The following is a 56742-nucleotide window of genomic DNA, read 5'->3' as shown; positions in this document are numbered from 1 at the left end:
CCAAAAAATACAGATGTTCAAACGTATAATTATAGTACGGCATTTGAAGCTGTTATTGGCAGCCTATATCTTAGCGGACAACAAGCAAGGTTACAAGAAGTATTGCGGTTTGCAATCGAGTTTATAGATAAGAAGAAAGGGGAGAAGTAACAGTGGTAGAAAACACAGAACAAACTGGAGAAATAATCGCGGGAAAAAATCCTGTACTGGAAGCTCTGCGTTCAGGAAGAGATATGAACAAGGTATGGATTGGAGAAGGTGTCCAAAAAGGCGGTATATCGGAAATTGTTCAACTTGCAAAAAGCGCTGGAGTAGTCGTGCAATTTGTTCCGAAAAAGAAGCTAGATCAACTGACAGATGCTAATCATCAAGGTGTTGTAGCTTCTGTTGCAGCATACCGTTATGCTGAGCTGGATGACTTGTTTCAGCTTGCTGCAAGTAAGAAGGAGGATCCGCTTTTCATTATTTTAGATGAGATTGAAGATCCGCATAATCTGGGTTCCATCATGAGAACTGCCGATGCGGTGGGGGCTCATGGTATTATCATTCCAAAAAGAAGAGCTGTAGGCCTCACGGCGGTTGTTGCAAAAGCATCTACTGGAGCAATTGAACATGTTCCTGTATATAGAGCGGGAAATTTAGCACAAACAGTGGATGAACTAAAGGATCGTGGGGTGTGGATTGCGGGGACGGATGCTGCAAAGTCAACGGATTATCGAAAAATGGATGCAACTTTGCCACTTGCTTTAATAATTGGTAGTGAAGGCAAGGGGATGAGTCGACTATTGAGAGATAAATGCGATTTTCTTTACTACCTGCCAATGGTCGGTCATGTAACTAGTTTAAATGCATCTGTTGCTGCGTCCATACTTCTATATGAAATATGGCGTGTAAGAAATCCGTTAAAGGAATAGACTCATGCAGATATTAATTGTCGATGGATATAATATCATCGGCGCATGGAGCGAGCTAAGGAGCTTGAAAAATGATAAGCTACTAGATGCTAGAGATAGACTGATTGAATTAATGGCAGAGTATAAAGCATTTACCGGTATCCGTGTCATTATTGTATTTGATGCCCACTTAGTTCCAGGCATCGAAAGTAAAACAAAGCAAAACAAAGTAGAGATTATCTATACGCGAGAAAATGAAACGGCTGATGAGCGGATAGAAAAGCTTACGAAAGAACTAAGTCAGCGAAGAGTACAGATATATGTAGCAACATCAGATCTAACAGAGCAAAGAGTGATCTTTGGTCAAGGAGCATTAAGAAAGTCTGCGAGAGAATTAGAAATTGAAATGATTTCTATTTCCTCCAGCATTACTAAAAAAGTAAAGAATATTCAAGAAACAAAGCCTAATTCTAAGATTGAGTTATCACAAGAAGTTGCAGAAATTTTCGAAAAATGGCGAAGAGGATTGAAATGACTCATTGACGCTATAAAATTCGTTCCTGTATACTTATGGTAATACTCGAAATTTAGCTGAGGTGACTTCATTGAAAAGAACAGAGCTTGATCTACAAAAATTGGATAGTTTATTGGATGAGGAACTTGTAGAGATGGTTCATCAAGGGAACACTGAAGCGTTGGATTATTTAATTACAAAGTACCGTCCCTTTGTGCGTATGAAAGGAAGATCCTATTTTCTAATAGGTGCGGATAAAGAAGACATACTTCAAGAGGGCATGATTGGTTTGTTTAAGGCGATACGTGACTTCAAAGAGGAAAAGCTATCTTCCTTTAGAGCTTTTGCAGAGTTATGTATTACTAGACAAATAATTACGGCCATCAAAACTGCTACCCGTCAAAAGCATATTCCTTTAAATTCATACGTTTCTTTGGACAAGCCTATTTATGATGAAGAATCTGATCGGACATTGATGGACATGATTACTGGTTCTGTAGTCGATGACCCGGAGGAGTTAATCATTAATAGGGAAAATGTGCACTACATGGAAGGCAAAATGGGTGAAATATTAAGTGAACTGGAGCAACAGGTTCTTGCTTTATACCTTGACGGCCAATCCTATCAAGAGATTTCGGTAGAGTTGAACCGGCATGTTAAGTCTATCGATAACGCCTTGCAAAGAGTTAAAAGAAAACTAGAAAGATATATGGAAGTTGGTAGCAATTACGCTTAGCTGGGATTTTGTTGACATGAATTGCCTGAGGTGATACTCTTGAAAAAGACTTATACGCCAAAAGGTGAGAAAATGACTAAAAAAATCGTCTTGAGTTGTGCGCAATGTGGACATAGAAACTATACAGTGCCTGCTTCTAAAGACAACGAAGCGATAAGAGTTGAAAGAAAAAAGTACTGTGCACATTGTAACGCTCATACAGTTCATAAACAAACAATATGAGTAGTGATGTAAGATAGATTTCTCTGTGGAGGTTTAGCTAAATGGCTAATAATAGTGGATTTTTCAAGAATGTAGTTTCAGAGATGAGAAAAGTAAGTTGGCCAAGACGTAAGGAATTAACGAAATACACGGTTGTAGTAATCTCAACTGTTGTAGTAATGGCTTTATTCTTTGCTTTAGTTGACTTAGGGATTTCTTCACTTTTACGCTGGTACCTAGCATTATAATTGATAGCAAGTATATATTTGAGAATAGCCCGTCTTAGTAAACGAACGGGTTTTTTCATTTTGTCTTAGAAAAGGAGGGAAGGACATTTAGTCCTGACGCATGGAAAAAAATTGGTATGTTGTTCATACGTATTCCGGTTACGAAAATAAAGTAAAAGCAAATCTAGAAAAACGCGTGGAAACAATGGGTATGCAAGATAAAATATTCAGGGTTATCATTCCAGAAGAACAAGAAATAGATATTAAAGATGGTAAAAAACGTACGGTAATGAGAAAAACGTTCCCAGGGTATGTGTTAGTGGAACTGATCATGACAGATGACGCGTGGTATGTTGTTCGAAATACGCCAGGAGTTACCGGCTTTATTGGTTCCTCTGGTGGAGGGACAAAGCCAACTCCATTACTTCCAGAGGAAGTAGATTTTATCTTGAAGCAAATGGGTATGACAGAACGCAAGGTTGAGGTAGATTTTGCTGTTGGTGAATTAGTAGAAGTATTGGAGGGGCCATTCGCTCATTTCCAAGGTAAGGTTGAAACAATTGATACTGAAAAAGGAAAAGTAACTGTATCAATTGATATGTTCGGTCGTGAAACCAACATGGAGTTAGACTTTGATCAAGTGATTAAAGTATAAATAACACTTGCTAAAAATTTGGATAAGTGATATCATTTCAAAGGTCAGACTAAAAAAACGTCTGTATTAATTTTTATAATGTTATCAGCGCAGAGCTGAGAGACAGATATTTGAGTGGGAGGGGAAACCCTATTACCACATCACGGACTTAAGGAGGTGTGTCTCGTGGCTAAAAAAGTGATTAAAGTTGTAAAATTACAAATCCCTGCTGGAAAAGCAAACCCAGCGCCACCAGTTGGTCCTGCACTAGGTCAAGCAGGTGTTAATATCATGGGATTCTGTAAGGAGTTCAACGCACGTACTGCAGATCAAGCAGGTCTAATCATTCCGGTAGAAATTACTGTATTTGAAGATCGTTCATTTACTTTCATTACAAAAACTCCACCGGCAGCAGTGCTACTTAAAGTAGCAGCAGGAATTCAATCTGGATCAGGTGAACCAAACCGCGTAAAAGTGGCAACGGTTAAACGTGATAAAGTTCGCGAAATCGCAGAACAAAAAATGCCAGATTTAAACGCTGCATCTGTTGAATCAGCTATGTTGATGGTTGAAGGTACTGCACGCAGCATGGGTATTACGATCGTAGACTAATACTTAATGTGCATTTTGATATGACGCATTTGTTTTTTGGAAGGTTGTAGTTGTTCAAAAAGGATAACTGCAACCTTTACACGTGGGAGGTTTATTCCGCTATAACCACTATCAAGGAGGACATTTTAAATGGCTAACAAAGGTAAAAAATTGCAGGAAGCTGCAAAATTAGTAGATAAAAACACTTTATATACAGCAAAAGAAGCTATTGAGCTTGCGAAAAAAACAAGCACAGTAAACTTCGATGCGACTGTTGAGGTTGCTTTCCGTCTTGGAATTGATACTCGTAAAAACGATCAACAAATCCGTGGTGCAGTTGTACTACCAAATGGTACAGGTAAAACTCAACGCGTATTAGTTTTTGCTAAAGGTGATAAATTAAAAGAAGCAGAAGCTGCTGGTGCAGACTATGCAGGTGATGTAGAATACATCAACAAAATCCAACAAGGTTGGTTTGACTTCGATGTAATCGTTGCTACTCCAGACATGATGGGTGAAGTTGGTAAAATCGGTCGTGTATTAGGACCTAAAGGCTTAATGCCAAACCCTAAAACTGGTACAGTTACATTTGATGTAACGAAAGCAGTTCAAGAAATCAAAGCTGGTAAAGTAGAATACCGTGCTGACAAAGCTGGTATTATCCATGCACCAATTGGTAAAGTTTCTTTCGAAGACGACAAATTAGTTGAGAACTTCTTAGCTGTATTTGATGTTGTACAAAAAGCTAAACCAGCTGCTTCAAAAGGTGTTTACATGAAATCTGTAAACGTAACTACAACTATGGGACCAGCTATCAAAGTTGATCCACAAACAGTAAAATAATTATTGACAGCCTGAGTTATATTTGATATTATAGCTTCTGTTGTGAAATATACATTTGTACCGAAGACAGTAGGAGCGACATGTCGCTTAAAATTCCTACCGAGGACATGAAATTTCAAATTCTAATTTAGAAGATGACTTTCTGCCTCTGTGTCTACTTGTAGAACAGAGGCTTTTCTTTTGTCGGTATAAGTGGCCAATTCTTATAGGAGGTGCCAAGATGAGCAAAGCAATTGAAACGAAAAAAGTGCTAGTGCAAGATATCGCAGAGAAATTCAAATCTGCTGCCTCTGTAGTTGTAGTTGACTACCGTGGATTAAATGTTGCTCAAGTAACGGAATTACGTAAACAGCTTCGTGAAGCTGGCGTGGAATTTAAAGTTTATAAAAACTCACTTACACGTCGTGCTACTGAAGTTGTTGGGGTTGACGGAATCAATGAATTCCTAGTGGGACCTAACGCAATCGCATTTTCTAACGAAGATGTAGTTGCACCTGCAAAAATCATCAACGATTTTGCTAAAAAGAACGAACAGCTTGAAATTAAAGCTGGTATCATCGAAGGAAACGTAGCTTCAGCTGAAGACGTAAAAGCATTAGCGGAACTTCCATCTCGCGAAGGACTACTTTCTATGCTTCTTTCTGTACTTCAAGCTCCAGTGCGCAACTTCGCACTTGCAACAAAAGCTGTTGCAGAACAAAAAGAAGAGCAAGGCGCATAATTCTCTTTGCTGCTTCGTAATAAATAACCGGCAAATAGCCTAATAAATTATCCAATAATAGGAGGAAAATAAAATGAATAAAGAGCAAATCTTAGAAGCTATCAAAGCTATGACAGTTCTAGAATTAAACGACTTAGTAAAAGCAATCGAAGAAGAATTTGGTGTAACTGCAGCAGCTCCTGTAGCAGTAGCAGCAGCAGGTGGCGCAGCAGCAGCTGAAGAAAAAACTGATTTCGACGTAATCCTTGCATCTGCAGGAGACCAAAAAATCAAAGTTATCAAAGTTGTTCGTGAAATCACTGGTCTTGGCTTGAAAGAAGCTAAAGAAGTAGTAGACAACGCTCCAAAAGCACTTAAAGAAGGCGTTTCTAAAGAAGATGCAGAAGCTATGAAAGCACAACTTGAAGAAGTTGGAGCAAGCGTAGAACTTAAGTAATTTTTGTGCATGCCGAAGTAAAAGCTCGTCAGAATACGACGGGCTTTTCTTCGTATGTATTGTGGAGGGCTTACGGTGTCTGAACATTATTATTCTAAAAAACCTCAAACTGAAAGCAAACCGCGCCATTGGAATTTTACGTTACTTGGCCATAACTTTCGATTTGAAACAGATGCTGGTGTATTTAGTAAGAGCGAAGTAGATTTTGGCTCCCGTGTATTGATCGATGCTTTTGAGGAACCTAAGCTTCCAGGAGATATTTTAGATGTTGGCTGTGGTTATGGACCGATCGGTCTTTCTTTAGCAAAGACATGGAAGGATAGAACAATTCATCTAGTAGATGTGAACACACGTGCAATCCAGCTGGCAGAAAAAAATGCCCAAGCAAACGGGATACAAAATGTGCGAATCTATGAAAGTGATGGGTTGTCGGCTGTTTCTACTGCAAATTTTGCGGCTATAGTTACAAATCCACCGATTCGCGCTGGAAAAGAAACGATATTTCGATTTTATAGAGAATCGTATGAGAAGTTAGCTTCAAAGGGAGAATTGTGGGTTGTGATTCAAAAGAAACAAGGGGCTCCATCAACTTTTAGTTATTTAGAAGAGATTTTTGGTCAAGTGGAGGTTGTCAATAAAGAAAAAGGTTATTGGATTATCAAAGCCACAAAGATTGACTTGACAAATTCGCTATGATATTATAGTAAAATGCAAAAATATTATTTTGAGGACGTGTGCCCTTTTGTATAAACCAATAACAAAATGGGTATACTGGCCGAGAAAAAGTTTGGTTAATCGAAAATGAGCTCTTCATTAGAACTCGTTTTCTTTTTGTCTTTCGATATCATACACCAAAATATGAATATCGAAAAGACCTAATATCGCTTTATTGAGGGGTGAATGAGTTGACAGGTCAACTAGTTCAGTACGGACAACACCGCCAGCGCAGAAGCTTTGCGCGTATTAGTGAGGTGCTAGAACTTCCGAATCTTATCGAGATTCAAACGGCATCTTATCAATGGTTCCTTGAGGAAGGTTTACGTGAAATGTTTAAAGATATTTCACCAATCGAGGACTTTACAGGCAATTTATCACTAGAATTTGTCGACTATAGCTTAAATGATCCGAAGTATTCGGTCGACGAATCTAAAGAACGTGACGCAACATACGCTGCACCATTGCGCGTAAAAGTACGTCTCCACAACAAAGAAACGAATGAAGTGAAAGAACAGGACGTTTTCATGGGAGACTTCCCATTAATGACGGAGACAGGTACCTTTGTAATCAATGGTGCTGAACGTGTAATTGTATCTCAGTTAGTCCGTTCACCAAGTGTTTACTTCCACGACAAAACAGACAAAAACGGTAAAAAAGGCTTTGGAGCTACTGTAATTCCAAACCGAGGTGCATGGTTAGAGTATGAAATCGATGCTAAGGACGTTGTATACGTTCGTATAGACCGTACACGTAAATTACCTGTTACTGTTTTACTTCGTGCTTTAGGCTTTGGCTCAGATCAAGAAATCATTGATTTAATCGGTGATAATGAGTACCTACGCAATACGCTTGAAAAGGACAATACAGAGACATCTGAAAAAGCCCTTTTAGAAATTTATGAGCGTTTACGCCCAGGTGAGCCACCAACAGTAGAAAGTGCAAAAAGCTTATTATATTCTCGCTTTTTTGACCCAAAACGTTATGACTTAGCTAACGTTGGTCGCTATAAAATGAATAAAAAGCTGCATATTAAAAATCGATTATTTAATCAAACAGTTGCAGAAACACTAGCTGACCCAGAAACTGGCGAAATCCTAGTGGAAGCTGGTACATTAATTGACCGTCGCGTTTTAGATCGCATTATCCCATATTTAGAGAACGGAATTGGATTCAAGACCTTCTCAACGGTAGGGGGCGTACTAGAAGACGATATTACTGTACAATCGATTAAAATTTATGCGCCAAATGATGAAGATCAAAAAGAAATTAACGTAATTAGCAATGCTTACGTGGATGATGAAGTGAAAAATATTACTCCGGCAGATATCGTGGCATCTATTGGTTATTTCTTTAACCTATTGTTTAACGTAGGAAACACAGATGACATCGATCATCTTGGAAACCGTCGTTTGCGTTCGGTAGGAGAGCTTCTTCAAAACCAATTCCGTATTGGTCTTTCCCGTATGGAGCGAGTGGTTCGTGAGCGTATGTCCATTAATGACACACAGGCAATCGTTCCACAGCAGCTAATTAACATCCGTCCAGTAATTGCATCTATCAAAGAGTTTTTTGGTAGCTCGCAGTTATCTCAATTCATGGATCAAACAAACCCGCTTGCAGAGCTTACCCATAAGCGACGTTTATCCGCATTAGGACCTGGTGGACTTACTCGTGAGCGTGCTGGCTTTGAAGTGCGTGACGTTCACTACTCTCACTACGGTCGTATGTGTCCGATTGAAACTCCTGAGGGACCAAACATCGGGTTAATCAACTCGCTTTCTAGTTTTGCAAAGGTAAATAAGTTTGGATTCATCGAAACTCCTTACCGTCGTGTTGATCCAGAAACGGGTCTTGTAACTTCTCGTATCGACTACCTAACAGCTGATGAAGAGGATAACTATGTTGTGGCTCAGGCTAACTCTCCATTATCTGATGAGGGGGCTTTCTTGAACGAAGAAGTAGTTGGTCGTTTCCGTGGTGATAACACTGTATTTAGAAGAGAACAAATTGACTATATGGATGTATCGCCTAAGCAAGTAGTATCAGCTGCGACAGCGTGTATCCCATTCTTAGAAAACGATGACTCCAACCGTGCGCTAATGGGAGCGAACATGCAACGTCAAGCTGTTCCTCTATTAAATCCTGAGGCTCCTTTTGTAGGAACTGGTATGGAGCATGTAAACGCACGTGACTCAGGTGCTGCAGTTATTGCTAAGCACCATGGTATTGTGGAGCACGTAGAAGCGAAGGAAATTCGCGTTCGTCGTGTGGAAACAGTAGATGGAAAAGAAGTAATGGGCGATCTTACAACTTATAAAGTGCATAAGTTTGAACGTTCAAATCACGGTACATCTATTAACCAACGTCCAATCGTAAAAGTTGGAGACAGAGTAAAACCTCTTGATATTCTTGCAGATGGTCCTTCTATGGATAAAGGTGAGCTAGCGTTAGGTCGTAACGTTTTAGTTGCCTTCATGACATGGGATGGATACAACTACGAGGATGCTGTAATTATGAGTGAGCGTCTTGTAAAAGACGACGTATACACTTCTGTTCATATTGAAGAATATGAATCAGAATCTCGTGATACAAAGCTAGGACCAGAAGAAATTACGAGAGATATTCCAAACGTTGGGGAAGATGCACTACGCAACCTAGACGACCGTGGAATTATCCGTATTGGTGCTGAGGTTCGTGATGGAGATATTCTTGTTGGTAAAGTAACACCAAAAGGAGTTACTGAGCTTACAGCAGAAGAAAGACTTCTTCATGCAATCTTCGGAGAAAAAGCACGCGAGGTTCGCGATACTTCTCTTCGTGTACCGCATGGTGCTGGTGGAATTGTATTAGATGTAAAAGTCTTCAACCGAGAAGATGGAGATGAATTATCTCCTGGAGTTAACCAATTAGTTCGTGTTTATATCGTACAAAAACGTAAAATCTCCGTTGGGGATAAAATGGCCGGACGACATGGTAACAAAGGGGTTATCTCAAGAATTCTTCCGGAAGAGGATATGCCTTTCCTTCCAGATGGAACACCAGTAGATATTATGTTAAATCCACTTGGGGTACCATCTCGTATGAACATTGGGCAGGTACTAGAGCTGCACTTAGGTATGGCTGCTAGAATCCTTGGTATTCATATGGCATCACCAGTATTTGATGGTGCGAATGAAGAGGACGTTTGGAGCACGATGGAAGAAGCAGGTCTGAACCGTGACGGGAAAACAACCCTATACGACGGTAGATCTGGTGAACCGTTTGATAACCGTGTATCCGTTGGAGTTATGTATATGATCAAGCTTGCCCACATGGTAGACGACAAACTTCATGCCCGCTCAACTGGACCATATTCACTTGTTACGCAACAGCCTCTTGGAGGTAAAGCGCAATTTGGTGGACAGCGTTTTGGTGAGATGGAGGTATGGGCACTTGAGGCCTATGGTGCAGCTTACACATTACAAGAAATCTTAACAGTTAAATCCGATGACGTTGTTGGTCGTGTGAAAACATATGAAGCAATCGTTAAAGGTGAAAGTGTACCTGAACCAGGAGTTCCTGAATCATTCAAAGTATTGATTAAAGAATTACAAAGCTTAGGTATGGATGTTAAGATGCTTACAATTGATGAAGAGGAAATCGAGCTTCGTGATTTAGATGAAGACGATGATATTCCAGCAGCAGATGCTCTAGGATTATTACCATTGTCCGGAGAAGAAGAGCCTGTTGGAAACCTAGAATAAATAAGACTTTAAGGGTTGCAAGCCAATTTGTTAGAGTTCTTAAGAAAAAAGTAAACTCGGACAGGTGCTGCCTGTCCGAATTTCGATATAAAAATGCGCAAAATGCAGAGCTACTTGGAAAGTCTTTTTAAAAGACACAAGACTAAAGGGAGGTAGGCTCCTTGATAGACGTTAATAATTTTGAGTATATGAAAATAGGTTTGGCTTCACCAGATAAAATCCGTTCTTGGTCTTATGGGGAAGTAAAAAAGCCTGAAACGATTAACTATCGTACATTAAAACCAGAAAAAGATGGTTTATTCTGTGAGCGAATTTTCGGTCCAACAAAAGACTGGGAATGTCACTGCGGAAAATATAAACGTGTTCGTTATAAAGGTGTAGTTTGTGATCGTTGTGGAGTTGAGGTAACTCGTGCAAAGGTTCGACGTGAGCGTATGGGTCACATTGAATTAGCAGCTCCTGTATCACATATCTGGTACTTCAAGGGAATCCCAAGCCGTATGGGTCTGATCTTGGATATGTCTCCTAGATCCCTGGAAGAAGTTATCTACTTTGCATCATATGTAGTGATTGAACCAGCTGATACACCACTAGAAAAGAAACAATTACTTTCAGAAAAAGAATACCGTGCATACCGTGAGAAGTTTGGTACGAAGTTCCAAGCGGCTATGGGTGCAGAGGCTATTAAACGTCTATTACAAGAAATAGATCTTGAAAGTGAAACAGAAAGCTTAAAAGAAGAGCTAAAAACTGCACAAGGACAACGTCGCACTCGTGCGATTAAACGTTTAGAAGTAGTAGAATCATTCCGTAACTCTGGAAACAAACCAGATTGGATGATTTTAGATGTACTTCCGGTAATTCCGCCAGAATTACGTCCGATGGTACAGTTAGATGGTGGACGCTTTGCAACTTCCGATTTAAATGACTTGTATCGTCGTGTTATTAACCGTAACAATCGTCTTAAGCGTTTGTTGGACTTAGGTGCTCCAAGCATTATCGTTCAAAACGAAAAACGTATGTTGCAAGAAGCAGTTGATGCATTGATCGACAATGGTCGTCGTGGTCGTCCTGTGACTGGTCCTGGTAACCGTCCTTTAAAATCTCTTTCTCACATGCTGAAAGGGAAACAAGGTCGTTTCCGTCAAAACTTACTTGGTAAACGTGTAGACTACTCTGGTCGTTCGGTTATCGTAGTAGGTCCTAATTTAAAAATGTATCAATGTGGTCTTCCGAAGGAAATGGCTATCGAATTATTTAAGCCATTTGTAATGAAAGAGCTAGTTGAGCGCGGCTTAGCGCATAATATTAAGAGCGCTAAACGTAAAATTGAGCGTATGCACTCAGAGGTTTGGGACGTATTAGAAGATGTTATTAAAGAACATCCAGTACTACTTAACCGTGCACCAACGCTTCACCGTTTAGGTATCCAAGCATTTGAGCCTACGTTAGTAGAAGGTCGTGCAATTCGTCTTCATCCATTAGTATGTACAGCATATAATGCTGACTTCGATGGTGACCAAATGGCGGTTCACGTACCATTATCTTCTGAAGCACAAGCAGAAGCACGTCTATTAATGTTAGCAGCACAAAACATTTTGAACCCGAAAGATGGAAAACCTGTAGTAACACCATCTCAGGATATGGTATTAGGTAACTATTACTTAACACTTGAGCGCAAAGGTGCAACTGGAGAAGGTTCTACATTCTACGGTCCTAATGAAGTGTTGATTGCTTATAATAATGGTCATGTTCATTTGCATACTCGTATCGCAATTGCTGCATCTTCATTAAATAATCCAACGTTCACAGAGGAACAAAACAAGATGTGGTTGGTGACTACGGTTGGGAAAGTAATCTTTAATGAGATTCTTCCGGAAACATTCCCGTATATTAATGAACCAACAGATTTCAACCTACAAGTTGAAACGCCTGAAAAATATTTCGTATCTACTACAACAGATGTGAAAAAACATATTGAATCTATGGACCTTGTTCAACCATTCAAGAAGAAAATCCTTGGTAATATCATTGCGGAAGTATTCAAACGTTTCCACATTACAGAAACATCTAAAATGCTTGATCGCATGAAGTCACTTGGATTTAGATACTCTACAAAAGCTGGTATTACAATCGGTATTTCTGATATCGTCGTTCTTCCAGACAAAGGAGAGATTCTTGAAGAGGCGCAAGGAAAAGTAGATAAAGTAATGAAACAATTCCGTCGCGGTCTAATTACGGAAGAGGAACGTTACGCAAGTGTTATTGCACAGTGGAGTAAAGCGAAAGAAGTTATTCAAGATAAACTAATGAAGTCTCTAGATAACATGAACCCAATCTTCATGATGAGTGATTCTGGTGCCCGTGGTAACGCGTCCAACTTTACTCAGCTTGCTGGTATGCGTGGACTGATGGCCAACCCGGCTGGTCGTATTATCGAGCTTCCAATTAAATCTTCCTTCCGTGAAGGTTTAACAGTACTTGAATACTTCATCTCTACACACGGTGCTCGTAAAGGTCTTGCCGATACTGCATTAAAAACAGCCGATTCAGGTTATCTGACACGTCGTCTGGTGGACGTAGCACAGGATGTTATTGTTCGCGAAGATGATTGTGGAACAGACCGTGGACTATTAATTGGTTCGCTTATGGAAGGTTCTGAGGTAATCGAGGAATTTGCTGAGCGTATTGTAGGTCGTCATACGAAGAAAACAATTTATCACCCAGTAACAGGTGAGTTAATTTTACAAAGAGACGGTTTAATAACACAAGATATCGCTCGTATTATTGAAGAAGCTGGTATCGAGCAATTAACAATCCGCTCTGCGTTTACATGTAATACAAAACACGGCGTATGTAAAAAATGTTACGGCTTAAACTTAGCAACTGGAGATACTGTAGAAGTTGGGGAAGCGGTAGGAATTATCGCAGCTCAATCTATCGGAGAACCAGGTACTCAGTTAACAATGCGTACATTCCATACAGGTGGGGTTGCTGGAGACGATATTACACAAGGTCTTCCACGTATCCAAGAAATCTTTGAAGCTCGTAACCCTAAAGGGCAAGCAGTTATCTCCGAAATTTCCGGTATAGTAACGGATGTCGATGAGATTAGAGAAGGGCAAAAAGAGATTACGATTCAAGGTAACGTAGAGACTCGTAAGTACCTTGCTCCATACAATGCTCGACTAAAAGTTGCTGTAAATGATGTTATTGAACGTGGTCAAGTTTTAACAGAAGGATCAATAGATCCGAAAGAGTTGTTAAAAGTAAAAGACGTAGCTACTGTTCAAGAATATTTATTAAAAGAAGTACAAAAAGTTTATCGTATGCAAGGGGTAGAAATTGGAGACAAACATATCGAAGTAATGGTTCGCCAAATGCTTCGTAAGGTTCGTGTCATTGAAGCAGGAGAAACAGATTTACTTCCTGGATCTCTTCTTGATATTCACCAATTCGCTGAGGCAAACAGAGAAGCGGTACTACACGGTAAGATACCTGCAACTTGTCGCCCAGTAATCCTTGGTATTACGAAAGCTTCACTTGAAACAGAGTCCTTCTTATCTGCTGCATCATTCCAAGAAACAACACGTGTTCTAACGGATGCTGCTATTAAAGGTAAGCGAGATGAGTTGCTTGGACTGAAGGAAAACGTAATTATCGGTAAGCTGGTTCCTGCTGGTACTGGTATGCAACGATACCGTCAAATTAAAATAACTTCAAACGAAGCAGATTCTGAGAAAGAAGCAGTAAGTGCTGAATAAGAAGACAGAGTACATGTCCTAGAATAGTGAAATAGGGAATGAAATATGGCATTGCTAATATTTCTTCCCTTTAACTAGGGACAGCGTACGGAATCTTAGATGTACTTATATGTTTAATCACTATATTAGGGGAAAGCTTCATGTTTTCTCCTAATATTTAATGTTAAGTGTTGACACCTTTTTCAAGGAATGATAATATATTTAAGGTTGATAGTTATAGGACTTGTAACTTTGGAGGATATGAAAATGTCTTATGAAAAAGTAAAACAAGCAAAAAAAACAATCATAGGTACAAAGCAAGCAGTAAAAGCAATGAATAAAGGGCTTGTAAGAGAAGTATATATAGCACTTGACATAGAAGATAGAATCATTGATCTAGCTAGATCCGCAGCACAAGAAAATAATGTGGTTATTCACTATGTTGAGTCTAAATTAGAGCTTGGTAAAGCCTGTGGATTGCGTATAGGCGCATCTGTAGTGGCTATTGCTGTGTAACAGTTTTTGTGTAAAATCACAAAAACTTTGTTTTTACCCAAAAAATGAACCACCTGGATGTGTGGTATTAAAAGAACAAATGAAGGGAGGAACAATCGATGCCTACAATTAACCAATTGGTACGTAAGCCTCGTAAATCCAACATCACGAAATCTAAATCTCCAGCATTAGGAAAAGGTTATAACAGCTTTAAAAAGTCTGCTACAAACCTTAACTCTCCACAAAAACGTGGGGTATGTACTCGTGTTGGTACTATGACGCCTAAAAAACCGAACTCAGCACTTCGTAAATATGCGCGTGTACGTCTAACTAATACGTTAGAGGTTACTGCTTATATCCCAGGTGAAGGTCACAACCTACAAGAACACAGTGTTGTACTTATCCGCGGAGGACGTGTAAAAGACTTACCAGGGGTACGTTATCATATCGTACGTGGAGCTCTTGACACAGCTGGAGTTAATGGTCGTATGCAAAGCCGTTCTCTATACGGAGCAAAACGCCCTAAAGTTAAAAAATAATTAACGATTAAATCGACATTCTTCGAAAGGAGGAAAACACATGCCTCGTAAAGGTCCTGTTTCCAAACGTGACGTGTTACCAGATCCAATTTATAACTCAAAACTAGTAACTCGTTTAATTAATAAAATGATGATTGATGGTAAAAGAGGTACTTCTCAAAAAATCCTATACGGAGCGTTTGATTTAGTAAAAGAACGTTCTGGTAAAGATCCATTAGAAGTATTCGAAGCTGCACTAAACAACATTATGCCAGTACTTGAAGTACGCGCTCGTCGTGTTGGTGGTGCTAACTACCAAGTACCGGTTGAAGTTCGTCCAGAACGCCGTTACACTTTAGGTCTTCGTTACCTAGTGAACTATTCTCGCCTTCGTGGAGAGAAAACAATGGAAGAGCGTCTTGCTAATGAAATCCTTGACGCATCTAACAACACAGGTGCATCTGTTAAGAAACGTGAAGATATGCACAAAATGGCAGAAGCTAACAAAGCATTTGCTCACTATCGTTGGTAAGATTTACTTAAAATCATACTCTAATCCGAAACTGGAAGGAGAAATACATTATGGCTAGAGAGTTCTCCTTAGAAAAAACACGTAATATCGGTATCATGGCTCACATCGATGCTGGTAAAACGACTACTACGGAGCGTATTCTTTATTACACTGGTAAAATCCATAAAATTGGTGAAACACATGAAGGTGCTTCTCAAATGGACTGGATGGAACAAGAACAAGAACGTGGTATCACAATCACTTCTGCTGCAACAACAGCTTCTTGGGACAACCACCGTATTAACATTATCGATACACCTGGACACGTAGACTTCACAGTAGAAGTTGAACGTTCACTTCGTGTACTTGATGGTGCGGTTACAGTACTAGATGCTCAATCTGGTGTTGAACCACAAACAGAAACAGTATGGCGCCAAGCTACAACTTATGGTGTTCCACGTATCGTTTTTGTAAACAAAATGGATAAAACAGGTGCAGACTTCTTGTACTCTGTATCCACACTTCGTGACCGTCTACAAGCAAATGCTCATCCAATCCAATTACCAATTGGTGCAGAAGACCAATTTAGCGGAATCATCGACTTAATTACGATGAAAGCTACTGTATACGGAAATGACTTAGGAACAGATATTCAAGAAGTAGAAATTCCTGCTGAATATCAAGATCAAGCGGAAGAATACCGTGAAAAATTAGTTGAAGCGGTAGCTGAGCTTGATGAAGAATTAATGGAAAAATACCTTGGTGGAGAAGAAATCACAAATGAAGAATTAGTTGCTGGTATCCGTAAAGGTACTCTTAACGTAGAATTCTATCCAGTAGTTTGTGGTACTGCTTTCAAAAACAAAGGTGTTCAAAAAGTTCTTGATGCAGTAGTTGCATACCTTCCATCTCCAGTTGATTTACCTCCTATGAAAGGTATCAACCCGGATACTGATGAAGAGATTGAACGTAAAGCTTCTGATGATGAGGCGTTCTCAGCGTTAGCTTTTAAAGTTATGACTGACCCTTATGTTGGTAAATTAACTTTCTTCCGCGTATACTCTGGTACACTTCAATCAGGTTCTTACGTGCAAAACTCAACAAAAGGTAAGCGTGAGCGTGTAGGTCGTATCCTACAAATGCACGCAAACTCTCGTGAAGAGATTGCACAAGTTTACGCTGGAGATATCGCTGCAGCAGTAGGCTTAAAAGATACTACAACTGGTGATACACTATGTGATGAAAAATCTCTAGTTATTCTTGAGTCAATGGAATTCCCAGAGCCAGTTATCTCACTTTCTGTTGAACCAAAAACAAAAGCTGACCAAGATAAAATGGGTCAAGCTCTACAAAAATTAGCTGAAGAAGATCCAACATTCCGCGTTCATACTGACCAAGAAACTGGTCAAGTAATTATCGCTGGTATGGGAGAACTTCACCTTGATATACTTGTTGACCGTATGCGTCGCGAGTTCAAAGTAGAAGCTAACGTAGGTGCTCCTCAAGTATCTTACCGTGAAACTTTCCGCTCTTCTGCGAAAGTTGAAGGTAAATTTGTTCGCCAATCTGGTGGTCGTGGTCAATTCGGACACGTTTGGATCGAGTTTGCTCCAAATGAAGAAGGAAAAGGCTTTGAGTTTGAAAATGCTATCGTTGGTGGGGTAGTTCCTCGTGAATATATTCCAGCTGTAGAAGCAGGTCTTCGTGATGCACTTGATAACGGTGTAATTGCTGGTTTCCCATTAATCGATATTAAAGCTAAATTATTCGACGGATCATACCATGATGTTGACTCGAATGAGATGGCATTTAAAATTGCTGCATCTATGGCATTGAAAAATGCTGTATCAAAAGTAAACCCAGTACTTCTTGAGCCAATCATGAAAGTAGAAGTTGTAATTCCTGAAGAATATTTAGGAGACATCATGGGTGACATCACATCTCGTCGTGGACGCGTTGAAGGTATGGATGCTAGAGGTAACGCACAAGTAGTTCGTGCAATGGTACCACTTGCTGAAATGTTCGGATATGCAACTTCCTTACGTTCTAATACGCAAGGTCGTGGAGTATTCTCCATGGTATTCGACCACTATGAAGATGTTCCAAAATCTATTGCAGAAGAAATTATTAAAAAACATAAAGGCGAATAATTGATATTTCCTTTAGTTTCAAGTATAACTATTTGTAGTGTATGAAAGTTTAGGGACTATATGTCCCTACCCTTTTATCATAAAAAACAAACAATTACTGAGGAGGATTTCTCTAATGGCAAAAGCTAAATTTGATCGTTCAAAAACACATGCTAACGTTGGTACAATTGGACACGTTGACCATGGTAAAACAACTCTAACTGCTGCAATCGCTACAGTTCTTTCTAAAAGATTAGGTGGAGAAGCTAAGTCTTACGACCAAATCGATAACGCTCCAGAAGAAAAAGAGCGTGGAATCACAATCAACACATCTCACGTTGAGTATGAAACTGAAACTCGTCACTACGCACACGTTGACTGCCCAGGACATGCTGACTATGTTAAAAACATGATCACAGGTGCAGCTCAAATGGACGGCGGTATCTTAGTAGTATCTGCTGCTGATGGCCCAATGCCACAAACTCGTGAACACATCCTTCTTTCTCGTCAAGTAGGTGTTCCTTACTTAGTAGTATTCATGAACAAATGTGATATGGTAGACGACGAAGAATTACTTGAATTAGTTGAAATGGAAATTCGTGACCTATTATCTGAATACGACTTCCCAGGCGACGATGTTCCTGTAATCAAAGGTTCTGCTCTTAAAGCTCTTGAAGGAGAGCCAGAGTGGGAAGAAAAAATCGTTGAATTAATGGACGCTGTAGACAGCTACATCCCAACTCCAGAACGTCAAACTGACAAACCATTCATGATGCCAGTTGAGGACGTATTCTCTATCACTGGTCGTGGTACAGTTGCTACTGGACGTGTTGAGCGTGGACAAGTTAAAGTTGGTGACTCTGTAGATATCATCGGTATCGTTGAAGAGCCAAAATCTACTACTGTAACTGGTGTAGAAATGTTCCGTAAACTTCTTGACTATGCAGAAGCTGGAGACAACATCGGTGCTCTACTTCGTGGGGTTTCTCGTGAAGAAGTACAACGTGGTCAAGTATTAGCTAAACCAGGTTCAATCACTCCACACACAGACTTCAAAGCTGAAGTTTATGTTCTTTCTAAAGAAGAGGGTGGACGTCATACTCCATTCTTCTCAAACTACCGTCCTCAGTTCTACTTCCGTACAACTGACGTAACTGGTGTTTGTAACTTACCAGAAGGCGTAGAAATGGTTATGCCTGGCGATAACATCGAGATGACTGTATCTCTTATCGCTCCAATCGCTCTTGAAGAAGGTACTAAATTCTCTATCCGTGAGGGTGGACGTACTGTAGGCGCTGGTGTAGTAGCTTCTATCACTAAGTAATTTATTACTTACTATATGAAAAACCCATCTCGTGACGACGAGATGGGTTTTTTTTATTTCTAAATATGTGTAAACTGGAAAAAAGGGGGGAGTTTATGCAGAAAATATTACTTATTGAAGACGATACATCGATATTTAAGGCAATACAAGAAAGGTTTCTCCATTGGTCTTTTGCCGTGATACAACCAAGTGATTACCAAAATATCCTGCCAGATTTCTTGGAACAAAAACCCCAGTTAGTAATTATTGATATCCAGTTGCCTGCGTTCGATGGTTTTCATTGGTGTAGGGAGATTAGAAGACATTCGAAAGTTCCTATTATCTTTTTATCCTCTAGAGATCATCCGATGGATATGATTATGGCTATGCAAATGGGGGCAGATGATTTTATTCAAAAGCCTTTTCATATGGATGTTTTATTAGCTAAGGTACAAGCTATATTAAGAAGAACTTATGATTACGTGGAAGAAACGTTAGATGTTGTATATTGGAATGGAGCGATGGTAGATTATTCAAGGAGTCTATTATCAAAAGACGATAAGGAAGTTGAACTCACAAAAAATGAGCTATTCATCTTAAGGGTCCTTCTACAATCAGTGGATAAAATTGTTTCGAGAGATGATCTCATGAGAAGATTATGGGACGATGAGAAGTTTGTAAATGACAATACACTTTCTGTGAATGTAAATAGGTTAAGGTTAAAGCTTGAACAAATCGGGTTAGTGGATGTCATAGTTACGAAGAAGGGCTTGGGATATATAGGTATTACAAAGGAGGAGCTATGAGGCTGTTTTTATTATTTATACGAGAACGTATTAGTTGGATACTATTCTTTGTTCTGCTCCAGCTCTGGCTTAATCTTCTCCTGTATCTTGATATATCTTTTCAAGACACCTCTCTTGCCTATATGAATGCAGTAAATTTTTGTTTATTTCTCGCCTTTTTGTTATGGAGATATTTCAAAGAAACAAAATTTCTAAGAGAGTTATTAGAGATGTATGAAGATCAGTTGACCTTTGACCAAGTGATTGCTAAGTTACCGAAGGGACAGTCTGTATTTGATAAAATCATGATGAAAGAAGTTCAAAGCTTTGTCCTTTTAGGGAAACAAGAATTAAACGAATTTAATATAAACATACTGGAAGAAAAAGATCAAACATTATCCTGGATACATGAAATAAAAACACCCCTAACTAGTATGAAGCTGATGCTAGATAATGTAGAAGATACAGAGCAACGCAAAAGGTTAGAGGTAGAATGGCTTAGAATGCATATGCTATTGGATGAGCAACTCCATAATACTCGGCTTCCTTTTATCGAAAAGGATACAATAATAGAAGAAGTAAATTTACAAAAGGTCATCTATCAAGAAATTAAAGATTTAATGCCTTGGTGTAGAATACGTAATATAGGATTTGAAACATTAGATTTAAATCAGAATACGTTGACCGACCAAAAATGGCTCTCCTTTATAGTGAGGCAGCTAGTATCTAATGCAGTAAAATACAGTAAAGAAAACAGTGAAATACTGATATATGTAAAAAAGGATAAGATGGGTCGAATAATTCTTTCTGTAAAGGATGAAGGAACAGGTATTTCGGAGGCAGACTTGCCAAGAATATTTGAAAAGTCTTTTACTGGTAGAGTGGGGAGGGAAAGCACTGCTTCCAGTGGTATGGGACTATACTTAGCAAGAAATGCTGCGGAAAAGCTAGGCATTAAAATTACTGTTACTTCAAAAGTGAATGTGGGCTCTACCTTCTCCTTACAGTTTCCTTTAAAAAATGAAATGCTTCAAATACTCGGTAGGTGACAAAAATGTCATCTACTTTCTTTTATTGTCACCTAAAACAAACGATTTTTCTTCCTAATATAGTTAATATAGAGTTAACAATAAGTAGGAGGTAGACCATGGCGATATTACGAGGTCGAAAAATCAAAAAAGTATTTGGTAAAAAGTCTAATGCGCAAGAAGTGCTAAAGGATATAGATATGGAAGTTCAAGAGGGAGAGTTTGTAGGCATAATGGGTCCATCTGGCTCGGGAAAAACTACTTTACTAAACGTTTTAGCTTCTATTGATAAGGTTACTGCTGGAGTAATAGAGATTAACAATAATAATCTACAAAAAATGAAAGAACAGCAGCTTTCTAAGTTTCGAAGAGAACAGCTTGGATTTATATTTCAGGACTATAACTTGTTAGATACGTTAACTGTTAAAGAAAATATTTATCTTCCCCTTTCCGTAGGTAAGATCCCAAAAGCGCAAGGAAAGGCTAGAATTAGAGAAATTACAGAACTCTTAGGGATCGATGATATCTTAGATAAATATCCTAATGAAATCTCTGGAGGGCAAAAGCAAAGAACCTCTGCGGCCAGAGCATTGGTCGGTAACCCATCCATTGTGTTTGCAGATGAGCCAACCGGGGCCCTAGATTCTAAATCTGCTACTGCTTTATTAAGTAATTTAGAGAAAATTAATCAAGAAAAGAAAGTAACAATTATCATGGTTACACATGATTCAGTGGCTGCTAGCTTTTGCTCACGTGTCTTATTTTTAAAGGATGGTCAGATATATTCTGAGCTGTATAAAGGGGAAAAAGATCGAAAGCAATTTTTCCAGGAAATATTGAACACGCAGGGCGTATTAAGTGGTGATGGATATGACGCTTAATCAACTAGTTTTAAGAAGTATGAAAAAAAACATAAAGAGCTATTATCTTTATGTCTTTGCCTTAGTATTTAGCGTCACATTGTATTATTCCTTTGTAACGCTACAGTTTAATCCTACTATTGCTCAGGAGATTGGCAGTGGAAGGGTAGCTGCTACATTAACAGCAGCATCTTATCTACTCTTGTTCATCGTAGTTTTCTTTGTACTTTACGCAAATAGTTTGTTTATGAAGAGAAGAAGTAAAGAGGTTGGTTTATACCAACTCGTAGGTATGTCAAAAGGGCTTGTCACCAGACTGATAGCAATTGAGAATACAATTCTATGGCTTAGCTCAATTATCCTGGGTGTATTTGTAGGATTTCTTACATCAAGAGTATTTGTCATGATCCTACTAAAAATCTTAGAAAAAGATGCGTTTGTAGAGCTTACGTTTTCTTTAGAAGCTCTTGTAAGAACAATCCTTGTTTTTCTAATTCTATTAATTGTAGTGCTTGTCCAGACGGCTATAAAGATAAGAAGGGTGACATTGCTAACGCTTCTTACAACAAATTCTATTGCTGATGAGAAAGTGAAAAAGTTTAATGCCTTTGAATTGTTTTTAGGGTTTTTAGGTCTTGTTTTCATTGGCTATGGATACTATCTATCTGGCTCATTATTAGATTTAAGCAATATATCAGCTAATATGCTTTTATTTAAGATGTTGTCTATTCTTGGGTTAACAGTTGGAGGGACGTATTTAGTCTTTCGATTCTCTGTAGCATTCATTTTAAACCTAGCAAGAAAAAGCAAAAAAGGCTTAATGTCTATTCAAGATGTATTGTCGTTATCTACGATTATGCATCGGATGAAGTCAAATGCTATGTCTCTCACAACAATTACCGTGTTATCGGCAACGACACTTGCTATTCTCACGTTAACTTATATCTCTTATTATTCAACAGATGCTAGTTCTGAGGCGGTTGTGCCCTATGACTATGTCATGTACGAGGACACAGGGTTTGGCTTAGTGGAAGCATTTGATCAAGAGGGAATTGGGTATTCAAGGTATGACGTAAATCTACTAGCTGTCCAGGCTGATGTACAATCCTTACTAGTAAAAGAAAACGCTGATAGTACAGTATGGACTATGCAGGTAGTAAGCTTAGAGGATATACAGAACAAACTGCCTGATTTAACGTTAAAAGAGCAAGAGGGTATTATATTAGGCTATGATAGTTTGCGTACAGAAAATTTCAGGTTAGAAGGACAGAAACCCTTAGAGTTTAGAACTTCATCAGGGACAGAGGAGATATTCATTAAAGAAGTTTCTGAAGAAGTCCTTGTCCCTGATTATCATGAATATGCTTTTTTAACTGTTGTAGTATCCGACAACTATTTTCAAAGGCTTCTAAATGAACCTGAAACGAAGAAGCAAAAGCTTATAGGGTTGGATTTAAATAACAGGGAGCAAATAAAGAAAGCGGAAGAAGTATATAACGAAAATAAAGTATCAGTAGAGATTCCTTATTCAAGTGGTGTTGCTACAAGAACTGTAGAAATAGAATCTCAGGAAACCTATAGACTAGGCTTGCTCGATTCACTTGGTTTGACTATCTTTATATCTGGATTCTTAGGTTTGGCTTTCCTGATTGCAACCGGTAGCATTTTGTATTTTAGACAAATGTCAGAGGCTGATGAGGAAAAGGGCACGTATACTATTTTACGAAAAATGGGTTTTACTACTGGTGAAATAATGAAAGGTATACGAAGAAAGCAGCTATACAATTTTGGTTTCCCCCTAATAATCGGGCTATTTCATAGCTATTTTGCCGTTAAATCTGGTTGGGTTTTATTTGGTACTGAGCTAGTAGCACCTTTATTGATTACAATGGGGGTATATATTATTCTTTATTCTATATTTGCAATCCTTTCTGCTGGTTACTATCGTAAGGTAGTGGAGGATTCTCTATAAAAAAAAACCTGGTTTCCGAGGCTGGAAATCAGGTTTTTTTGCCTATAATTCGTGAGAAGTATCTCTCAGTTTATCGGAGGAGCTAGAAATACGCAGAACTGCTTCATTCAGTTCAGAGATTACTTGAGAGATAGTGGTAATTTCCTCATTAGATCTCATGCTCTGTGCTTTTATGCCTGAAATAGCAGAAGTGATTTCATGAAAAGAAGCTGTAACACTTTCATATTTTTTATTGCCCACTACTAGTAATTTATTCATCTCACCCACAGAGTTACTCATATCTTCTATCTTCTCATCTGTTTCTTCGATTAGGTCTTCTACGGTGCTAATAGCTTTTTTCGTTTCTTCCGCAAGATTTTTCACTTCATTGGCAACTACCGCAAACCCAGCACCTCGATCACCTGCATGGGCTGCTTCAATAGAAGCGTTAAGTGCTAGCAGATTGGTTTGATTGGCAATGGTGGTGACTAGTTCCACGACTTCTTTAATTTTATTTGATGAATCTTGTAAATCCTTCATCTTTTGTTGAAGTGTTTGTAAGCTTGTATCAATTAAATTCATTTGCTGGGTTTGTTGTTGAACTAACTGCTCTGCTTCTTGCGATGTTTCTTGTGTAGCTAAAACAAAAGATAGTCCTTTTTCGGTGAATTCCTCAATTGCTTCCACCTTGGTGCAAAGGGATGAAATTGAAGCACTAGTTTCTTCACTAACATTGGCTAGGATTTCCGATGCGTCTATTACTTGAACCTTCACCTTCTTTTCTTTTTCTCTGATACTTTGTCTCAGCCTTTCATTTTCTAATTCATAGGCCTCTAAGACGAGCTGCTGCTCTAAATTCAACAGCTTTGTAATAGCAGAAAGAGCTTGTATCTTTTCCTTCGTATTTAGATTTAGCACTAAGATTAATTGGGAGAACTCATAATAGAGCGTTTCAAAGGCTGCCATATACCATTTTGGTTCAAGCCCTATTCTTACATGTACTTGTGCTATTCGATAACGCTGTGCTATATACTCGTTGTTTATAATTCCTGAAAACATTTCAGACAAATGATCATACAAGGTAGTTTTTAAACGATCAATACTAGAGTGCTGGTTGATAATAGTAAGTAGTCTAGGCTCCGCACCGATTGATCGATAAAAATTTTCTACTGTTTTTTCTAATATTCCTTCTACATAGGGACTTAAGTGATAAATAAGTGTTAAATCCTCTTTATTCAAATGAATCATAGCGATCTGTTTCTGTATATCCGGATGCTCTTGTACGTCTAATGATATAGGAGCTTCTTTTGTTAAATCAATTGTAGGTTGTTTCTTCATAAAAAAGGCCATTCTTCTTCTCCTTTACGTTATGTAACGCTTAAGTCGTTACAATTCCTACATTATATCGGTAACAATTACCCTGTCTGAAGAATAGAGAAAACTAAATTGATAAAGTTAAGTGTATTGACATATGAGCTAGAAAGTTATAAACTTTCACATATTAGTAATCTAGTGTATGAAAGTGAGTGAGTGGAATGAATGCAGTTTTAGTTGCAGTAGGAGTTATGTTGGTTTTAAGCTTACTGCGTATAAATGTAGTGTTTTCTTTAATAGTAGGAGCGCTAGTTGGAGGTTTAGTGGCTGATCTGTCGCTTGCAGAAACAATCCAAGCCTTTACGACCGGTCTAGGTGAAGGAGCGACGATAGCATTAAGCTATGGATTGCTAGGAGGGTTTGCTATTGCAATATCCAAAACTGGAATACCAGATTTATTGGTTGGTGCAATTTTAAAACTTGTGAAAAGAGAAGGGGATTCTGGGAAAAGTGCCTTAGTTAAAACACTAATCTTTTTACTAATACTTATGATGGCTATTTTTTCTCAAAATCTTATACCTATTCATATAGCATTTATTCCACTACTTATCCCGCCTATTTTAAAGGTGCTTAATATGCTTAAAATAGATAGAAGACTAATTGCCTCCATTTTGGCCTTTGGTTTAATAACCCCTTATATGCTTTTACCATACGGTTACGGCGCTATCTATCAACAAATTGTTGCAACACAAATGGATTTATCTGGCTTAAAAGTTTCCTTATCAGATATCCCAACAGCAATGGCATTTCCTGCTTTAGGTATGGTATTTGGGTTAGTAGTTGCATTCTTACTTTACAGAAAGCCTAGAAGTTACAAACAAGACAATTTAGCAATTGATGAAATAGAAGTAAAAGTAAAAAAACGTAACATTGTATTTACAGTTATTGCTCTGCTAGCAGCTTTAATAGCACAGATAGGCACAGATTCGATGATAGCCGGAGCGATGGCTGGTATAGCGGTCCTTTACGTTACTGGGGCACTGCAAATGAAGGAAGCGGATCGCTTGTTAACAGAAGGAATGCGAATGATGGCATTTATAGGTTTTGTCATGATTACAGCTAATGGGTTTGCTGCTGTTATCAATGAAACAGGACATATCGCTAACTTAGTAGAGTCAACAGCAGACGTGTTATCTGGAAACGTGAGCTTAGCAGTGTTTATTATGCTTATAATTGGCTTAATTGTAACAATCGGTATAGGTTCTTCCTTTGCGACAATTCCAATTATCGCTGCTATTTTTGTTCCCTTGGCAATGGAGTTAGGATTAAGCCCCTTGGCTACAATAGCGCTCATAGGTACAGCAGGAGCTTTAGGGGACGCAGGTTCTCCAGCTTCTGATTCAACCCTTGGACCAACGGCAGGACTTAACTTCGACGGGCAACATAATCACATTTGGGATACTTGTGTTCCGACATTTCTTGTTTACAACATTCCATTAGTGTTGTTTGGATGGGTTGGTATCGTATATATTCTTTAATATAGAAGAAACAAAAATTCTGAAGGCATAAAATCTGCTATAACCTCATGTGTGATGGTAATGAAACGGACTATTAAAAAGTTAACAGGGAGTATGTGAGAGTTAGTCGCTCACATACTCGCTTTTTGATATTGTTATTGCTACAAAGAGATGTATACCACTTTTGCTTTGCCCACATCAGTTTCCTCCAACCAGTCCTGTATGCCCTTCTAATAAGTTAATCTAAGAGAAATGCAACCATAACAAGTCAGGGCTTCGCTACGGTCTTAGAAGCACCCTGCTGGCGTGTTTATGCAGAATAAAAGATATTGTTGTCTAAACCTATGACAATTGATTTATTTTTAGCAAAGTACGGTATTTAAGCGACCATATTATTTGTAATTTTCCTGGAAGGTTTATATACTGATACAGGATTAAAAGAGAAAGCAAGAAAAGCCTATTAAATATAAAATTAATTTCACCAAAAGACTTGCGGAATCTAGTGAAATTGTATATAATGTTGAATGTTGGTCTTTGACTGCGATGAAACGAGAGGTTACCGACACACCCGGCCGCTTTGCCATGGCGAGTGTACGGAAAATTTTCGTGGAGAATGTCTAGAAATTAGGCGAAAAGGAGGGAAAATAATGGCAAAACAAAAAATTCGTATTCGTTTAAAAGCGTATGATCACAGAATCCTTGATCAATCTGCTGAGAAAATTGTAGAAACTGCTAAACGTTCAGGTGCAAGTGTATCGGGTCCGATTCCACTTCCGACTGAAAGATCTGTGTATACGATTCTTCGTGCGGTTCACAAGTATAAAGACTCTCGTGAACAATTCGAAATGCGTACGCATAAACGTCTTATCGATATCGTTAACCCAACACCACAAACTGTTGACGCGTTAATGAAGCTTGATTTACCATCTGGCGTTGATATTGAAATCAAACTTTAATGGTAAAAGATAAAAAACAACAAATTATTTTAGGAGGTGTGACGAAATGACCAAAGGAATCTTAGGTAGAAAAATCGGTATGACGCAAGTATTTGCTGAGAACGGTGACTTAATCCCGGTTACTGTAATTGAAGCTACTCCAAACGTAGTTCTTCAAAAGAAAACAGTTGAAACTGATGGATACGAGGCTGTTCAATTAGGTTTCGAAGATAAGCGCGAAAAGCTTTCTAACAAACCAGAAAAAGGCCACGTAGCGAAAGCAAGCACTGCTCCTAAGCGCTTCATCCGCGAATTCCGCGGCTTGGATACTGCTAATTACGAGGTTGGTCAAGAAGTCAGCGTAGAAAGTTTTGCAGAAGGCGATGTAATTGATGTTACAGGTACTACGAAAGGGAAAGGTTTCCAAGGTGTTATCAAGCGTCATGGACAATCTCGTGGACCAATGGCTCACGGCTCTCGTTACCACCGTCGTCCTGGTTCAATGGGTCCAGTTGCTCCGAACCGCGTATTTAAACAAAAGAAATTACCTGGTCAAATGGGTGGAAACACTGTAACAATCCAAAACTTACAAGTTGTAAGAGTGGATGCAGAACGTAACCTTCTACTTGTTAAAGGTAATGTTCCTGGTTCTCGTAAATCACTAGTAGTTGTTAAGGCTGCTATTAAATCGAACTAATTCTCTGAAGAAAGGAGGAAACAGGAATGGCAAAAGTATCTTTATTCAATCAAGCAGGAACTTCAGTTGGTGAAATCGAACTAAGCGATAAAGTTTTTGGGATTGAACCAAATGAGTCTGTTTTATTTGAAGCTATTATTGCGCAACGCGCATCTCTTCGCCAAGGTAACCACAAAGTGAAAAATCGCTCTGAAGTTTCAGGTGGTGGACGTAAGCCTTGGAAACAAAAAGGAACAGGTCGTGCTCGTCAAGGATCTATCCGCTCTCCACAATGGCGTGGTGGTGGTACTGTATTCGGTCCAGTTCCACGTAGCTACAGCTACAAATTACCAAAGAAAGTACGTCGCTTAGCTCTTCTTTCAGCTCTTTCATCTAAAGTGCGTGAAGAAAGCATCGTAGTACTTGAAGGTTTAGCATTTGATGCGCCTAAAACAAAGGAATTTGCACAAGTGCTTTCAAATCTATCAATTAACAAAAAAGCGTTGTTTGTAACAGCTGATTTAGACGAAAACGTTGCATTATCAGCTCGTAACATCCCTGGAATTACAGTTGTGTCTGCAACAGGCATTAACGTATTAGATTTAGTTGGTCACGATAAATTAGTGATGACTAAAGCTGCAGTAGAAAAGGTTGAGGAGGTGCTTGGATAATGGAAGCACGTGATATTATTAAACGTCCGGTCATTACCGAGCGTTCTTCAGAAGCAATGGCAGATAAAAAGTACACTTTCGAAGTGGACACTCGCGCTAACAAAACACAAGTTAAATACGCAATAGAAGAAATCTTTGGAGTAGATGTTGAAAAAGTTAACATCATGAACTACAAAGGGAAATTCAAACGTGTAGGTAAATTTGGTGGTTACACAAACAAACGTCGTAAAGCGATTGTTACATTAACTGCTGATAGCAAAGACATCGAATTATTCGAAATATAATCCTTATAACAAGGAAGTAATAAACAAGAAGGAGGGAACAAAATGGCGATTAAAAAGTATAAACCAACGTCAAACGGACGTCGTAACATGACTTCACTTGATTATGCTGAAATCACAACAGATAAGCCGGAAAAATCACTTCTTGCTCCTGTTAAACGTAAAGGCGGCCGTAACAACCAAGGTAAAATTACTGTTCGTCATCATGGTGGTGGACACAAACGTCAATACCGTATCATTGATTTCAAACGAAACAAAGACGGCATTCCAGGACGTGTTGCTACTATCGAATATGATCCAAACCGCTCTGCGAATATCGCATTGATTAACTATGCAGATGGTGAAAAACGTTATATCCTAGCTCCTAAAGGCTTGGAAGTTGGAATGACAATCATGTCAGGTCCAGAAGCAGATATTAAAGTAGGTAACGCTCTTCCGTTACAAAATATCCCAATGGGTACTACTATCCACAATATCGAAATGAAACCTGGTAAAGGTGGACAGCTAGTTCGTTCTGCTGGTACATCAGCTCAGTTACTAGGTAAAGAAGGTAAATATGTAATCGTACGTTTACAATCTGGTGAGGTTCGTTTAATCCTTGGTGTTTGCCGCGCTACAGTTGGTGAAGTAGGGAACGAACAACATGAACTAGTAAACATCGGTAAAGCAGGTCGTAATCGTTGGTTAGGTAAACGCCCAACTGTACGTGGATCTGTAATGAACCCTAACGATCACCCACACGGTGGTGGTGAAGGACGTACACCAATCGGTCGTAAGTCTCCAATGTCTCCATGGGGTAAACCAACTCTTGGATACAAAACTCGTAGTAAGAAAAACAAATCCGACAAACTTATCATTCGTCGTCGTAAAAAATAATGTGGTTTTACTACGGTTCAAAGAGCGAGCCGTGGTGCAATCACGGAGGGAGGTTCCAGTATGGGTCGTAGCTTGAAAAAAGGACCTTTTGTTGATGATCACTTAATGAAAAAGGTTGAAGCACAACAAAATTCTGAGAAAAAACAAGTAATTAAAACTTGGTCTCGCCGTTCTACTATTTTCCCTAACTTCATCGGGCAAACAATCGCTGTATATGATGGACGTAAACATGTTCCTGTATACGTGACTGAAGATATGGTAGGTCATAAACTAGGCGAATTTGCACCAACTCGTGCTTATAAAAGCCATGGTGCAGATGATAAGAAAACAAGACGCTAATTTGAGAGGAGGTTATTCCAAATGTCACAAGCAAAAGCTATTGCTAAAACAGTGCGCATTGCTCCTCGTAAAGTAAGATTAGTCGTTGATTTAATCAGAGGTAAGCAAGTTGGTGAAGCGATTGCAATTTTACAACTTACTCCTAAAGCAGCATCCCCTGTTGTTGAGAAAGTTTTAAAATCTGCTATTGCTAACGCTGAGCACAATTATGATTTAGATGTTAACAACCTAGTTGTTTCTGAAATCTTCGTTGATGAAGGTCCAACTTTAAAACGTTTCCGTCCACGTGCAATGGGACGTGCAAGTGCTATCAATAAACGTACAAGCCACATTACAGTAGTGGTATCTGAGAAGAAGGAGGGATAATTCGTGGGTCAAAAAGTTCATCCTATAGGATTACGAGTTGGAATCATTCGTGGCTGGGAGTCAAAATGGTACGCTGGTAAAGACTATGCAAACTTACTTCACGAAGACTTGAAAATTCGTAAGTATATTGAAACTCGTTTAAAAGATGCTTCTGTTTCAACTGTTGAGATCGAACGTGCTGCTAAACGTGTAAATATTACAATTCACACTGCGAAACCAGGTATGGTAATCGGTAAAGGTGGTACTGAAGTTGAAGCACTTCGTAAACACTTAAACGATATCACTGGCAAGCGTGTACACATTAATATCGTAGAAATTAAAAGAGCTGACCTTGATGCTAAACTAGTAGCTGAAAGTATCGCACGCCAATTAGAAGGCCGCGTATCTTTCCGTCGCGCTCAAAAACAAGCAATTCAACGCACAATGCGTGCTGGAGCTAAAGGTATTAAAACTCAAGTATCTGGTCGTCTAGGCGGTGCTGACATCGCTCGTGCTGAACATTACAGCGAAGGAACTGTACCACTTCATACATTACGTGCAGACATTGATTATGCACATGCTGAAGCTGACACTACTTATGGTAAGTTAGGCGTAAAAGTATGGATCTATCGTGGTGAAGTCCTTCCAGTTAAGAAGAACTCTGAGGAAGGAGGCAAATAATATGTTAATGCCTAAACGCGTTAAATATCGTCGCGAACACCGTGGTAAAATGCGTGGTGAAGCAAAAGGTGGTAAGGAGATAGCATTTGGTGAGTTTGGTTTACAAGCTACTGAAGCTAGCTGGATCACAAGTCGTCAAATTGAATCAGCTCGTATCGCGATGACACGTTATATGAAACGTGGCGGTAAAGTTTGGATTAAAATTTTCCCACATAAACCTTATACGAAAAAGCCTCTTGAGGTACGTATGGGATCCGGTAAAGGTGCTCCGGAAGGTTGGGTTGCTGTTGTAAAACCAGGAAAAATTATGTTCGAGATTGCTGGAGTTTCTGAAGAAGTAGCTCGCGAAGCGTTACGCTTAGCATCTCATAAGCTTCCTGTAAAATGTAAGATAGTTAAACGTCAAGAAATTGGTGGTGAATCTAATGAAAGCTAATGACATCCGTGAACTTACTACAGCAGAAATTGAACAAAAGGTAAAATCACTGAAAGAAGAGCTTTTCAACCTTCGCTTCCAATTGGCGACTGGTCAATTAGAAAACACAGCTCGCATTCGTGAGGTGCGTAAAGCGATTGCACGTATGAAAACTGTGATTCGCGAAAGAGAAATCAGTGCAAACAACTGATAAAGGAGGTTTTCAGGCATGACTGAGCGTAATCAACGCAAGGTATACACAGGCCGTGTAGTTTCTGACAAAATGGATAAAACAATCACTGTATTAGTTGAAACTCATAAGAAACACAAATTATACGGTAAACGTGTTAGATATTCTAAAAAGTTCAAAGCTCATGATGAGCAAAACGAAGCGCAAATCGGCGATATCGTCCGCATCATGGAAACACGTCCGCTATCAGCTACAAAACGTTTCCGTTTAGTGGAAGTTGTAGAAAAAGCGGTTATTATCTAATTATAAATTTCGGAAATTAAATTCCGAAGGGAGGTAACCTAAGTGATCCAACAAGAAACTCGTATGAAAGTTGCTGACAACTCAGGTGCACGTGAAGTTCTAACTATTAAAGTACTTGGTGGTACTGGCCGTAAAACAGCGAATATCGGTGATATCGTTGTGTGTACAGTTAAGAAAGCAACACCAGGTGGCGTTGTCAAAAAGGGTGACGTAGTTAAAGCTGTTATCGTTCGTACTAAGAGTGGCGTTCGCCGTAAAGACGGAACTTACATTAAATTCGATGAGAACGCATGCGTTATTATCAAAGACGATAAAGGACCTCGTGGAACTCGTATTTTCGGACCTGTTGCTCGTGAACTACGTGACAACAACTTCATGAAAATCGTATCTTTAGCTCCAGAAGTTCTTTAATTTCCAGGAAAGTGCCAATCAAGGAGGTGCGACAGAATGCATGTTAAAAAAGGCGACAAAGTAATGGTAATCTCAGGTAAAGACAAAGGTAAAACAGGAGTTATCCTTACAGCTTTCCCTAAGCAAGACCGTGTTATTGTTGAAGGTGTAAACATCATCAAAAAACATATGAAGCCTAACCAAGCTAATCCGCAAGGTGGAATTGTAACCCAAGAGGCTGCGATCCACGTATCGAATGTTATGTTAATCGACCCTAAAACTGGCGAGCCGACTCGCGTAGGTTATAAAGTAGAAGATGGCAAAAAAGTTCGTGTTGCGAAAAAATCTGGTGAAATTATTAAATAAGTAAAGAGAAGGGAGGTACACACATGAACCGCCTAAAAGAAAAGTATCTTAATGAAGTTTCTCCTGCTCTAATGAGCAAGTTCAATTATAAGTCAGTAATGCAAGTACCTAAAGTTGATAAGATTGTTATCAACATGGGTGTGGGCGATGCTGTTTCTAACACAAAAGCACTTGATGCTGCAGTGGAAGAATTACAAACTATCGCAGGTCAAAAACCTGTAATTACGAAAGCTAAAAAATCGATCGCTGGATTCCGTCTTCGTGAAGGTATGCCAATCGGTGCAAAAGTTACATTACGCGGTGAGCGTATGTATGACTTTTTGGATAAATTAATCTCTATTTCACTTCCACGTGTACGTGACTTCCGTGGTGTTTCTAAGAAAGCATTTGACGGTCGCGGTAACTACACTTTAGGAGTAAAAGAGCAATTAATCTTCCCTGAAATCGATTATGATAAAGTTTCGAAAGTACGCGGTATGGACATCGTAATTGTAACAACTGCGAACTCTGACGAAGAAGCTCGTGAGTTATTAACACAATTCGGTATGCCATTCCAAAAGTAAAATAAGGGAGGCGAAAACGTGGCTAAAAAATCAATGGTCGTTAAACAAAAACGTACGCCAAAGTTCAAGGTGCAAGGGTACACACGCTGTGAGCGTTGTGGACGTCCGCACTCTGTATTGCGTAAATTTAAGCTTTGCCGTATTTGTTTCCGTGAACTTGCATACAAGGGACAAATTCCTGGCGTTAAAAAAGCAAGCTGGTAAACCCCTATAACTGGGAAGGAGGTAAATGTAATGACAATGTCAGATCCAATTGCAGATATGCTAACACGTATTCGTAATGCTAATATGGTGCGTCACGAGAAATTAGAAGTTCCTGCTTCAAACATGAAAAAGGAAATCGCTGAAATTCTAAAACGCGAAGGTTTCATCCGTGATGTTGAATATGTAGAAGATAGCAAACAAGGTATTATCCGTATCTTCTTAAAATATGGTCAAAATGACGAGCGCGTTATCACTGGTTTGAAACGTATTTCAAAACCTGGTCTACGCGTTTACGCTAAAACAAACGAAGTACCTAAAGTACTAAACGGTTTAGGAATTGCTTTAGTTTCTACTTCAAACGGTTTATTAACAGATAAAGAAGCTCGCGCTAAACAAGTTGGCGGAGAAATCGTAGCTTACGTTTGGTAATAATCAAACAAACGAATGGAGGTGCAACAAAATGTCTCGAGTAGGTAAAAAACCAATTGAGGTACCTGCAAACGTTACTGTAACAGTTAACGCTGATAACACAGTAGTAGTTAAAGGACCTAAAGGTGAATTAACAAGATCTTTCAACCAAGATATGAAAATTGAACAAGAAGGTAACATCATTACTGTAGTTCGTCCTTCAGAATCAAAAGAACATCGTACAGTTCACGGAACAACTCGTGCTCTATTAGCTAATATGATCACTGGAGTTTCCGAAGGATTTGCTCGTTCTCTTGAATTAGTTGGGGTAGGTTACCGTGCGCAACTACAAGGATCAAAACTTGTACTTAACGTAGGATATTCTCACCCAGTTGAATTCACTCCTGAAGATGGACTTTCTATTGAAGTTCCTTCAAATACAAAAATTATCATTAGCGGAATTAGCAAAGAACGTGTTGGTGCTTTAGCATCTAACATCCGTGCAGTTCGCCCGCCTGAGCCTTATAAAGGAAAAGGTATTCGTTATGAAGGTGAAGTTGTACGCCGCAAAGAAGGTAAAACAGGTAAATAATGCATTGCGCATTAGAAAGGAGTGACTACTGTGATTACGAAACAAGACAAAAATCAAGTTCGTAAGAAACGTCATGCACGTGTTCGTACAAAAATCACGGGTACATCTGAACGTCCACGTTTAAATGTATACCGTTCTAATAAACATATCTATGCACAGCTTATTGATGATTCAAAAGGAATTACACTAGTAAGTGCATCTACTATGGATAAAGATTTTAATGGAACAGCTGGTAATGTAGAAGCTGCTGCATCTATCGGTGAAACTATTGCTAAACGCGCAGTTGAAAAGAACATCAAGTCTGTTGTTTTTGACCGTGGCGGTTATTTATATCATGGACGTGTAAAAGCATTAGCTGATGCTGCACGTGAAAACGGCTTAGAATTTTAAGAAGAAGGAGGGACATATTTCATGCGTGGTATTGACCCAAACAAACTTGAACTTGAAGAACGCGTAGTAACAATTAACCGTGTTGCTAAAGTTGTAAAAGGTGGACGTCGTTTCCGTTTTACTGCATTAGTAGTAGTAGGAGACAAAAACGGTCATGTAGGATTTGGTACTGGAAAAGCTCAAGAGGTTCCAGATGCAATCCGTAAAGCAGTTGAAGATGCAAAGAAAAACTTAATCGAAGTGCCATTAGTTGGCGGAACAACTCCTCACCAAGTACTTGGTCATTTTGGAGCTGGATCTATTCTAGTTAAGCCAGCATCTGCCGGTACTGGAGTTATCGCAGGTGGACCTGTTCGTGCGGTATTAGAATTAGCGGGAGTAACAGATATCTTATCTAAATCTCTAGGTTCTAACACACCAATCAACATGGTACGTGCTACAGTAAATGGTTTATCTCAACTAAAACGTGCTGAGGACGTTGCTAAATTACGTGGTAAATCAGTAGAAGAACTGTTAGGATAAGGGGGGAAATTACAATGGCAACTAAATTAGAAATTACCCTTACTAAAAGCTTGATTGGAACTAAACCTAGTCAACGCAAAACAGTAGAAGCTCTTGGATTACGTAAAATGCATCAAACAGTGGAGCACCAAGACAACGCCGCTATCCGCGGAATGGTTGGCAAAGTAGCTCACTTAGTAACTTTAAAAGAAATTTAAGGTTTATCTTAGAATAAGGAGGTGCCACCATATGAAACTTCATGAGTTAAAACCAGCAGAAGGTTCTCGCTCTACTCGTAACCGTGTAGGTCGTGGTATCGGTTCTGGAAATGGTAAAACTGCAGGTAGAGGTCATAAAGGTCAAAATGCTCGTTCTGGCGGAGGAGTTCGTCCAGGATTTGAGGGGGGTCAAAACCCACTTTTCCGTCGTTTACCTAAACGCGGATTTACGAATATCAACCGTAAAGAGTATGCAATCGTGAACCTTGACACATTAAATCGTTTCGAAGAGGGTACAGAGGTTACACCTGCACTTTTAATCGAAACAGGTGTTGTGAGCAGCGAAAAATCCGGTATCAAAATTCTTGGTAACGGAACTCTTAACAAAAAGTTGACAGTTAAAGCTCACAAATTCTCTGCTACAGCAAAAGAAGCTATCGAGAATGCTGGCGGACAAACAGAGGTGGTTTAATGTTTCAGACAATCTCCAACTTTATGCGTGTGAGAGATATTCGAAATAAAATCATTTTTACTCTATTGATGCTCGTTGTATTCCGTATCGGTACGTATATACCAGTACCTAACGCAGATCCAGAAGTATTAAAGCAAACTGATGAGATGGGTCTTATTGGTTTCCTTAATACCTTTGGAGGCGGTGCTTTAAGCAACTTCTCTATTCTTGCAATGGGGATTATGCCATACATTACTGCATCGATTATTGTTCAGCTGTTACAAATGGACGTAGTGCCAAAATTCGCTGAGTGGGCGAAGCAAGGGGAAGTCGGTAGACGTAAGCTTGCACAATTCACTCGATACTTCACTATCGTGCTTGCATTTGTTCAAGCAATTGCAATGTCCTATGGTTTTAACCGTATTTATGGTGGTGGATTAATTCAAGATGAGGGTATCCTTACTTACATCTTGATTGCAATCGTATTGACTGCTGGAACAGCATTCCTTATGTGGTTAGGAGAGCAGATTACAGCGCACGGTGTTGGTAATGGTATTTCTATCATTATCTTTGCAGGTATCGTTGCTGCTATCCCAAATGCTGCTAACCAGCTGTATGCACAACAAATTCAAGATGCAGGCGATGCATTATTTATCAATATTGTAATCGTTGCTTTACTTCTATTAGCAATTGTGGCGGTTATTGTAGGAGTTATTTACGTTCAACAAGCGTTACGTAAAATTCCTATTCAGTACGCAAAACGTGTTGCTGGCTCTCAAGCTGGCGGACAACAAACACACTTGCCATTAAAGGTAAATGCCGCTGGAGTAATCCCAGTAATCTTCGCTTCTGCTTTCCTTATGGCTCCGCAGACGTTGGTATTATTCTTCGGTGAAAATAGTGTCACTAATTTCATCAGAGATATGGTAGATTACACACAACCAGTTGGTATGATCTTGTACATTGCTTTAATTGTTGCCTTCACATACTTCTATGCGTTCATACAAGTGAACCCAGAAAATGTTGCAGACAACCTGAAAAAGCAAGGTGCGTATATTCCAGGGATTCGTCCAGGGATCAATACACAGAACTATTTAACAAGCGTTTTATATCGTTTAACATTTGTAGGAGCGATCTTCCTAGCAGTAATCTCTATCATGCCACTTCTATTTGTTAAGTTTGCGGGACTACCTCAATCTGTACAAATCGGTGGAACGAGCTTACTGATTATCGCAGGTGTTGCACTTGAGACAATGAAGCAGCTTGAATCTCAATTAGTTAAACGTCACTATAAAGGCTTTATGAAATAATGTTGGTTTTTAGGAACTAATGTAACGTTCCTAAAAATCCACAAAATAGTCCTGGGGGGCATTAACGTATGAATATCGTTTTAATGGGTCTGCCTGGAGCTGGTAAAGGCACACAAGCAGATAAAATTGTTGAGAAGTACGCAATCCCTCATATTTCTACAGGCGATATGTTCCGTGCAGCTATGAAAGAAGGTACGGAGCTTGGTTTAAAAGCAAAATCGTATATGGATCAAGGTGCATTAGTACCTGATGAAGTAACGATTGGTATTGTTCGCGAAAGATTAAGCAAACCAGACTGTGATAAAGGATTCTTGCTTGATGGGTTTCCAAGAACCGTCCCACAGGCAGAGGCATTAGATGCTTTACTTGTTGATTTAAACAAGTCTGTGGATCACGTGGTGAACATTCAAGTTGAAAAAGATGAATTAGTCAAGCGTCTAACTGGTCGACGTATTTGTAAAGAATGCGGAACAGCTTATCATCTAGTGTTTAATCCTCCTGCAAAGGACGGGGTTTGTGACAAAGATGGTGGAGAGCTTTATCAACGTGCGGATGATAATCCGGAAACGGTGACTAACCGTCTGGAAGTAAATATGAAGCAAACACAGCCATTACTTGATTTTTATGATCAAAAAGGCGTGCTAACGAATATAGATGGCCAGCAAGATATTACAAAAGTCTTTGCTGACATTGATGCTCTGTTACAGGGCAACCGCATTTAAATAACCCGGTGCCCGTCTCAGACGACTATCCGGGAGTATGCAAGAAACGAAAATGTTTTTTTCGAGAGCTGCAAAAGCATATTGCGCCCGGTATACGTACCGGAGGAAATGAGAATGCTTTAAAGAGCGTCGGACCCCCTAGTCCACGTGCATTTTGGTTTCTGAAGGGGTATAATTGGTTTCGTGGAAGCATAAATCGAACGGGTACTAATGGAACTCATCCAACACATTCGGACGAACATGTTGACATGAGGGATAGGTTTCTTCCGTCAGTCTACTCGGGTGGATTGCAAGTAACGAAACCTTACGAGTGTCTTTCGAACATCTCTCATGATTTCCAAACATATGCTTATAGCGATTAGTTTCGTTTAATATGAGGCTATACTAACAGCAAATTACGTTTGAGTATTGATGAGAACCTGATTTGTATATAGAAGGGAGACAGGGTTGATGGCGAAAGATGATGTAATTGAAGTCGAAGGAACAGTTGTTGAGACTTTGCCAAACGCGATGTTTAAGGTAGAATTAGAAAACGGTCATACGATTCTTGCGCATGTATCGGGTAAAATTCGTATGCACTTCATCCGCATTTTACCTGGAGATAAAGTAACCATTGAATTATCTCCATACGATTTAACTCGCGGACGTATTACGTACCGTTTTAAATAATCTTTTGCACTCCGGACTACTAAGGAGGTTGGGTTAGATGAAAGTGAGACCATCTGTGAAGCCGATCTGCGAAAAATGTAAAGTAATTCGCCGACGCGGTAGAGTAATGGTAATCTGTGAAAATCCTAAACATAAACAAAGACAAGGATAATAAGAAGGAGGTGCACGACACATATGGCACGTATTGCTGGTGTTGACATTCCACGCGACAAACGCGTTGTTATATCATTAACATACATTTACGGAATTGGGAAAACTACTTCTCAAAAAGTTCTAGCTCAAGCTGGTATCTCTGAAGATACTCGTGTACGCGATTTAACTGAAGACGAATTAAACAAAATCCGTGAAGCAATCGGTACTTACAAGGTAGAAGGTGACCTTCGCCGTGAAGTATCATTAAACATCAAACGTTTAATGGAAATCGGATCTTTCCGTGGTATCCGCCACCGTCGCGGTTTACCTGTACGTGGACAAAATACGAAGAACAATGCTCGTACTCGTAAAGGTCCTCGTAAAACAGTTGCTAACAAGAAAAAATAATCGGTAAAGGAGGTTTCTTCTTAACATGGCACGTAAACAACAAACACGTAAGCGTCGTGTGAAAAAGAATATCGAATCTGGTATTGCTCACATTCGCTCTACATTTAACAATACAATTGTGACAATCACAGACATGCAAGGTAATGCAATTTCTTGGTCAAGTGCTGGGGCTCTTGGATTTAGAGGTTCTCGTAAATCTACTCCATTTGCTGCACAAATGGCTGCTGAAACAGCTGCAAAGTCTTCAATGGAACATGGTTTAAAAACTTTAGAAGTAACTGTTAAAGGTCCTGGTGCTGGTCGTGAAGCTGCAATCCGTGCACTTCAAGCTGCAGGTCTAGAAGTTACTGCAATTAAAGATGTTACACCAGTACCACATAATGGTTGCCGTCCACCAAAACGTCGTCGCGTGTAATAGGTGACTACTCGTTCATAATTATGTTTGAGAACATCATTTATTGTACAGACTGTAGTTGTGAAAAACAGCAATCAGTTAAACGATCGAATTCATGATGGAAAGACCTATACATTCGATGTTTTGAGGGAGGGTAAATTGGAATGATCGAAATTGAAAAACCAAAGATTGAAAGTGTAGAAATCAGCGAAAATGCCAAGTTTGGTAAATTTGTTGTAGAACCGCTCGAACGTGGCTATGGAACTACTTTGGGAAATTCTTTACGTCGTATCCTTCTGTCTTCATTACCAGGAGCAGCAGTAACTTCTATTCAAATAGATGGTGTATTACACGAATTCTCTACTATTGAGGGTGTTGTGGAAGATGTAGCATCTATTATTATGAATGTGAAAAAGCTAGCTTTAAAAATCTACTCTGATGAAGAAAAAGTCATAGAGATTGATTTTAAAGGAGAAGGAGTTATTACAGCAGCTGACATTACACATGACAGTGACGTAGAGATTTTAAATCCGGAGCTTTATATAGCTACAATCGGGAAAAATGGTCATTTCCGAATGCGTATGTACGCAAGTCGAGGCCGTGGCTACACTCCTGCTGATCAAAACAAACGTGAGGATCTTCCTATCGGCGTAATCCCGATCGACTCTATTTATACTCCAGTTTCACGCGTTAACTTTCAAGTGGAAAATACTCGAGTTGGACAACTGTCAAACTTTGATAAATTGACCCTTGATGTGTGGACAGATGGCAGCACCGGTCCAAAAGAGGCGATTTCTCTTGGAGCAAAAATACTAACAGAGCATTTAAATATTTTTGTAGGGATGACGGATGAGGCGAAGAGTGCTGAAATCATGGTTGAAAAAGAAGAAGACCAAAAAGAAAAAGTTTTAGAGATGACTATCGAAGAGCTTGATCTTTCGGTTCGTTCTTATAACTGCTTAAAACGTGCAGGTATTAATACTGTACTTGAGCTTGCAAGCAAGTCAGAAGACGACATGATGAAAGTAAGAAACCTTGGACGTAAATCTTTAGAAGAAGTTAGAGCGAAGTTAGATGAGCTTGGCTTAGGATTACGTAAAGAAGACTAAGCGAAATTTTGATATAGCTAGATATGAATTAATCACCAAAGGAGGGAAACATCCATGGGTTACAGAAAACTTGGACGTACAAGTTCTCAACGTAAAGCGATGTTACGTGACTTAGCAACTGACTTAATCATCCATGAGCGTCTTCAAACAACTGAAGCGCGTGCAAAGGAATTACGTTCTGTTGTTGAAAAAATGATCACTTTAGGTAAACGCGGTGACTTACACGCTCGTCGTCAAGCTGCTGCATATATTCGTCGTGAATTAGCAACAACTACTGATGAAGAAGGTAACGAGTCTACTGTTTTTGCTTTACAGAAATTGTTTGATGATGTTGCACCACGCTATGCTGACCGTCAAGGCGGTTATACTCGTATTATGAAAGTTGGTCCTCGTCGCGGAGATGGAGCACCAGTTGTAGTAATTGAGTTAGTTTAATTGAATGAACAGGGGAACCTGTTTTAAGTAAGAAGAAAGTTGAAGAGGGTTATGGTTTTTATTTACCATCCTCTTCTTTTTTCAAAACAGATTTATACGACATTATAAAAGCAGAGTGTTATGATGAGCGGACTTCTAGTAACGTCTCGTCTAGCTCTACGCACCTCATTTACAGATTGGGATTGAGCAACCAATCTAGAAATAAGTTATAGAAGAGCGCATTTCTCCAAATGAGGTGCGCGCTTTTTTAATTTGTCGTGAAAACATGAGATAATAGAGAGTAGCAGAGATGAGTGGGAGGAGGGCTTTAGAATGAAACCAGAAATAATATCCCTGCAACATACAATATATACATATGATGAAGAAGATACGACCAAGAGGCCTGCCGTAAATGATGTGTCCTTTTCTATATATGAAGGAGAATGGGTAGCAATTGTTGGTCATAATGGATCAGGAAAATCTACAATGGCTAAGTTAATGAATGGTCTTCTATTTCCTCAGGAGGGAAAGGTATACGTATTTGGAGAGCAATTGACCGAGGAAAATCTGTGGAATACACGTTCCCAGATGGGAATGGTGTTTCAAAATCCGGACAATCAATTTGTTGGTGCTACGGTTCAAGACGACGTGGCATTTGCTCTAGAGAACAACGGAGTCCCCTTTGAGGAAATGGTAGAACGGGTTAAAGATGCACTAGCAAGAGTAAACATGGTGGATTTCCTAAATAGCGAGCCACACCATTTATCGGGTGGGCAGAAACAACGAGTGGCAATAGCCGGTGCCATTGCTTTAAAGCCTAAGTTATTAATATTGGACGAAGCCACCTCTATGTTAGATCCGCAAGGAAAAGAAGAGGTGTTATCCACAGTAAGACAGCTGCGTGAGGAAACAGATTTAACGGTCATCTCCATCACCCATGATTTAGAGGAGACGCTTTTGGCAGACAGGGTGATCATGATGAATCAAGGGGAGAAGTATGCAGAAGGAACACCTCGCCAGATATTTGAGAAGGGTCAGGAGCTAGTAGACCTAGGTTTAGATTTACCGTTTGCCATGAACATGTCTAAGCTATTAATGTCAGAAGGCATCGAATTGCAAGCAGAACATATGTCGGAAGAAGAATTGGTGAATGATTTATGGACATCACACTTCAACAAGTAAGCTATGCCTATGCAAAGGATACCCCATTTGAAAAGCGTGCCTTGTTCCAAGTGGATATAAGCATACCAGCAGGCTCCTATCAGGCAATTATCGGTCATACTGGATCAGGGAAATCAACGGTTTTACAGCATCTAAATGGCCTGTTAAAGCCGACTGAGGGTATTGTTAGGCTTGGTGATGTAGAGGTGAAAGCAGGGCAGAAGAACAAGGATATACGTAGAGTAAGGCGAAAAGTTGGAATTGTCTTTCAGTTCCCGGAGCATCAATTGTTTGAAGAAACAGTTCTAAAGGACATTATGTTTGGACCAATGAATTACGGAGTTTCAGAGCAAGAGGCTAAGGCTAGAGCGGTAGAATTGATTGCCATGCTTGGTCTTCCGGAGGATGTGCTAGATAAATCACCCTTTGATCTATCAGGCGGACAGATGCGAAGAGTAGCCATTGCGGGTGTCTTGGCGATGAATCCAGAGGTATTAGTATTAGATGAGCCAACAGCCGGACTGGATCCTAGAGGACGTAAAGAAATCATGGAGCTTTTTTACCGAATTCATCAAGAAAAGGGCCTTACGACTGTTCTAGTTACACATAGTATGGAGGATGCAGCAAGATATGCCGACAGGATTGCTCTTATGCATAGAGGCAAATGTGTACTGGAGGGGTCTACAGAAGAAGTATTTGCAGATGAAGAAAGATTGTTAGATTATCGTTTGGAGCTTCCTCAAACAGTAAAGTTTCAGCGTACGCTAGAGAAGATGATGGGACGCAGGCTACCGACAATCTGCTTGACGGAGGAGCAGCTGGCAAAGGAATTAGCCCTATTTCTAAAGGAAGGGCGTGAGTAAGTATGCTAGAAAAAATGATCTTTGGCAGATTCATCCCTGGTGATTCCTTTATTCACCGAATGGATGCAAGAGCAAAGCTAATTTATGTGTTTTTATTCATTGCAATCGTCTTTATTGCAAATAACTGGATTACGTATGGCATTCTTATTTTGTTTACATTCATGATTATCAGATTGTCTAAAATTCGGTTCTATTTTTTAATTAATGGCTTAAAGCCAGTCGTTATCTTAATTATCTTCACGTTTTTATTGCATCTTTTCTTTACAAGAGAAGGGTCAGTAATTTTGGAATGGAAGTTTATTCGTATATACGAGGAAGGGTTAAAGCAAGGGATCTTTATTTCTATCCGATTCTTTGTTCTAGTGATTTTAACATCTATTCTAACGTTAACTACTACTCCCATCTCTATAACCGACGCTATTGAGATATTGTTGGGACCACTAAAAAAATGGAAGCTTCCTGTTCATGAGCTTGCACTAATGATGTCAATTTCTCTTCGCTTTATCCCAACGCTTATGGATGAAACGGATAAGATTATGAAGGCACAAATGGCAAGAGGCTCAGATATGACCACAGGCCGGATGAGAGAGCGCCTAAAGGCAGTAGTTCCACTGCTAATCCCGTTGTTTGTAAGTGCGTTCAAACGAGCGGATGATCTTGCTACAGCAATGGAGGTAAGAGGATACAAGGGCGGAGAAGGTAGGACAAGATATCGTCAGCTCTCGTGGTCTACTAGAGACACAATGAGCTTACTTTCTTTAGTAATATTAGCTGCTTTACTTTTCTATTTTAGGCAGTAATGGAGGATTTATGGTGAGACTTCGAGCAGTCATCAGCTACGATGGAAGTCAGTTTTCTGGTTATCAGGTACAGCCAGGAAAGCGGACCGTTCAATTAGAATTAGAGAAGGTTTTAACAAAGATTCATAAGGGAGAGGCTGTCAGAGTAGTTGCGAGCGGTAGAACAGATGCCGGGGTTCATGCAACTGGACAGGTCATTCACTTTGATACTACTTATACATTTCCTATGGATCGGTGGAGAACGGCATTAAACGTTCAGCTTCCCAAGGATATACGAGTACTCTCCGTGAAGCAGGTAAGGGATGATTTTCATGCCCGCTTTGATACGACTGGGAAGACTTATCGGTATATATGGTCGTTAAGTGACGTACACAGCCCATTTGAGCGACATTACAGCGTTCATGCAGAAAGATATCGTCCAAATATCGAAAGCATGAGAGCTGCCTCTAGACATCTTTTAGGGACACATGACTTTTCAAGCTTTTGTGCATCCAATACAAGTGTGAAGGATTTTGTAAGAAGTGTTCAGTCTATTGAATTTATATGGCATGAACAGTCGAAACAGCTGCACATGATCATCAGTGGAAATGGATTTTTGTATAATATGGTTCGGATTATTGCAGGTACTCTCTGGGAGGTTGGAATTGGAAAAATAGGGGAAGAAGACCTACCTAGGATTTTGCATTCCTGCGACAGAAAAAAGGCCGGAAAAACCGCACCAGCACACGGTTTATACCTGGAGGAAGTAAGGTATAAGGATTGAAGCAACTTTTCCAGGTGTTTTATGAAAAATACTTGACTATTGTATGCTCCTGGGGTATGATGATGTATGGTATTTTCATTAACCCCACAATATAAGCCCCGAAACTTATTGGTATGAGGATATAGAAAATTTTAGATCGAAAACGATTGAATTAGGAGGACAAAATACATGCGTACAACATTCATGGCTAAAGGTCACGAAGTAGAGCGTAAATGGTTAGTGATCGACGCTGAAGGCCAAACTCTTGGTCGTCTTGCTTCTGAAGTAGCTGCTATCTTACGTGGAAAAAATAAACCAACTTTCACTCCAAACGTTGACACTGGTGATCACGTTATCATCATCAATGCGGAGAAAATTCACTTAACTGGTAACAAGTTAAATGACAAAATTTACTACCGTCACACTCAATATGCTGGTGGTCTTAAACAACGTACTGCATTAGAAATGCGTAATAACTACCCAACAAAAATGATTGAATTAGCAATCAAAGGCATGCTTCCTAAAAACACTTTAGGACGTCAAATGTTCGGTAAGCTTCATGTTTATGCTGGAGCAGAACATCCACATGCAGCACAAAAACCAGAAGCTTATGAGCTTCGCGGATAATAATTAAGAGGAGGACATACCCTTGGCACAAGTTCAATATATCGGCACTGGTCGCCGTAAAAGTTCAGTAGCTCGCGTACGTTTAGTACCAGGCGAAGGAAACATTGTTATCAACAATCGTAGCATCGAAGATTATGTACCATACGAAACTTTACGTGAAATAATTAAACAACCTTTAGTAACTACTCAAACTCTAGGTAGCTATGATATTCACGTAAACGTTAACGGTGGTGGATTCACAGGTCAAGCTGGAGCTATCCGTCACGGAATCGCTCGTGCTCTACTTACTGTAGACCCTGACTTCCGTCCAGCTCTTAAATCTGCTGGATTCTTAACACGTGACCCACGTATGAAAGAGCGTAAAAAATACGGTCTTAAAGGCGCGCGTCGTGCACCTCAGTTCTCAAAACGTTAATATATTACGTTTCAAGACTCTCAACCTTTTTGGTTGGGGGTCTTTTTTAATGGAAGAATGACTGTTGACCGACAACTCATCTTATCCTCCCATAAAAAAATACAGAGTGACAATCTTCTAACCGTTCAATAAATTCTTCTTTACTGAACTTGTGCAAGAAAAGTTTTGAAGTGTATTGTTTGGGTTTTGTATAATTTCTTGTCTTCTGCTCAAATTATGAAAAGGTAAACCTACCACTTAAAAATCATTCAATGCTTTAAAAGAAATCGTTGCTAACTTGCTGATTGTAGCCTAAAGAAATGTTGACAGGCCAAACGCCATTATTGTGATCACTGGTAAAAAGGTGAAGTGTCTAATGGTTTGTGCTTTAAAAGATAGTCATAAATATAGAGGCTTATCTTTTTGTCATCAGAAAATCCTGGTCTATATTCCTAGTATAAAAATTACATTACATGATGAAGTGTTGACACTTTATATAGCATGTTATATAAAATACATAGGGTGCTATATAGATCGTGGTGAAGTTGTGAGTAAGAGAGAAAAACTCCAATTTTACCTATAAGTATTTTAAAGAGACAAACATTAGCTTGGTTAAACAATGGGTTTTTATTTAAGAATAGGTAAATTCCCAACAAGCAAATGGCTTATCTTTTGAACAAGCAAAGACAGTTATCAAAGATTATGAGTGGGCACTGAAATCACTCGAATCCTTCGATTAAATTGGTTCATATTTGTTTAGAATACGTTAAAAACAGAATTGCTGAAAATGCTATAAAGATAAACGAATGATTTTTTACACGAATGTATAGGTACCTATATTAAAATCATCAGCAGAGGAGTATTACAAGAAATGACTAAAGTTGACTTAAAAGCAAAACCTTATTTTTTATCTGACTCAGATATTCAATGGGTTACAGAAACGATCGCTTCAATGTCAATTGAAGAAAAAATCGGTCAATTATTTGTGAACATGGGATCTAGCCGTGATAAAGAATATTTGACAAGTGTTTTAGACAATTATCATATCGGTGCTGTTCGCTATAACCCAGGTACAGCGGAAGAAGTATACGACCAAAATAAAATTCTTCAAGAAAACAGTAAAATTCCTTTATTAATTGCAGCAAATACAGAGGCAGGCGGTAACGGTGCTTGTACAGATGGTACAGAAGTTGGGCTAGAAGTTAAAATCGGTGCAACAAAAGACGCTAAATGGGCGTATGAAATGGGCCGAGTTTCTGGTGTAGAAGCTTCTGCAATCGGATGTAACTGGAGCTTTGCGCCAGTCGTTGATATTAGCATGAACTGGCGTAACCCAATCATCTCAAACCGTATTTTCGGTTCTGACCCGGACCAAGTTCTAGAAATGAGCTTAGCGTACATGAAAGGTATCCAGGAAAGCGGAATCGCTCCTGCTGCTAAACATTTCCCAGGAGACGGTGTTGATGAGCGTGACCACCATTTATCTTTCGCACCTAATCACTTATCTTGCGAAGAGTGGGATGCTACATTTGGAAAGGTGTATCAAGGTTTAATTGATGCTGGTCTACCATCAATTATGGCTGGTCATATTCATCAACCAGCTTACTCAAAATTCTTCAACCCTGAATTAACAGATGAAGATTTATTACCAGCATCACTTTCTAAAGAATTAATCACAGACTTATTACGTGGTAAATTAGGATTTAACGGTGTTGTTGTAACAGATGCTAGTCACATGGTAGCGATGACATCTGCAATGAAACGTAGAGATATGCTTCCTACTGCTATTGCAGCTGGTTGTGACTTATTCTTATTCTTCAACGATCCAGATGAAGACTTCGGTTTCATGATGGATGGATACAAAAACGGTGTTATCACTGAGGAGCGTTTAGAAGCAGCTCTTACTCGTATCCTAGGTCTTAAAGCGTCACTAGGACTTCATAAAAAAGCGAAAACAGAAATCATGATGCCAAAAGAAGAAGCAATGAAACAAATCGGTCTTCCTGAAAATGTAGCGCTATTTAAAGAAGTTGCTGATCGCGCCATTACATTGGTAAAAGACAAACAAGATATCTGGCCTGTTACTCCTGAGAAATACAAACGAGTATTATTGGTTAACGTAAAAACGGCAGAAGGCGCATTTACTAAATTAATTAGCGGAAATAAACCTAAGCCAATTGATCTTCTGAAAGCAGAACTTGAATCAAAAGGCTTTGAAGTGGAAATTCACGTATCACCAATGGATAAAATCTCTGAATTACCACCAGAAGAACAAATGAAGAGCATCGCGAATGCTTATGCAGCAAAACGTCCTATTAAAGACTTAACCGACAAATATGATTTAATCATTAATGTTGCAAACGTTAAACCGGGTGAAGTAGTACAACGTATGACATGGAATGCTTTAAAAGGAACACCTGATATTCCATTCTATGTTCACGAAATACCGACTATTTTCGTTTCTGTAAATTACCCATTCCACTTAGCGGATGTTCCTCAAGTGAAAACATACATTAATGCGTATGATGGTAACAAAGGAACAATTGAATTATTAGTTGAAAAATTGATGGGTCAATCTGAATTTAAAGGTGAAGACCCAGTTGACGCATACTGCGGCTTTAAAGATACTCGCATTTAATTAACAAATAACCTGAACACCCTTAAGTTAGAGTAAAACTAACTTAAGGGTGTTTTTTCATGCAGTCTTTGTCTAACGCCAGCGTCTGCCGATAGGGGAAAAAAGAAGGAATTATACTTAGGAGATAGAATCATTATAATATGTAATTTTTTGGAACATCACTAATGCGAAAGAGGAGAATTAGAATGAGCTATCTGTCTATTTTTGAAGAAATAGTATCTATTACTAATACTGACTATGCTGGCTTTGAGGATAAGAGAGGCTGGGGGAAGCCAGATACTTATAGAAGAAAAATCAAAGGCATGGAAGCTGCAAATGAATTGACCCCAAATAAATTCACGAATCTCATTAATGACTATCTTGCCGATTTTCAGGATCACCATATGTATTTTGTGTTACACGGGAGTGAAGGAGCAAGGCCTGAAACAATTGGCTTTCAGGTGCGGAGAAGCGGGGATCTTTTATATATTACGGATGTTCAGGAGGAAAGCAGATTAAAGAAGGGTGATGCCATTCTATTAATAGATGGCAAAACCATACCCTCTATAGCTAGTGAAGAAAGTAGACTAATCGGGGAAACGATGGTTGAAAGACAGCATTGGATGCCTGTTCTTTTAGGAACAGAGCGTATAGAGTTACAGAATGGGCTTCAACTAGAAATAAATAAATACGAAAGAAAAGAACGAGCTCCTATTTACCGTGCTGAAAATCTTACGAGGGAGACACTGATGCTCACCTTCTCAGACTTTAACGATTATCAAGCTATCCGCCATTTTATTGAGCAAAATAAGCCTCGACTTCAAAAAGCAAAAAATCTCATCATAGACGTACGAAATAACAAAGGTGGGAATGTACATGCTGTTGATGAGTTGCTCCCATTTCTTTTTAAGCAAGAGGAAAAACCAAGCTCTGAGATTCCGGAAAGAGAGTTTAACTGCACTAGCAGGAATGTGGAGCTATTTTCGAAACAAGTAAGTGAGGCAAAAAGTTTTCAAATAGATGAACAAACACTAAACATGTTAGAGACTGCTCTTTCTACTTTAGATTCAAATAGAGATGTGGGTTTTACTGTTATTGATTTTTCTTCTTATATTGAAGAAATGGGAGATGAATTTCAAGGAGAGAGATATCCGCTAAACGTTATCCTGTTAACGGATTATGGATGTGCAAGTGCTGGGGAGGACTTTGTGAGAGTAGCATTGGAATCTTCTAAGGTCACAGTGGTCGGCCGTGCAACGATGGGAATAAACGATTACAGTGATTTACTACAAGTCACATGGAATGGAGAATTCTCTTTCTTCTATCCGTTTTCTAGGGTAAAAGAAAAAACGGTTGTGGACTCAATTCACGGGAAAGGGATTAAGCCACATTATTATATTGAATGGTCACCTGATTTCATTCATCAAGACAAGGACTTGGAGCTGGCATTAGAAATGCTTGAAGTGAAAATATAATATACAAAGTCCTGACCAACATTCTGTTTCCCTCATAGAAAGCGTCCGAAGCAGCGGAGAACCTGAGTTCTAAAAACAAGTAAGCACTTATGACCTTTATCAAATGATAGATCATAAGTGCTTACTCATTCGATTTGCCCCAGCCTTATTTTTCGCAAGCAATTCCGTCTTTGTCTCGATCCTTGCTTTTATTTGCTTCATACAATTCTTTTGAGACATGTGGCTTGTGCTTTGTTTTACCACCTTTGTTTTTTACGGAAGTCGTTTTAGCAACTCCACCCTTATAATCCTTGTTTAGCTCTGTACAGTTTTTATAAATTTTGCTCCTGCTTCTACATTATTAGCAAATCCGTATGAGATGCTAAAGAGCAAAACGAAAGAAAGAATAGCCGCAAACATTCTCTTCATTTATAAACCCCTATTATTTACCTTTTCGTATCAATATACTCCAAATCGTAGTATGAAGCAATAGAGTTATCACCTGGGAAATAATTTGTATATTTTAGTAGATTTCTATTAATTAAGAATTATGTAAAAGGATATTGTATCCCTTTTGGGAGAGGTGTATAGTAAGGGACGATTAAAACAGTTAGGGGGGAGTTAAGTGATTGAATCGGAAAGGTTCATCTATCGAAAGTACGAGGATAGTGACTTGGAGTTTTTAGCTTCCATGCTCTCTGATCCTGAAATGGTGAAATTTATTGGGGGAGGAAACACTCGAAATCTACAGGAGTCCAAGGAATTTTTAGCTTGGATCTATGGTCATTATCAGAGCGATGATGAATATGGGTTAAAATTGATGATTCGTAAAAGCGATGGAGCTCTTGTAGGTCACGCAGGAATAGTTCCTCAACGGATAGAGGGAATGGAGGAATTAGAAATAGGTTACTGGATTGCAAGTGATTATTGGGGTAAAGGGTATGCAAGTGAGGCTGCGCAAACGTTTAAGAAGAGGGGGACTGAAGTAATAAAAGCAAATCGGCTCATTTCTTTGATTCAAATAGCTAATAAAGCTTCTAGAAAAGTTGCCGAAAAAATAGGTATGGCTTTGGAAAAGGAAATTATGCTTAAGGGCAAGGAAGTCTGTGTTTATGTATATAACAAATAGAGAGAAGCTGTGATTGATGAGAAATAAGTTTAATGTGGTAACTACCACTTTACTTGCGAGTATCTTTTTAGCTCGCTTTGGAACCTTTCTAGTAATACCGTATCTAACGCTATTTTTATTGAATGAATTTGATTTTACGGGAGTTCAAATAGGGACAATTCTATCTACCCTTGCATTTTCTGGACTTATTATGAGTTTTTTTATAGGACCCTATATCGACAAGTTCCCGAAAAATAAAGTTATATTAGCGGGTCTTGTAGGATATCTGGCATGCTATATCTATTTCCCTTTTATTGATGAATATGCTGGGTTTATCGTATTTGCGGTTGTGTTAGGGATGAGTCAATCTACAGTGGAGCCTACATACCGAGTACTTCTGAGTCTCTATACAGAGCCCGAAAATAGGAGACTTATCTTCAATATCCGCTATTTTTTAATTAATATATCGGCAGCTATCGCACCACTAACATCTGTCTATTTTCAAAGGTTTGGGTTAGAAAATATCTTCTTTGCAGTAGCTTTCATCTTCTTTATAAACATACTTACCTTCCTGGTGTTATTTAAGAGGTATCCAGTGGAGCAGCCGATTGTTCCGGCTAGGAAGCCGAGTATTTTCTCCTCCTTTTACGTTTTTAAGAAAGACTATGCGTTTGGAGTATTTGTTTTAGGCTTAATCTTTATTAGCTTTGGCTATAGTCAATTTGATTCCACTTTCAGTCAATATCTTGGAAAAACCTTTGATGTAGAGATAGCCGTTCAATATTTTGCTTGGCTAATTACGACAAATGCTATTACAGTGTTAATCATTCAATATTTTGTCTATAAGATTGGAGAGAAAATTAGTACTACTACTTCTATCATGATTGGTAGTGGAATGCTTGCACTTGGGCTGCTAGTCTTCGGTCAAAGCCCAAATATTGTCGTTCTAATAATAGCAATGGTCATTTTTACTGCAGGTGAAGTGCTCGTTTTTACAATGGTAGATATACATATAGATGGAATGTGCGAGGACCATGAGAAGGGAACCTACTTTGCTCTGTCTGGAGTGAAATCGATTGGGAGAATATTAGGTCCGAGTACAGGGGGGCTTTTATTGGATAATGTAGGTAGTGGAGCAGCCGTCTTTTTTATTATTTCCGTAGTAACCCTACTGGCTGTTCCTTCTTTTTTCATTAGCTCAAAAATCAAGCCTCGTTTCTAATCATACTCTTTGTCCCTCATACGTATAATGAGTGCAAAAGGAGAGATGAATCTGAAAAAATGGCTAGTAATATCTGTGTTGTTTTTAGTATCTCTAGTTGCAGTAGTATATGGTACAAGAGCGAGTGATATTGGTTTCTTTTTACCAGAGCCACTAGCTGGGGTGAAGATTGTCATTGACCCGGGACACGGGGGAATTGATGGTGGTGCAAGTCATGGAGAGATTGTGGAAAGAGATATTACCTTGGCTATGTCACTAAAGCTAGAGAAGTTGTTAAAGTCTCAAGGGGCAACAGTGGTAATGACTCGTAGTAAAGAAGGAGATGCAATTGCGGAGCATAGGCCGAACGAAGAATATCGAACGACGCGTTCGCGGAAAGTAGCAGATCTTCTTTTGCGAGAAGAAATTATTAATAATACAAAGCCAGATATCGTTATTAGCCTTCATGTTAATGCAGTGCCGGAAGATAGATGGAGAGGCGCTCAAGTTTTTTACCATGCAACGGGCCATGAGAATAGTGAGCCTTTGGCAAAAGCAATTCAGGCATCTATTCGAAATAATATTGGCAACACGGAAAGAGAAGCGCTTTCTATTAAACAAGTTTATGTGTTGAAAAAGGCAAATGCACCTGCTGTATTAGTTGAAACAGGGTTTATAAGTAATGACGAGGAGCGGGCTCTTCTCACTACTGATAAGTATCAAAATCAAATGGTGGAAGCGATTGCAGATGGTATACGCTCGTATGTTGAGGAAACCGTTTATTAGGCAATCTTAGGGAATCTAGACACCTACCTATGGTATACTAGTAAAGATGATTTTATCTTTTAAGGGGAGTGTCTACAAAATGATTAATGAACAACAAGTTCGTGCGTTACTTGGAGAATTAACAGATCCATTTTTACATAGAACTCTAGAAGAAACAAATGGGATTACCCAGGTCTCTATTAAAGAAGAGAAGCAACATGTGAGTGTAAAATTGGCTATTGCAAAGGTTAATTCTGCCGAGCAAATGCAACTTCAAACAAAGGTAGTAGATATATTAAAAAAAGCTGGAGCTAACACAGTTGGAATACGCTTTGAGGAATTGCCGAAAGAAGTGTTGGAGCAGTTCCGTGGGAAGGGCACGGAGGGGGACAGTGAGAATTTATTATCTCCAAACAGTAAAGTAAAAATTATCTCCATCGCTTCTGGTAAAGGAGGAGTTGGGAAATCTACTGTTTCTGTTAACCTTGCCGTAGCATTAGCGCGATTAGGGAAAAAAGTAGCGTTAGTAGATGCCGATATTTATGGCTTTAGCGTTCCTGATATGATGGGGGTTAAGGACGTACCACAAATTAAAAATGATCGTATTATTCCGGTAGAGAGAAAAGGTGTAAAGGTTATCTCTATGGGATTCTTTGTAGAAAACAATGCTCCAGTTGTATGGCGTGGACCAATGCTAGGAAAAGTATTAGATCAATTCTTTAAAGATGTGGAATGGGGAGAGCTAGACTTTCTACTATTAGACTTACCACCAGGAACTGGAGATGTAGCATTGGATATCCATCAAATGCTACCGGCTTCTAAGGAAATCGTTGTAACAACTCCTCATCCAACGGCAGCATTCGTTGCAGCTAGAGCTGGTGCTATGGCACTTCAAACAGATCATGAGATTCTAGGTGTCATTGAAAACATGGCTTGGTTTGAATCTAAATCGACTGGTGAAAAGGAATTTGTATTTGGAAAAGGTGGAGGTCCAAAGCTTGCTGAAGAGCTTCGAACAGACCTACTTGGCCAAATACCACTTGGTCAGCCTGACTGGAATGACATAGATTTCGCTCCATCCGTTTACGGAGAAGATCATGATACAGGAAAGCTATACTTAGATATAGCAAAAAAAGTAATCGAAAAATCATAAGAAAAGGGCCGTTTCCTATAAAGGAAGCGGCCTTATTTTCCGGAACCTTCTCCGCCTTTTCCTCCATCTCCACCTTCTTTGCTTTCTTTATCTTTTGATTCTCCGCCTTCTTCGGATTTACCACCAGCTTCTTCCACAAGCTTTTGCCATTTTGCTTGTAAGGCAGGACTATTGATAGTTTCTTCTACTACCTTTTCCATTTCCTTTCGAATGTCACTCGACTTTAGAGCCTTTTCCAACTCTTTTTTCATTTCTGGAGAAGAAAAGAATGCTTCTAAATCCTTCAGGTAGTCTGAGTCCTTCATCATGTTCTTCATCAAGTCCTCTTGCTGCTTCTGCATGCTCTTTGCCATCGTTTCAGAGAACTTTGGATCTTGATATACTTCTTTCCAAAAATCCTCGGCCTTTTTCGAAAGCATCGTTTCTTCCACAGATTTTTTAACCTGATCATTTTCAATGATTAGCATGTCTTGGAACTGGGAGTCAGCTAAGATAGTACGAAGAGCTTTTTTCCCTTCCTCTGTCTGTAGCGCATCAACCACCATTTTTTTATTATCTTCATAAGAAATGTTCGTTGAAGAGTCGCTACACCCTGCTAAAACGACAAGTGTAAATAAAATTAAGGAAAAATATTTCATTATATACTTCACCCTCCTTTCATGTATTGTTCACATTTACTTGAGAAATATGTATTGACTTCAGGAAGAAATAGATTTTTCTATATCTTATTTGATACAATCAAATGAGGAAATAGAATTATATGGAGGAAATTTCGCTGTGACTATTCGAAATTGGTTTAAATTTTTTATAAATGCTATGTTAATAGGTGGGATTACAACGGGTATATTAGGATTATTTATCCGTTGGGACGACGCTTTTGCAAAATACTTTGAAGCAGGTGAATGGGGTGAGTTCCTTGCTGCCTTTGCTTTTATGGTAGTTATGGGATTCACTATAAGTGTTATTGCGCAAATGGGCTTCTTTGCATATTTAACTATTCACCAAATGGGCGTGAATATATTCAGATCCTTAACACTTTGGAACTGGGTACAATTATTAATCATCGCGTTTGTTATTTTTGATTTAATTTTCTTCCGATTCCGCCCGAATGCTGAGACGTCTGCTGATGTTTGGCTTTATACAGGTCTATTGGCTATCTTAATTATTACTGCTGTGGTTGTAGCAATTATTAAAGCGAATAAAACAAAAAAACATGCCCTTATCTCTGCGATGTTTTTCATGATTGTTGTATCAACGATTGAATGGCTGCCAGTGTTAATGGTTAGAGCGGATAATGTCGATAGCTGGGTTACTTTATTATTGTTCCCAATCTTAGCTGTTAATGCATATCAATTAATTGCTCTACCAAAATACAATGCAAAATCTGACGAAGATCGCGCGAAATTAGAGGCTAGAAGAAAAGCGAGAAGAGAAGGAAATGCTGTAAAAAAAGATTAAAAAAAGCATCGGCTGTGTGCCGATGCTTTTTTTAATTTGGATAGGACTTTGTTTTAACCTTTAACTCAAAAATGTTTTGTTCAATTGTGACAAAATCTGTTGTTTGAAGAATCTTAGAAAGTTCTTTTATGTCTACTCGTTCTTGTTGGTGAAGAGGTACAGTAATGATATCACCTTTTTCTAGCTTAGGAAATTCTTCTAACCAATACTTACTCGATCCCAGGGAGTTTATCTCGTGCGCCCATGCTTGTTTTTGTAATTCGTATGGAAACTCGTAGTCTATCGTTCTAAACCATAAAGGTTTCTTTCCTATCGCCTTTTCAAAGCGCTCTACTTCTCTGTCGAATAATCCTTTATCTTCTATATAAGTGATACCTTCTTTTCCTAATAGTCCGATTGGGATTTTCTTTTCATTCATTAACTCAATTATTTCTTCCGACCTTTCGATCCACTCAATACTTATAAAAAACTGAGGGTATGGAGTCTCTAAGTTATTAATAAGTTCCTGGACGTCCTCTCTTCCGAAGGTTAAATCAATCGTTAGAGTATTTCCGTAAGTACCTTGAGAGATGACTGTTGGGTTTTCCGTTACTTGAAATACAGGTAGTAAGCTAGGATAATTGCTAGGATAGATTAAGAGTAAGAAGAATAAAAACAATGAGGAGACTATTATTAAAAGCCTTGTTTTCAAAGCACACACACCTTTTCGAATTGGTATTTAGTTAATTTTATGATTTGCTGTTGACATTCATGTTTAAAAGATGCTAAGATACAAAAGTCGTCAAAACGACAGCGTAACTTGATTGAAAAACTCAAAAAAAGTTCTTGACTTTGGTTTTGATGAATGATAGAATGATTGAGCTGCTAAATCAGTAGCGCAAACTAATGAAGATAAAAAAGTTCTTGACTCTTCGATAAGAAGATGATAAACTTGAGAAGTTGTCAAAAAAACAACTGACATGAACATTGAAAACTGAACATGCAAAACGTCAAGATATACAGCGATTGAAACATATCGCAAAACAAACATGACATC

Annotated in this window: 70 protein-coding genes, 1 pseudogene and 1 other annotated feature (1 of these 72 only partly in view); of the genes and pseudogenes, 66 read left to right on the top strand and 5 right to left on the bottom strand. The window is 39.1% G+C overall.

Annotation, left to right across the window (positions count from 1 at the left end; genetic code table 11):
• The 23 genes from AC1ECF_RS09325 to AC1ECF_RS09215 form a co-directional block, all read left to right on the top strand.
• A protein-coding gene (locus tag AC1ECF_RS09325) for a Mini-ribonuclease 3 (RefSeq protein ID WP_480389135.1) crosses the window boundary here: on the top strand, window positions 1-150 show its 3' end. 267 nt of this gene lie to the left of the window's left edge; 150 of the gene's 417 nt are visible here — the last part of the coding sequence; its start codon lies off the left edge, out of view; it ends in the stop codon at window positions 148-150.
• Window positions 151-152: 2 nt separating this feature from the next.
• Window positions 153-914: a 23S rRNA (guanosine(2251)-2'-O)-methyltransferase RlmB gene (gene rlmB / locus AC1ECF_RS09320; protein ID WP_480389134.1), complete on the top strand. Its 762-nt coding sequence runs from the start codon at window positions 153-155 to the stop codon at window positions 912-914.
• A gap of 4 nt (window positions 915-918) precedes the next feature.
• Window positions 919-1428 carry an NYN domain-containing protein gene (locus tag AC1ECF_RS09315; protein WP_480389133.1) on the top strand — a complete coding sequence of 170 codons (510 nt, stop codon included), beginning with the start codon at window positions 919-921 and terminating at the stop codon, window positions 1426-1428.
• 70 nt (window positions 1429-1498) lie between these two features.
• A complete protein-coding gene (gene sigH, locus AC1ECF_RS09310) occupies window positions 1499-2143 on the top strand; it encodes an RNA polymerase sporulation sigma factor SigH (protein WP_480389132.1) in 645 nt (214 codons plus the stop codon).
• Between the two features lie 72 nt (window positions 2144-2215).
• The gene (gene rpmG / locus AC1ECF_RS09305) at window positions 2216-2365 is read left to right on the top strand and encodes a 50S ribosomal protein L33 (protein WP_480389273.1); all 150 of its coding nucleotides are present in this window, start codon (window positions 2216-2218) and stop codon (window positions 2363-2365) included.
• Between the two features lie 41 nt (window positions 2366-2406).
• Window positions 2407-2592: a preprotein translocase subunit SecE gene (secE, locus tag AC1ECF_RS09300; protein WP_480389131.1), complete on the top strand. Its 186-nt coding sequence runs from the start codon at window positions 2407-2409 to the stop codon at window positions 2590-2592.
• A gap of 100 nt (window positions 2593-2692) precedes the next feature.
• Complete coding sequence (gene nusG / locus AC1ECF_RS09295) at window positions 2693-3226, top strand: transcription termination/antitermination protein NusG (RefSeq protein ID WP_480389130.1); 534 nt, start codon at window positions 2693-2695, stop codon at window positions 3224-3226.
• 165 nt (window positions 3227-3391) lie between these two features.
• Complete coding sequence (gene rplK, locus AC1ECF_RS09290; RefSeq protein ID WP_480389129.1) at window positions 3392-3817, top strand: 50S ribosomal protein L11; 426 nt, start codon at window positions 3392-3394, stop codon at window positions 3815-3817.
• Window positions 3818-3946: 129 nt separating this feature from the next.
• Window positions 3947-4639 (top strand): 50S ribosomal protein L1, encoded by a 693-nt coding sequence (gene rplA, locus AC1ECF_RS09285; protein WP_480389128.1) that lies wholly within the window; start codon window positions 3947-3949, stop codon window positions 4637-4639.
• Between the two features lie 42 nt (window positions 4640-4681).
• Window positions 4682-4827, top strand: a sequence feature (ribosomal protein L10 leader region).
• Between the two features lie 32 nt (window positions 4828-4859).
• On the top strand, window positions 4860-5360 hold the full coding sequence (rplJ, locus tag AC1ECF_RS09280) for a 50S ribosomal protein L10 (RefSeq protein WP_480389127.1): 501 nt from the start codon (window positions 4860-4862) through the stop codon (window positions 5358-5360).
• Between the two features lie 73 nt (window positions 5361-5433).
• Entirely contained in the window at window positions 5434-5796 is a 363-nt protein-coding gene (rplL, locus tag AC1ECF_RS09275) for a 50S ribosomal protein L7/L12 (RefSeq protein ID WP_480389126.1), read from the top strand.
• A 75-nt stretch (window positions 5797-5871) separates the two neighbouring features.
• Entirely contained in the window at window positions 5872-6492 is a 621-nt protein-coding gene (locus tag AC1ECF_RS09270; RefSeq protein WP_480389125.1) for a class I SAM-dependent methyltransferase, read from the top strand.
• Between the two features lie 209 nt (window positions 6493-6701).
• Window positions 6702-10256, top strand: coding sequence for a DNA-directed RNA polymerase subunit beta (rpoB, locus tag AC1ECF_RS09265; RefSeq protein WP_480389124.1), 3555 nt, complete (start codon window positions 6702-6704; stop codon window positions 10254-10256).
• Between the two features lie 161 nt (window positions 10257-10417).
• Window positions 10418-14020: a DNA-directed RNA polymerase subunit beta' gene (gene rpoC / locus AC1ECF_RS09260; protein ID WP_480389123.1), complete on the top strand. Its 3603-nt coding sequence runs from the start codon at window positions 10418-10420 to the stop codon at window positions 14018-14020.
• Between the two features lie 246 nt (window positions 14021-14266).
• Window positions 14267-14515: a ribosomal L7Ae/L30e/S12e/Gadd45 family protein gene (locus AC1ECF_RS09255; protein ID WP_480389122.1), complete on the top strand. Its 249-nt coding sequence runs from the start codon at window positions 14267-14269 to the stop codon at window positions 14513-14515.
• Between the two features lie 98 nt (window positions 14516-14613).
• Window positions 14614-15033, top strand: a complete 420-nt coding sequence (rpsL, locus tag AC1ECF_RS09250) for a 30S ribosomal protein S12 (RefSeq protein ID WP_144540957.1) — start codon at window positions 14614-14616, stop codon at window positions 15031-15033.
• 40 nt (window positions 15034-15073) lie between these two features.
• Window positions 15074-15544, top strand: a complete 471-nt coding sequence (gene rpsG / locus AC1ECF_RS09245; protein WP_480389121.1) for a 30S ribosomal protein S7 — start codon at window positions 15074-15076, stop codon at window positions 15542-15544.
• A 50-nt stretch (window positions 15545-15594) separates the two neighbouring features.
• Window positions 15595-17673: an elongation factor G gene (gene fusA / locus AC1ECF_RS09240; RefSeq protein ID WP_480389120.1), complete on the top strand. Its 2079-nt coding sequence runs from the start codon at window positions 15595-15597 to the stop codon at window positions 17671-17673.
• A gap of 115 nt (window positions 17674-17788) precedes the next feature.
• Window positions 17789-18976 carry an elongation factor Tu gene (gene tuf, locus AC1ECF_RS09235; RefSeq protein ID WP_480389119.1) on the top strand — a complete coding sequence of 396 codons (1188 nt, stop codon included), beginning with the start codon at window positions 17789-17791 and terminating at the stop codon, window positions 18974-18976.
• A gap of 95 nt (window positions 18977-19071) precedes the next feature.
• On the top strand, window positions 19072-19761 hold the full coding sequence (locus tag AC1ECF_RS09230; RefSeq protein WP_480389118.1) for a response regulator: 690 nt from the start codon (window positions 19072-19074) through the stop codon (window positions 19759-19761).
• Window positions 19758-20789 carry a sensor histidine kinase gene (locus AC1ECF_RS09225; RefSeq protein ID WP_480389117.1) on the top strand — a complete coding sequence of 344 codons (1032 nt, stop codon included), beginning with the start codon at window positions 19758-19760 and terminating at the stop codon, window positions 20787-20789. Before AC1ECF_RS09230 ends, AC1ECF_RS09225 begins: the two co-directional genes overlap by 4 nt.
• A 98-nt stretch (window positions 20790-20887) precedes the next feature.
• A complete protein-coding gene (locus AC1ECF_RS09220) occupies window positions 20888-21649 on the top strand; it encodes an ABC transporter ATP-binding protein (RefSeq protein ID WP_480389116.1) in 762 nt (253 codons plus the stop codon).
• Complete coding sequence (locus AC1ECF_RS09215; protein ID WP_480389115.1) at window positions 21639-23600, top strand: FtsX-like permease family protein; 1962 nt, start codon at window positions 21639-21641, stop codon at window positions 23598-23600. Before AC1ECF_RS09220 ends, AC1ECF_RS09215 begins: the two co-directional genes overlap by 11 nt.
• Window positions 23601-23642: 42 nt before the next feature.
• Here the strand turns inward: AC1ECF_RS09215 and AC1ECF_RS09210 are convergent, their stop codons facing one another.
• The gene (locus AC1ECF_RS09210; RefSeq protein WP_480389114.1) at window positions 23643-24929 is read right to left on the bottom strand and encodes a protoglobin domain-containing protein; all 1287 of its coding nucleotides are present in this window, start codon (window positions 24927-24929) and stop codon (window positions 23643-23645) included.
• Window positions 24930-25114: 185 nt separating this feature from the next.
• On the opposite strand from AC1ECF_RS09210, the gene AC1ECF_RS09205 reads away from it, so the two are divergent.
• From AC1ECF_RS09205 to AC1ECF_RS09020, 38 genes are all read left to right on the top strand, one after another.
• Window positions 25115-26431, top strand: a complete 1317-nt coding sequence (locus tag AC1ECF_RS09205) for a Na+/H+ antiporter family protein (RefSeq protein WP_480389113.1) — start codon at window positions 25115-25117, stop codon at window positions 26429-26431.
• A 626-nt stretch (window positions 26432-27057) separates the two neighbouring features.
• A complete protein-coding gene (rpsJ, locus tag AC1ECF_RS09200) occupies window positions 27058-27366 on the top strand; it encodes a 30S ribosomal protein S10 (RefSeq protein WP_042478628.1) in 309 nt (102 codons plus the stop codon).
• Window positions 27367-27412: 46 nt separating this feature from the next.
• Window positions 27413-28042, top strand: a complete 630-nt coding sequence (rplC, locus tag AC1ECF_RS09195) for a 50S ribosomal protein L3 (protein WP_480389112.1) — start codon at window positions 27413-27415, stop codon at window positions 28040-28042.
• Between the two features lie 26 nt (window positions 28043-28068).
• A complete protein-coding gene (rplD, locus tag AC1ECF_RS09190; RefSeq protein ID WP_480389111.1) occupies window positions 28069-28692 on the top strand; it encodes a 50S ribosomal protein L4 in 624 nt (207 codons plus the stop codon).
• Window positions 28692-28976 (top strand): 50S ribosomal protein L23, encoded by a 285-nt coding sequence (gene rplW / locus AC1ECF_RS09185; protein ID WP_480389110.1) that lies wholly within the window; start codon window positions 28692-28694, stop codon window positions 28974-28976. Before rplD ends, rplW begins: the two co-directional genes overlap by 1 nt.
• A gap of 42 nt (window positions 28977-29018) precedes the next feature.
• Window positions 29019-29849, top strand: a complete 831-nt coding sequence (gene rplB, locus AC1ECF_RS09180) for a 50S ribosomal protein L2 (protein ID WP_480389109.1) — start codon at window positions 29019-29021, stop codon at window positions 29847-29849.
• Window positions 29850-29909: 60 nt separating this feature from the next.
• Complete coding sequence (rpsS, locus tag AC1ECF_RS09175; RefSeq protein ID WP_480389108.1) at window positions 29910-30188, top strand: 30S ribosomal protein S19; 279 nt, start codon at window positions 29910-29912, stop codon at window positions 30186-30188.
• Between the two features lie 21 nt (window positions 30189-30209).
• The gene (rplV, locus tag AC1ECF_RS09170; protein WP_480389107.1) at window positions 30210-30554 is read left to right on the top strand and encodes a 50S ribosomal protein L22; all 345 of its coding nucleotides are present in this window, start codon (window positions 30210-30212) and stop codon (window positions 30552-30554) included.
• A gap of 3 nt (window positions 30555-30557) precedes the next feature.
• A complete protein-coding gene (rpsC, locus tag AC1ECF_RS09165; protein WP_480389106.1) occupies window positions 30558-31214 on the top strand; it encodes a 30S ribosomal protein S3 in 657 nt (218 codons plus the stop codon).
• 1 nt (window position 31215) lies between these two features.
• A complete protein-coding gene (gene rplP / locus AC1ECF_RS09160; protein ID WP_480389105.1) occupies window positions 31216-31650 on the top strand; it encodes a 50S ribosomal protein L16 in 435 nt (144 codons plus the stop codon).
• Entirely contained in the window at window positions 31640-31840 is a 201-nt protein-coding gene (gene rpmC / locus AC1ECF_RS09155; RefSeq protein ID WP_053591325.1) for a 50S ribosomal protein L29, read from the top strand. Before rplP ends, rpmC begins: the two co-directional genes overlap by 11 nt.
• An 18-nt stretch (window positions 31841-31858) precedes the next feature.
• Complete coding sequence (rpsQ, locus tag AC1ECF_RS09150) at window positions 31859-32122, top strand: 30S ribosomal protein S17 (protein ID WP_480389104.1); 264 nt, start codon at window positions 31859-31861, stop codon at window positions 32120-32122.
• A gap of 42 nt (window positions 32123-32164) precedes the next feature.
• Entirely contained in the window at window positions 32165-32533 is a 369-nt protein-coding gene (gene rplN, locus AC1ECF_RS09145; RefSeq protein WP_480389103.1) for a 50S ribosomal protein L14, read from the top strand.
• A gap of 36 nt (window positions 32534-32569) precedes the next feature.
• Window positions 32570-32878 (top strand): 50S ribosomal protein L24, encoded by a 309-nt coding sequence (rplX, locus tag AC1ECF_RS09140; RefSeq protein ID WP_480389102.1) that lies wholly within the window; start codon window positions 32570-32572, stop codon window positions 32876-32878.
• Window positions 32879-32901: 23 nt separating this feature from the next.
• A complete protein-coding gene (gene rplE / locus AC1ECF_RS09135) occupies window positions 32902-33441 on the top strand; it encodes a 50S ribosomal protein L5 (protein ID WP_480389101.1) in 540 nt (179 codons plus the stop codon).
• Between the two features lie 18 nt (window positions 33442-33459).
• Window positions 33460-33645: a type Z 30S ribosomal protein S14 gene (locus AC1ECF_RS09130; protein WP_480389100.1), complete on the top strand. Its 186-nt coding sequence runs from the start codon at window positions 33460-33462 to the stop codon at window positions 33643-33645.
• Window positions 33646-33675: 30 nt separating this feature from the next.
• Window positions 33676-34074, top strand: coding sequence for a 30S ribosomal protein S8 (gene rpsH, locus AC1ECF_RS09125; RefSeq protein WP_480389099.1), 399 nt, complete (start codon window positions 33676-33678; stop codon window positions 34072-34074).
• 31 nt (window positions 34075-34105) lie between these two features.
• Entirely contained in the window at window positions 34106-34645 is a 540-nt protein-coding gene (gene rplF / locus AC1ECF_RS09120; protein WP_480389098.1) for a 50S ribosomal protein L6, read from the top strand.
• 30 nt (window positions 34646-34675) lie between these two features.
• Window positions 34676-35035: a 50S ribosomal protein L18 gene (gene rplR, locus AC1ECF_RS09115; protein WP_480389272.1), complete on the top strand. Its 360-nt coding sequence runs from the start codon at window positions 34676-34678 to the stop codon at window positions 35033-35035.
• 21 nt (window positions 35036-35056) lie between these two features.
• The gene (gene rpsE, locus AC1ECF_RS09110) at window positions 35057-35557 is read left to right on the top strand and encodes a 30S ribosomal protein S5 (protein ID WP_480389097.1); all 501 of its coding nucleotides are present in this window, start codon (window positions 35057-35059) and stop codon (window positions 35555-35557) included.
• A gap of 14 nt (window positions 35558-35571) precedes the next feature.
• Window positions 35572-35754: a 50S ribosomal protein L30 gene (gene rpmD / locus AC1ECF_RS09105; RefSeq protein WP_480389096.1), complete on the top strand. Its 183-nt coding sequence runs from the start codon at window positions 35572-35574 to the stop codon at window positions 35752-35754.
• A gap of 31 nt (window positions 35755-35785) precedes the next feature.
• Window positions 35786-36226 (top strand): 50S ribosomal protein L15, encoded by a 441-nt coding sequence (gene rplO, locus AC1ECF_RS09100; protein ID WP_480389095.1) that lies wholly within the window; start codon window positions 35786-35788, stop codon window positions 36224-36226.
• Complete coding sequence (gene secY, locus AC1ECF_RS09095) at window positions 36226-37515, top strand: preprotein translocase subunit SecY (RefSeq protein ID WP_480389094.1); 1290 nt, start codon at window positions 36226-36228, stop codon at window positions 37513-37515. Before rplO ends, secY begins: the two co-directional genes overlap by 1 nt.
• Window positions 37516-37583: 68 nt before the next feature.
• Window positions 37584-38237, top strand: coding sequence for an adenylate kinase (locus tag AC1ECF_RS09090; RefSeq protein WP_480389093.1), 654 nt, complete (start codon window positions 37584-37586; stop codon window positions 38235-38237).
• Window positions 38238-38687: 450 nt separating this feature from the next.
• Window positions 38688-38906 (top strand): translation initiation factor IF-1, encoded by a 219-nt coding sequence (infA, locus tag AC1ECF_RS09085; RefSeq protein WP_016429904.1) that lies wholly within the window; start codon window positions 38688-38690, stop codon window positions 38904-38906.
• 37 nt (window positions 38907-38943) lie between these two features.
• Entirely contained in the window at window positions 38944-39057 is a 114-nt protein-coding gene (gene rpmJ / locus AC1ECF_RS09080) for a 50S ribosomal protein L36 (RefSeq protein ID WP_076758849.1), read from the top strand.
• A 23-nt stretch (window positions 39058-39080) separates the two neighbouring features.
• Complete coding sequence (gene rpsM, locus AC1ECF_RS09075; protein ID WP_480389092.1) at window positions 39081-39446, top strand: 30S ribosomal protein S13; 366 nt, start codon at window positions 39081-39083, stop codon at window positions 39444-39446.
• 25 nt (window positions 39447-39471) lie between these two features.
• Entirely contained in the window at window positions 39472-39861 is a 390-nt protein-coding gene (rpsK, locus tag AC1ECF_RS09070; RefSeq protein WP_480389091.1) for a 30S ribosomal protein S11, read from the top strand.
• Between the two features lie 143 nt (window positions 39862-40004).
• Window positions 40005-40949 (top strand): DNA-directed RNA polymerase subunit alpha, encoded by a 945-nt coding sequence (locus AC1ECF_RS09065; RefSeq protein WP_480389090.1) that lies wholly within the window; start codon window positions 40005-40007, stop codon window positions 40947-40949.
• Window positions 40950-41003: 54 nt separating this feature from the next.
• Window positions 41004-41384, top strand: coding sequence for a 50S ribosomal protein L17 (rplQ, locus tag AC1ECF_RS09060; RefSeq protein ID WP_480389089.1), 381 nt, complete (start codon window positions 41004-41006; stop codon window positions 41382-41384).
• Between the two features lie 312 nt (window positions 41385-41696).
• Window positions 41697-42545 (top strand): energy-coupling factor ABC transporter ATP-binding protein, encoded by an 849-nt coding sequence (locus AC1ECF_RS09055; RefSeq protein WP_480389088.1) that lies wholly within the window; start codon window positions 41697-41699, stop codon window positions 42543-42545.
• Window positions 42521-43387 (top strand): energy-coupling factor ABC transporter ATP-binding protein, encoded by an 867-nt coding sequence (locus AC1ECF_RS09050; RefSeq protein ID WP_480389087.1) that lies wholly within the window; start codon window positions 42521-42523, stop codon window positions 43385-43387. Before AC1ECF_RS09055 ends, AC1ECF_RS09050 begins: the two co-directional genes overlap by 25 nt.
• 2 nt (window positions 43388-43389) lie before the next feature.
• Entirely contained in the window at window positions 43390-44187 is a 798-nt protein-coding gene (locus AC1ECF_RS09045) for an energy-coupling factor transporter transmembrane component T family protein (RefSeq protein ID WP_480389086.1), read from the top strand.
• A gap of 10 nt (window positions 44188-44197) precedes the next feature.
• Window positions 44198-44950: a tRNA pseudouridine(38-40) synthase TruA gene (gene truA, locus AC1ECF_RS09040; RefSeq protein WP_480389085.1), complete on the top strand. Its 753-nt coding sequence runs from the start codon at window positions 44198-44200 to the stop codon at window positions 44948-44950.
• A 168-nt stretch (window positions 44951-45118) separates the two neighbouring features.
• Entirely contained in the window at window positions 45119-45556 is a 438-nt protein-coding gene (gene rplM / locus AC1ECF_RS09035) for a 50S ribosomal protein L13 (protein WP_480389084.1), read from the top strand.
• Between the two features lie 22 nt (window positions 45557-45578).
• On the top strand, window positions 45579-45971 hold the full coding sequence (rpsI, locus tag AC1ECF_RS09030) for a 30S ribosomal protein S9 (protein ID WP_480389083.1): 393 nt from the start codon (window positions 45579-45581) through the stop codon (window positions 45969-45971).
• 850 nt (window positions 45972-46821) lie between these two features.
• The gene (locus AC1ECF_RS09025; RefSeq protein ID WP_480389082.1) at window positions 46822-48588 is read left to right on the top strand and encodes a glycoside hydrolase family 3 protein; all 1767 of its coding nucleotides are present in this window, start codon (window positions 46822-46824) and stop codon (window positions 48586-48588) included.
• 185 nt (window positions 48589-48773) lie between these two features.
• Window positions 48774-50042 carry a S41 family peptidase gene (locus AC1ECF_RS09020; RefSeq protein ID WP_480389081.1) on the top strand — a complete coding sequence of 423 codons (1269 nt, stop codon included), beginning with the start codon at window positions 48774-48776 and terminating at the stop codon, window positions 50040-50042.
• Between the two features lie 145 nt (window positions 50043-50187).
• Here AC1ECF_RS09020 and AC1ECF_RS09015 read toward each other — a convergent pair.
• Window positions 50188-50450, bottom strand: a pseudogene (locus AC1ECF_RS09015) (excalibur calcium-binding domain-containing protein).
• Between the two features lie 196 nt (window positions 50451-50646).
• On the opposite strand from AC1ECF_RS09015, the gene AC1ECF_RS09010 reads away from it, so the two are divergent.
• The 4 genes from AC1ECF_RS09010 to AC1ECF_RS08995 all read left to right on the top strand — a co-directional run bounded on the left by AC1ECF_RS09010 (window position 50647) and on the right by AC1ECF_RS08995 (window position 54248).
• On the top strand, window positions 50647-51150 hold the full coding sequence (locus AC1ECF_RS09010) for a GNAT family N-acetyltransferase (RefSeq protein ID WP_480389080.1): 504 nt from the start codon (window positions 50647-50649) through the stop codon (window positions 51148-51150).
• Between the two features lie 16 nt (window positions 51151-51166).
• Window positions 51167-52351 (top strand): MFS transporter, encoded by a 1185-nt coding sequence (locus tag AC1ECF_RS09005; RefSeq protein ID WP_480389079.1) that lies wholly within the window; start codon window positions 51167-51169, stop codon window positions 52349-52351.
• Window positions 52352-52402: 51 nt separating this feature from the next.
• Window positions 52403-53116, top strand: a complete 714-nt coding sequence (locus AC1ECF_RS09000; protein ID WP_480389271.1) for an N-acetylmuramoyl-L-alanine amidase — start codon at window positions 52403-52405, stop codon at window positions 53114-53116.
• Between the two features lie 79 nt (window positions 53117-53195).
• A complete protein-coding gene (locus AC1ECF_RS08995; protein ID WP_480389078.1) occupies window positions 53196-54248 on the top strand; it encodes an Mrp/NBP35 family ATP-binding protein in 1053 nt (350 codons plus the stop codon).
• A 32-nt stretch (window positions 54249-54280) separates the two neighbouring features.
• On the opposite strand, the gene gerD is transcribed toward AC1ECF_RS08995, so the two are convergent.
• Complete coding sequence (gene gerD / locus AC1ECF_RS08990; RefSeq protein WP_480389077.1) at window positions 54281-54886, bottom strand: spore germination lipoprotein GerD; 606 nt, start codon at window positions 54884-54886, stop codon at window positions 54281-54283.
• Between the two features lie 139 nt (window positions 54887-55025).
• On the opposite strand from gerD, the gene AC1ECF_RS08985 reads away from it, so the two are divergent.
• Complete coding sequence (locus AC1ECF_RS08985; protein ID WP_480389076.1) at window positions 55026-55706, top strand: KinB-signaling pathway activation protein; 681 nt, start codon at window positions 55026-55028, stop codon at window positions 55704-55706.
• 31 nt (window positions 55707-55737) lie between these two features.
• Here the strand turns inward: AC1ECF_RS08985 and AC1ECF_RS08980 are convergent, their stop codons facing one another.
• Window positions 55738-56397, bottom strand: coding sequence for a polysaccharide deacetylase family protein (locus AC1ECF_RS08980; protein WP_480389075.1), 660 nt, complete (start codon window positions 56395-56397; stop codon window positions 55738-55740).
• Window positions 56398-56487: 90 nt separating this feature from the next.
• On the bottom strand, window positions 56488-56742 hold a 255-nt coding region (locus AC1ECF_RS08975), incomplete at its 5' end, for a hypothetical protein (RefSeq protein WP_480389074.1).

This window comes from Psychrobacillus sp. Z3-81 (assembly GCF_056620325.1).
The sequence above is the reverse complement of the archived record's forward strand: the minus strand, read 5'-3'. Positions and strand labels throughout refer to the sequence as shown.

Coding starts and splice junctions, on each gene's coding strand:
- AC1ECF_RS09315 (WP_480389133.1), top strand. CDS start 919: ATGCAGATATTAATTGTCGATGGATATAATATCATCGGCGCATGGAGC.
- rpmG (WP_480389273.1), top strand. CDS start 2,216: ATGACTAAAAAAATCGTCTTGAGTTGTGCGCAATGTGGACATAGAAAC.
- secE (WP_480389131.1), top strand. CDS start 2,407: ATGGCTAATAATAGTGGATTTTTCAAGAATGTAGTTTCAGAGATGAGA.
- nusG (WP_480389130.1), top strand. CDS start 2,693: ATGGAAAAAAATTGGTATGTTGTTCATACGTATTCCGGTTACGAAAAT.
- rplA (WP_480389128.1), top strand. CDS start 3,947: ATGGCTAACAAAGGTAAAAAATTGCAGGAAGCTGCAAAATTAGTAGAT.
- rplJ (WP_480389127.1), top strand. CDS start 4,860: ATGAGCAAAGCAATTGAAACGAAAAAAGTGCTAGTGCAAGATATCGCA.
- rplL (WP_480389126.1), top strand. CDS start 5,434: ATGAATAAAGAGCAAATCTTAGAAGCTATCAAAGCTATGACAGTTCTA.
- AC1ECF_RS09255 (WP_480389122.1), top strand. CDS start 14,267: ATGTCTTATGAAAAAGTAAAACAAGCAAAAAAAACAATCATAGGTACA.
- rpsL (WP_144540957.1), top strand. CDS start 14,614: ATGCCTACAATTAACCAATTGGTACGTAAGCCTCGTAAATCCAACATC.
- rpsG (WP_480389121.1), top strand. CDS start 15,074: ATGCCTCGTAAAGGTCCTGTTTCCAAACGTGACGTGTTACCAGATCCA.
- fusA (WP_480389120.1), top strand. CDS start 15,595: ATGGCTAGAGAGTTCTCCTTAGAAAAAACACGTAATATCGGTATCATG.
- tuf (WP_480389119.1), top strand. CDS start 17,789: ATGGCAAAAGCTAAATTTGATCGTTCAAAAACACATGCTAACGTTGGT.
- AC1ECF_RS09230 (WP_480389118.1), top strand. CDS start 19,072: ATGCAGAAAATATTACTTATTGAAGACGATACATCGATATTTAAGGCA.
- AC1ECF_RS09225 (WP_480389117.1), top strand. CDS start 19,758: ATGAGGCTGTTTTTATTATTTATACGAGAACGTATTAGTTGGATACTA.
- AC1ECF_RS09220 (WP_480389116.1), top strand. CDS start 20,888: ATGGCGATATTACGAGGTCGAAAAATCAAAAAAGTATTTGGTAAAAAG.
- AC1ECF_RS09215 (WP_480389115.1), top strand. CDS start 21,639: ATGACGCTTAATCAACTAGTTTTAAGAAGTATGAAAAAAAACATAAAG.
- AC1ECF_RS09210 (WP_480389114.1), bottom strand. CDS start 24,929: ATGGCCTTTTTTATGAAGAAACAACCTACAATTGATTTAACAAAAGAA.
- AC1ECF_RS09205 (WP_480389113.1), top strand. CDS start 25,115: ATGAATGCAGTTTTAGTTGCAGTAGGAGTTATGTTGGTTTTAAGCTTA.
- rpsJ (WP_042478628.1), top strand. CDS start 27,058: ATGGCAAAACAAAAAATTCGTATTCGTTTAAAAGCGTATGATCACAGA.
- rplC (WP_480389112.1), top strand. CDS start 27,413: ATGACCAAAGGAATCTTAGGTAGAAAAATCGGTATGACGCAAGTATTT.
- rplD (WP_480389111.1), top strand. CDS start 28,069: ATGGCAAAAGTATCTTTATTCAATCAAGCAGGAACTTCAGTTGGTGAA.
- rplW (WP_480389110.1), top strand. CDS start 28,692: ATGGAAGCACGTGATATTATTAAACGTCCGGTCATTACCGAGCGTTCT.
- rplB (WP_480389109.1), top strand. CDS start 29,019: ATGGCGATTAAAAAGTATAAACCAACGTCAAACGGACGTCGTAACATG.
- rpsS (WP_480389108.1), top strand. CDS start 29,910: ATGGGTCGTAGCTTGAAAAAAGGACCTTTTGTTGATGATCACTTAATG.
- rplV (WP_480389107.1), top strand. CDS start 30,210: ATGTCACAAGCAAAAGCTATTGCTAAAACAGTGCGCATTGCTCCTCGT.
- rplP (WP_480389105.1), top strand. CDS start 31,216: ATGTTAATGCCTAAACGCGTTAAATATCGTCGCGAACACCGTGGTAAA.
- rpmC (WP_053591325.1), top strand. CDS start 31,640: ATGAAAGCTAATGACATCCGTGAACTTACTACAGCAGAAATTGAACAA.
- rpsQ (WP_480389104.1), top strand. CDS start 31,859: ATGACTGAGCGTAATCAACGCAAGGTATACACAGGCCGTGTAGTTTCT.
- rplX (WP_480389102.1), top strand. CDS start 32,570: ATGCATGTTAAAAAAGGCGACAAAGTAATGGTAATCTCAGGTAAAGAC.
- rplE (WP_480389101.1), top strand. CDS start 32,902: ATGAACCGCCTAAAAGAAAAGTATCTTAATGAAGTTTCTCCTGCTCTA.
- rpsH (WP_480389099.1), top strand. CDS start 33,676: ATGACAATGTCAGATCCAATTGCAGATATGCTAACACGTATTCGTAAT.
- rplF (WP_480389098.1), top strand. CDS start 34,106: ATGTCTCGAGTAGGTAAAAAACCAATTGAGGTACCTGCAAACGTTACT.
- rpsE (WP_480389097.1), top strand. CDS start 35,057: ATGCGTGGTATTGACCCAAACAAACTTGAACTTGAAGAACGCGTAGTA.
- rpmD (WP_480389096.1), top strand. CDS start 35,572: ATGGCAACTAAATTAGAAATTACCCTTACTAAAAGCTTGATTGGAACT.
- rplO (WP_480389095.1), top strand. CDS start 35,786: ATGAAACTTCATGAGTTAAAACCAGCAGAAGGTTCTCGCTCTACTCGT.
- secY (WP_480389094.1), top strand. CDS start 36,226: ATGTTTCAGACAATCTCCAACTTTATGCGTGTGAGAGATATTCGAAAT.
- AC1ECF_RS09090 (WP_480389093.1), top strand. CDS start 37,584: ATGAATATCGTTTTAATGGGTCTGCCTGGAGCTGGTAAAGGCACACAA.
- infA (WP_016429904.1), top strand. CDS start 38,688: ATGGCGAAAGATGATGTAATTGAAGTCGAAGGAACAGTTGTTGAGACT.
- rpmJ (WP_076758849.1), top strand. CDS start 38,944: ATGAAAGTGAGACCATCTGTGAAGCCGATCTGCGAAAAATGTAAAGTA.
- rpsM (WP_480389092.1), top strand. CDS start 39,081: ATGGCACGTATTGCTGGTGTTGACATTCCACGCGACAAACGCGTTGTT.
- rpsK (WP_480389091.1), top strand. CDS start 39,472: ATGGCACGTAAACAACAAACACGTAAGCGTCGTGTGAAAAAGAATATC.
- AC1ECF_RS09065 (WP_480389090.1), top strand. CDS start 40,005: ATGATCGAAATTGAAAAACCAAAGATTGAAAGTGTAGAAATCAGCGAA.
- rplQ (WP_480389089.1), top strand. CDS start 41,004: ATGGGTTACAGAAAACTTGGACGTACAAGTTCTCAACGTAAAGCGATG.
- AC1ECF_RS09055 (WP_480389088.1), top strand. CDS start 41,697: ATGAAACCAGAAATAATATCCCTGCAACATACAATATATACATATGAT.
- AC1ECF_RS09050 (WP_480389087.1), top strand. CDS start 42,521: ATGGACATCACACTTCAACAAGTAAGCTATGCCTATGCAAAGGATACC.
- AC1ECF_RS09045 (WP_480389086.1), top strand. CDS start 43,390: ATGCTAGAAAAAATGATCTTTGGCAGATTCATCCCTGGTGATTCCTTT.
- truA (WP_480389085.1), top strand. CDS start 44,198: ATGGTGAGACTTCGAGCAGTCATCAGCTACGATGGAAGTCAGTTTTCT.
- rplM (WP_480389084.1), top strand. CDS start 45,119: ATGCGTACAACATTCATGGCTAAAGGTCACGAAGTAGAGCGTAAATGG.
- AC1ECF_RS09025 (WP_480389082.1), top strand. CDS start 46,822: ATGACTAAAGTTGACTTAAAAGCAAAACCTTATTTTTTATCTGACTCA.
- AC1ECF_RS09020 (WP_480389081.1), top strand. CDS start 48,774: ATGAGCTATCTGTCTATTTTTGAAGAAATAGTATCTATTACTAATACT.
- AC1ECF_RS09005 (WP_480389079.1), top strand. CDS start 51,167: ATGAGAAATAAGTTTAATGTGGTAACTACCACTTTACTTGCGAGTATC.
- AC1ECF_RS08995 (WP_480389078.1), top strand. CDS start 53,196: ATGATTAATGAACAACAAGTTCGTGCGTTACTTGGAGAATTAACAGAT.
- gerD (WP_480389077.1), bottom strand. CDS start 54,886: ATGAAATATTTTTCCTTAATTTTATTTACACTTGTCGTTTTAGCAGGG.